Source organism: Pseudomonas sp. NY15463, from assembly GCF_048068415.1.
GTDB lineage: Bacteria > Pseudomonadota > Gammaproteobacteria > Pseudomonadales > Pseudomonadaceae > Aquipseudomonas > Aquipseudomonas mosselii_C.
Map to the genome: position 1 here is coordinate 607,639 of NZ_JBLUQD010000001.1, position 57,671 is coordinate 665,309.

Annotated in this window: 36 protein-coding genes (2 of these 36 only partly in view); 10 read left to right on the forward strand and 26 right to left on the reverse strand. The window is 64.0% G+C overall.

Features of this window, described 5'->3' with window-relative positions:
* Together ACNFIC_RS03100 and ACNFIC_RS03105 are read right to left on the reverse strand one after the other, a co-directional pair.
* Positions 1-226 carry the 5' end (the start) of a YbhB/YbcL family Raf kinase inhibitor-like protein gene (locus tag ACNFIC_RS03100; protein WP_416779835.1) on the reverse strand. Its footprint begins 329 nt before the window's first position, so the window shows 226 of its 555 coding nt (coding positions 1-226); its start codon is at positions 224-226; its stop codon lies off the left edge, out of view.
* Positions 227-315: 89 nt separating this feature from the next.
* Complete coding sequence (locus ACNFIC_RS03105; protein WP_138217678.1) at positions 316-1,620, reverse strand: MFS transporter; 1,305 nt, start codon at positions 1,618-1,620, stop codon at positions 316-318.
* 444 nt (positions 1,621-2,064) lie between these two features.
* Here ACNFIC_RS03105 and ACNFIC_RS03110 point away from each other — a divergent pair, with 444 nt between their 5' ends.
* Entirely contained in the window at positions 2,065-2,940 is an 876-nt protein-coding gene (locus tag ACNFIC_RS03110) for an AEC family transporter (protein ID WP_138217679.1), read from the forward strand.
* A 56-nt stretch (positions 2,941-2,996) separates the two neighbouring features.
* On the opposite strand, the gene ACNFIC_RS03115 is transcribed toward ACNFIC_RS03110, so the two are convergent.
* From ACNFIC_RS03115 to ACNFIC_RS03130, 4 genes are all read right to left on the reverse strand, one after another.
* Positions 2,997-3,206: a hypothetical protein gene (locus tag ACNFIC_RS03115; RefSeq protein WP_416779838.1), complete on the reverse strand. Its 210-nt coding sequence runs from the start codon at positions 3,204-3,206 to the stop codon at positions 2,997-2,999.
* A gap of 97 nt (positions 3,207-3,303) precedes the next feature.
* Positions 3,304-3,909, reverse strand: coding sequence for a hypothetical protein (locus ACNFIC_RS03120; protein ID WP_138217681.1), 606 nt, complete (start codon positions 3,907-3,909; stop codon positions 3,304-3,306).
* 127 nt (positions 3,910-4,036) lie between these two features.
* Complete coding sequence (locus tag ACNFIC_RS03125) at positions 4,037-4,996, reverse strand: ribonuclease Z (RefSeq protein ID WP_416779840.1); 960 nt, start codon at positions 4,994-4,996, stop codon at positions 4,037-4,039.
* Between the two features lie 155 nt (positions 4,997-5,151).
* The gene (locus tag ACNFIC_RS03130; RefSeq protein WP_416779843.1) at positions 5,152-7,302 is read right to left on the reverse strand and encodes a TonB-dependent siderophore receptor; all 2,151 of its coding nucleotides are present in this window, start codon (positions 7,300-7,302) and stop codon (positions 5,152-5,154) included.
* Between the two features lie 241 nt (positions 7,303-7,543).
* On the opposite strand from ACNFIC_RS03130, the gene ACNFIC_RS03135 reads away from it, so the two are divergent.
* A complete protein-coding gene (locus ACNFIC_RS03135; protein WP_416779845.1) occupies positions 7,544-8,548 on the forward strand; it encodes a transporter in 1,005 nt (334 codons plus the stop codon).
* Between the two features lie 35 nt (positions 8,549-8,583).
* Here ACNFIC_RS03135 and cprA read toward each other — a convergent pair whose 3' ends face one another.
* From cprA to ACNFIC_RS03150, 3 genes are all read right to left on the reverse strand, one after another.
* Positions 8,584-9,741 carry a cationic peptide resistance protein CprA gene (cprA, locus tag ACNFIC_RS03140; protein WP_416779848.1) on the reverse strand — a complete coding sequence of 386 codons (1,158 nt, stop codon included), beginning with the start codon at positions 9,739-9,741 and terminating at the stop codon, positions 8,584-8,586.
* Positions 9,742-10,158: 417 nt separating this feature from the next.
* Complete coding sequence (locus ACNFIC_RS03145; protein WP_416779850.1) at positions 10,159-10,485, reverse strand: AzlD domain-containing protein; 327 nt, start codon at positions 10,483-10,485, stop codon at positions 10,159-10,161.
* Positions 10,482-11,207: an AzlC family ABC transporter permease gene (locus ACNFIC_RS03150; protein WP_416779851.1), complete on the reverse strand. Its 726-nt coding sequence runs from the start codon at positions 11,205-11,207 to the stop codon at positions 10,482-10,484. Before ACNFIC_RS03150 ends, ACNFIC_RS03145 begins: the two co-directional genes overlap by 4 nt.
* A 130-nt stretch (positions 11,208-11,337) precedes the next feature.
* On the opposite strand from ACNFIC_RS03150, the gene ACNFIC_RS03155 reads away from it, so the two are divergent.
* The gene (locus ACNFIC_RS03155; protein ID WP_138217688.1) at positions 11,338-12,219 is read left to right on the forward strand and encodes a LysR family transcriptional regulator; all 882 of its coding nucleotides are present in this window, start codon (positions 11,338-11,340) and stop codon (positions 12,217-12,219) included.
* A gap of 8 nt (positions 12,220-12,227) precedes the next feature.
* Here ACNFIC_RS03155 and ACNFIC_RS03160 read toward each other — a convergent pair whose 3' ends face one another.
* Positions 12,228-13,418, reverse strand: coding sequence for an MFS transporter (locus tag ACNFIC_RS03160; protein ID WP_416779853.1), 1,191 nt, complete (start codon positions 13,416-13,418; stop codon positions 12,228-12,230).
* A 201-nt stretch (positions 13,419-13,619) separates the two neighbouring features.
* On the opposite strand from ACNFIC_RS03160, the gene ACNFIC_RS03165 reads away from it, so the two are divergent.
* Positions 13,620-14,132 (forward strand): peroxiredoxin, encoded by a 513-nt coding sequence (locus tag ACNFIC_RS03165; RefSeq protein ID WP_138217690.1) that lies wholly within the window; start codon positions 13,620-13,622, stop codon positions 14,130-14,132.
* A 4-nt stretch (positions 14,133-14,136) separates the two neighbouring features.
* Here ACNFIC_RS03165 and ACNFIC_RS03170 read toward each other — a convergent pair whose 3' ends face one another.
* The 4 genes from ACNFIC_RS03170 to ACNFIC_RS03185 are packed head-to-tail and all read right to left on the reverse strand — an operon-like array spanning position 14,137 to position 17,701.
* Positions 14,137-15,684 (reverse strand): ArnT family glycosyltransferase, encoded by a 1,548-nt coding sequence (locus ACNFIC_RS03170; RefSeq protein WP_416779855.1) that lies wholly within the window; start codon positions 15,682-15,684, stop codon positions 14,137-14,139.
* Positions 15,685-15,687: 3 nt separating this feature from the next.
* Entirely contained in the window at positions 15,688-15,960 is a 273-nt protein-coding gene (locus tag ACNFIC_RS03175) for a lipid-A-disaccharide synthase N-terminal domain-containing protein (protein WP_138217692.1), read from the reverse strand.
* Positions 15,957-16,691, reverse strand: a complete 735-nt coding sequence (locus ACNFIC_RS03180) for a glycosyltransferase family 2 protein (RefSeq protein ID WP_416779857.1) — start codon at positions 16,689-16,691, stop codon at positions 15,957-15,959. Before ACNFIC_RS03180 ends, ACNFIC_RS03175 begins: the two co-directional genes overlap by 4 nt.
* A gap of 5 nt (positions 16,692-16,696) precedes the next feature.
* On the reverse strand, positions 16,697-17,701 hold the full coding sequence (locus ACNFIC_RS03185) for an NAD-dependent epimerase (RefSeq protein ID WP_416779858.1): 1,005 nt from the start codon (positions 17,699-17,701) through the stop codon (positions 16,697-16,699).
* Between the two features lie 281 nt (positions 17,702-17,982).
* On the opposite strand from ACNFIC_RS03185, the gene ACNFIC_RS03190 reads away from it, so the two are divergent.
* From ACNFIC_RS03190 to ACNFIC_RS03210, 5 genes are all read left to right on the forward strand, one after another.
* A complete protein-coding gene (locus tag ACNFIC_RS03190; RefSeq protein ID WP_416779860.1) occupies positions 17,983-18,591 on the forward strand; it encodes a dTMP kinase in 609 nt (202 codons plus the stop codon).
* A 113-nt stretch (positions 18,592-18,704) separates the two neighbouring features.
* Positions 18,705-19,118, forward strand: a complete 414-nt coding sequence (locus ACNFIC_RS03195) for a thiol-disulfide oxidoreductase DCC family protein (RefSeq protein WP_416779862.1) — start codon at positions 18,705-18,707, stop codon at positions 19,116-19,118.
* Complete coding sequence (gene folE / locus ACNFIC_RS03200; RefSeq protein WP_416779864.1) at positions 19,103-19,663, forward strand: GTP cyclohydrolase I FolE; 561 nt, start codon at positions 19,103-19,105, stop codon at positions 19,661-19,663. Before ACNFIC_RS03195 ends, folE begins: the two co-directional genes overlap by 16 nt.
* Positions 19,664-19,673: 10 nt before the next feature.
* The gene (locus tag ACNFIC_RS03205) at positions 19,674-20,129 is read left to right on the forward strand and encodes a DUF3429 domain-containing protein (RefSeq protein ID WP_138217698.1); all 456 of its coding nucleotides are present in this window, start codon (positions 19,674-19,676) and stop codon (positions 20,127-20,129) included.
* Between the two features lie 549 nt (positions 20,130-20,678).
* Positions 20,679-21,329, forward strand: a complete 651-nt coding sequence (locus ACNFIC_RS03210; protein WP_416779865.1) for a class I SAM-dependent methyltransferase — start codon at positions 20,679-20,681, stop codon at positions 21,327-21,329.
* A gap of 164 nt (positions 21,330-21,493) precedes the next feature.
* Here ACNFIC_RS03210 and ACNFIC_RS03215 read toward each other — a convergent pair whose 3' ends face one another.
* Together ACNFIC_RS03215 and ACNFIC_RS03220 are read right to left on the reverse strand one after the other, a co-directional pair.
* Positions 21,494-22,912 (reverse strand): diaminobutyrate--2-oxoglutarate transaminase, encoded by a 1,419-nt coding sequence (locus ACNFIC_RS03215; RefSeq protein ID WP_416779867.1) that lies wholly within the window; start codon positions 22,910-22,912, stop codon positions 21,494-21,496.
* Between the two features lie 132 nt (positions 22,913-23,044).
* The gene (locus ACNFIC_RS03220) at positions 23,045-23,260 is read right to left on the reverse strand and encodes an MbtH family protein (protein WP_138217820.1); all 216 of its coding nucleotides are present in this window, start codon (positions 23,258-23,260) and stop codon (positions 23,045-23,047) included.
* A gap of 289 nt (positions 23,261-23,549) precedes the next feature.
* Here ACNFIC_RS03220 and fhuF point away from each other — a divergent pair, with 289 nt between their 5' ends.
* Positions 23,550-24,275, forward strand: coding sequence for a siderophore-iron reductase FhuF (gene fhuF, locus ACNFIC_RS03225; RefSeq protein ID WP_416779869.1), 726 nt, complete (start codon positions 23,550-23,552; stop codon positions 24,273-24,275).
* 14 nt (positions 24,276-24,289) lie between these two features.
* Here fhuF and ACNFIC_RS03230 read toward each other — a convergent pair whose 3' ends face one another.
* The 10 genes from ACNFIC_RS03230 to ACNFIC_RS03275 form a co-directional block, all read right to left on the reverse strand.
* A complete protein-coding gene (locus ACNFIC_RS03230) occupies positions 24,290-25,933 on the reverse strand; it encodes a cyclic peptide export ABC transporter (RefSeq protein ID WP_416779871.1) in 1,644 nt (547 codons plus the stop codon).
* Positions 25,933-29,715, reverse strand: a complete 3,783-nt coding sequence (locus ACNFIC_RS03235) for an amino acid adenylation domain-containing protein (protein WP_416779873.1) — start codon at positions 29,713-29,715, stop codon at positions 25,933-25,935. Before ACNFIC_RS03235 ends, ACNFIC_RS03230 begins: the two co-directional genes overlap by 1 nt.
* Positions 29,712-38,735 carry an amino acid adenylation domain-containing protein gene (locus tag ACNFIC_RS03240; RefSeq protein WP_416779874.1) on the reverse strand — a complete coding sequence of 3,008 codons (9,024 nt, stop codon included), beginning with the start codon at positions 38,733-38,735 and terminating at the stop codon, positions 29,712-29,714. Before ACNFIC_RS03240 ends, ACNFIC_RS03235 begins: the two co-directional genes overlap by 4 nt.
* A 2-nt stretch (positions 38,736-38,737) precedes the next feature.
* Complete coding sequence (locus ACNFIC_RS03245) at positions 38,738-48,274, reverse strand: amino acid adenylation domain-containing protein (protein ID WP_416779876.1); 9,537 nt, start codon at positions 48,272-48,274, stop codon at positions 38,738-38,740.
* Positions 48,271-53,076 carry a condensation domain-containing protein gene (locus ACNFIC_RS03250; protein WP_416779880.1) on the reverse strand — a complete coding sequence of 1,602 codons (4,806 nt, stop codon included), beginning with the start codon at positions 53,074-53,076 and terminating at the stop codon, positions 48,271-48,273. The genes ACNFIC_RS03245 and ACNFIC_RS03250 overlap by 4 nt, the downstream gene beginning before the upstream one ends.
* A gap of 67 nt (positions 53,077-53,143) precedes the next feature.
* Positions 53,144-54,136 carry a TauD/TfdA family dioxygenase gene (locus tag ACNFIC_RS03255; protein ID WP_416779882.1) on the reverse strand — a complete coding sequence of 331 codons (993 nt, stop codon included), beginning with the start codon at positions 54,134-54,136 and terminating at the stop codon, positions 53,144-53,146.
* 177 nt (positions 54,137-54,313) lie between these two features.
* On the reverse strand, positions 54,314-55,252 hold the full coding sequence (locus ACNFIC_RS03260; RefSeq protein ID WP_240791706.1) for an ABC transporter substrate-binding protein: 939 nt from the start codon (positions 55,250-55,252) through the stop codon (positions 54,314-54,316).
* Between the two features lie 28 nt (positions 55,253-55,280).
* Positions 55,281-56,321 (reverse strand): FecCD family ABC transporter permease, encoded by a 1,041-nt coding sequence (locus tag ACNFIC_RS03265; RefSeq protein ID WP_138217827.1) that lies wholly within the window; start codon positions 56,319-56,321, stop codon positions 55,281-55,283.
* On the reverse strand, positions 56,318-57,301 hold the full coding sequence (locus ACNFIC_RS03270) for a FecCD family ABC transporter permease (RefSeq protein WP_138217828.1): 984 nt from the start codon (positions 57,299-57,301) through the stop codon (positions 56,318-56,320). The genes ACNFIC_RS03265 and ACNFIC_RS03270 overlap by 4 nt, the downstream gene beginning before the upstream one ends.
* Positions 57,298-57,671, reverse strand: partial view of an ABC transporter ATP-binding protein gene (locus tag ACNFIC_RS03275; RefSeq protein ID WP_416779885.1) — the 3' end only. It continues 430 nt past the right edge of the window; the window shows 374 of its 804 coding nt (coding positions 431-804); its start codon lies beyond the right edge, outside the window; it ends in the stop codon at positions 57,298-57,300. Before ACNFIC_RS03275 ends, ACNFIC_RS03270 begins: the two co-directional genes overlap by 4 nt.

The following is a 57,671-nucleotide window of genomic DNA, read 5'->3' on the forward strand; positions in this document are numbered from 1 at the left end:
CCACGACCAGCGACTGCGTGCGCTGTGGCAGGTTTTTCCAGCTCACCTGCGGCGTACGCTCTTCGCCGCTGCCACACTCCGGCTCCGGCCCCACCTGTTGCAGAGCGATCACGCCGCCGTCGGTAAAGGACGCCGAACTGATTGCCAGCGCCGGACTGTGGTTGAGCTGTATGCCCAGCGTCACGCCGGGCAGAAGGGCAAACAGCGGCCAGTACCAGAGTTTCATGTCATCCATCCTGAGCGAGCGCGCAAGGCAGAGCATGTAGTCTAGACCATGCCTTCAGGGTGCCCGTCGGGCGACGGGCGGTTGGCAGATCAGTGCGCGTCGCGATGGACTGCCTGGGTCGAGGCGGCAGGAGCCATGGCGTCCAGGGTTGGGTGCTCCTGAGCGGCGTGCATCAGGTCTTCGGTCACCCGTAGTTCGGCGCCGCTGGGCGAGAAGGTCGCCGTCGGGGCGAACGGTGCCGGGTGCTCGGGCTTGGGGCGCTTGCCCCGGCGCCACAGGAAGAAGCCGACCATAGCCAGGTTGATCACCGCGAAGGCCCAAAACAAGCCCACTTCGCCGTAGCGGGTCATCATCGGCGAGATCGCCAGCGGCGCCAGGGCCGAGCCCAGCGAGTTGATCAACAGCAGGCCCTGGATCATCGGCACCAGGGCATCGGCCGGGGCGCGGTCGGCCGCGCTGCTCACCGCCACCGGGTACAGCGCGAATACCCCACCGCCGAGCAAGAACATCAACGCCGGCAGCAACACCGTGTCGGTCGGCAATACCACGATCAGCAGCGACAGGACGGTGCACGCTGCAGCCAGGGTGATGAGCACATCCTGTCGATCCTTGCGATCGGACCAGCGCCCCACCGGGTATTGCAGCAGCATGGCGCCGAGGATCACCCAGGCCATCATGCGGCCGACGTCACCGACATCCATGCCTACCCGTTGCAGGTACAACGGCAGCAGCGCGTAGATACCGGCGATGATGATTCCGGAGCCAAAACAGCCCACCAGGCCTGTCGGTGCCACGCCCAGCAACTGGCGCGGCTTGAGTGGCTCGACATGCTCAAGCAGCGGCGATACCCGTGGCAGGATGACGATCGGCAGCACTGACAACGTCGCCAGCATGCCGGCCAGCATGAACGGTGCACTATCGCCCAAGGCGGTGATCTCGCCCAACGCGGCCTGGGCCAGTACCCCGGCACCGTAGAAGGCAATCATGTACAGCGCCAGCAAACGGCCGCGAATCTTCGCGTCGCCAGCCAGCAGCAACCAGCTTTCGATGACCAGGAACACGCCGACTGCGGCCCAGCCGTTGATCAGGCGTAGCACCGACCACCAGAGGGTGTCGTAGAACAGCCCCTGCAACAGGATAGTCGCGCCGATCAGCGCGGCGAAGCTGCTGTAGGCGCGGATATGGCCAATGCGCAGGATCAACCGATCGTTGAACACGGCGCCCAGGGTCAGGCCGATGAAGTAGGCCGACGAGACGATACCGATGGTGGTCGCCGATTCGCCGGCTGCGCCTAGACGCAGGGTGGTGAGTGAAGACAGAAAACCATTGCCCAGAGCAATGATGAACAAGCCGAGCAGGGGCGCCAGCGCCATCGCCAGCAAACGCGCAGACATACGTACCTCAAAATTGGAACGAGCGGGTGTGCCTTTTCGGTTGCACGCGCTATGCGGTAGGGCCTGGGCGGGCTGCGACCCTGGCAAGATTCAACCGCTGGGCGGTCGAACGACAGCCGGGCGGGGGCGGTTGAGCCTGCTTGCACCTGTGCGCAGCGGTGCCAGGCGCAGATGCTGTCTTGGCGAAAAGGTGGCGACCGGGAGGGCGGCGGGCGAAAAGGAAGCGCGATTCTACGGACTGTGGCGGATTTGCCAAGAGGGCGTGACCTGCGACGAGAGGCCGCAGGGGCCGCGCAAAAAAACACTAGGACGATGAATTTTGCCGTCTGACTCAACAGGACTCACCTGTTTCGAGAGGAGGTGATCGCGCGGCGTTATGCATGGGAAAGCGCGGCACGTTTGCGCATAATGCCTGGCAGCCGTCTTTCAGGGAGAAACCGCCTCATGCTGGCATCGCTGTTCGCCGTCCTGGCGCCCGTGTTCATCGTTGCCGGTATCGGTTATGCCTGGGCCCGTCGCGGCCTTGATTATCCCACCGAGTTCATCGCCCAGGTGGTGATGACCGTGGGCACGCCGGCGTTGGTGCTATCGACCCTCAATCGTACGCAACTGGACCCGACGGCGTTCACCAGCATGGCCCTGGCGTGCTGCCTGTGCCTGCTTGGCATGGCGTTGGTCGGGTATCTGGTATGCAGCTTGAGTGGCAAGCACTGGCGGGTGCTGCTGCCAGCGTTCATGTTCCCCAATACCGGAAACATGGGCCTGCCCATCAGCCTGTACGCCTTCGGTGAGCATGGGCTGGCCCTGGCGGTGGCGTTCTTCCTGACCTTGTCGATCTTCCAGTTCACCGCAGGGATTGCCATCGCCGGCGGCGCTGCATCCCCCAAGGCATTGCTGCGCAACCCCATCGTCATCAGTCTGGTCGGGGCCATGCCACTGATCTTCCTCGATGTGCAACTGCCGCGCTGGCTGGCCAACACGGTCGACCTGCTGGGGGGCATGACCATTCCGCTGATGCTGTTGACCCTCGGGGTCTCGCTGGCCAGCATCCGTCCACGGCATATCGGCGGCGGGTTGCTGCTGGGTGGGCTGCGGATCGTGCTGGGGGCCGGGGTGGGCTGGGGCGTGGGGGCGGTGCTTGGGCTGGAGAGCCTTGAACGAGCGGTGCTGGTGATGCAGTCGGCGATGCCGGTGGCGGTCTTCAACTACCTGCTGGCGGTGCGGGCGAACCGCGAGCCAGAGCAGGTGGCCAACCTGGTGATGTGTTCGACGCTGCTGTCGTTCGTGTGGTTACCGGTGGTGCTGGCGGGGTGGCTATAAACGGTGTCACAGGGCGCAGCGGCAGGTCTGGCCCTGTGCGGCCGGCGAGGGTGTGATCAGCTGGCGGGTTTGTCGGCCTGGCGCTGGGCATCGGCTTGGCGGTTGTCCTGCTCGGCCTTGGCTTTGGCCAGCGCCTGCTGGCTTTGCTCACGGTGAGCGGCCAATTGTGCGCTGCGTTCGTGCAGGCGGTCAGCGCCCCCTTCTGCGAACACCGAGGTCACGGTGGTGCTGGCGAGCAGGGCGAGGATCAGGGGCAGGGTTTTCATGACAGCGGTCTCCAGTTTCGATTCATGGGCAGCTGGCCAAAGGCCAAGTGCTGCGCATGATGGAGACCGTGGATTTTCCCAGCATTAACAGAACGTTTCAGCCCTCGCTTACCCAGCCGGCCGGTGTAAGCAGCATGCTCTGGGTGGCCTGGATCGGCTTGGCAGCGCTGGCGGACGCCTGTGCCAGGCCCTTGATCGCGGCGCCCAACGCCGGATCGTTGGCCCAGCCTGGCAGGTCGTCGATGCGGTAGCGGTAGGTCAGTTGCGTGCGTTGCTGACCACCTTGCGCCTGCGGTGGGGTGAAGCCTTCGATCTGGGTGACCTGCGCCTTGCCAAAGCACAGCCCTCCCTGGCCGTTAAGGGCGTCGGCCTTGTAGTAGGTGCGGCTGTTGTCGGTCAGTTCGTAGGCGTAGTAGATATCGGTGCGGGCCGGCTGCCACAGCCGTTCGGGCACTTCGGTGCGGCGAATTTCCTTTTCGCTGACCACGCCGGCCTTGGCCAGTGCGCGCAAGGCCTGGTTGGTGCCATCGACATCGAAATCACGGGTGTGGGCGGGGAAATGGCCGACCACGAAGCAGCGAGGATATTGGGTGTCGAGCCAGGCCTGGGCGGCCTTGCGCAGCCCGGCTTCGGTGGCCTGCTGGTCGTCGGAGCAGCCGAGCAGGGTGGCCAGTAGCGCCAGGGGTACGATCTTCCTGTCCATCGTAAGGCTTCCTTGAGTTGCCAGATTACGGGTGCAAATGCCGGTCAGGACCGACGCGGCGGGATTAGAACCCGCGAGCCAGAGCGGCTGCAATCGTGGCAACTGGACATACCGATGGCCTCGGTAGTCAGTCGATCGGCAATAAAACCCCATCACGGCCCAGGTGATAACGCTGCAAGTCGCGGGCGAGGGTGAGGCTGCCGTTGTAGTCGGCCAACGCCTCCTGGCGCACGTCCTCGATGCTGTTACCACGCCCTGGCGCACTCTGGTAGCGGGCACTGAAGTGGGTCAGTACCAGGTTTTTCACCCCGGCCTGTTCGGCGAACCGGGCTACCGCCGCCGCAGTGCTGTGGCCGAAGCTGTTCTGGCTGCGCTCGACCACAGGTTCGGTAAAGGTGGCCTCGTGCACCAGTACATCCACGCCCTGGGCGAGCTCTGCCAGCAGCTGCGGGCGGTCATTGTCGCCACAGACGATGATCCGCTGTGGTGGCCGTGTGGGTTGCAGGTAGTGCTGTGGGTCGAGCGACACGCCGTCATGCAGCGCCGCGTGGCCACGGGCCAGCTGGCCCCACAGTGGGCCGGCCGGGATACCGTCGGCTTTCAGTCGTTCGGTATCGAGCCGAGGCTCCGGGTCGCGTTCGGTGAATACAAAGGCCCAGGATGGAACACGGTGCGACAGCTCCAGGGTGGTCACGCTGACATTGCCGCTGGTGAAGCCGCTGAAGGTTTCCAGCGCGTGCATCTGCAGCTCGAATGGCAGGTAGGTTTCGCTCACCGCCAGGCTCTGCGCCAACCAGGCTTGCAGGCTGGCGGGCAGCACCAGCGGCAACGGCTCGCTGCGCCCGGACATGCCGGCGCTGGCCAGCAGGCCCGGCAGCCCGAAGCAGTGATCGCCGTGCACGTGGGTGATGAAGAGGGCGCGCAAGTTGCGCACCGATAATGGGCTGCGCAACAGCTGGTGCTGGGTGCCTTCGCCGCAATCGACCAGATACCAGCCGTGCCCGGCGGACTCGATCACAGCGGTGGCGCTGACGTTACGGGCCTTTGTGGGCACCCCGGAAGAAGTGCCCAGAAACTGCAGGTCCATGCCTGACTCCTTGACGTGAAGACTGTCCTGCCTCAACGGGCGAGGCACGCGGAGGCTAGCATGGCGGGCCACCGGGAAACAGGCTAGGGCAAGGACCGGCCATCAGACGCAGCAGCGCCAGCGCTATTGCAGGCTGGCGCGCATGGGCGGGGCAATTAGAAGGTGTACGACACCCCAGCCTGCACAGTGCGTGGCGCACCGGAGTAGACGTAGCTGTTGAACGCGCCTTCGTCGTACTCCTTGTTGAACAGGTTCTTGAGATCCAGGTTCAGGCGCACGTGTTCATTGACCTTATAGAAGCTCAGCAGGTCGACCACGGTGTACTGGTCCATGGTGTAGCTGGTCGCCGAGGTCTGTCCGTTGCGCTCATCCACGTACTTCACGCCCATGCCCATGCCCAGACCCTTGGCCCAGCCGTCCTGAAACTCGTAGGTGTTCAGCAGGCTGACGCTATTGCGCGGGATGTTGGCAAGCCGGGTGCCGGTCGGCAGGCTGGTGTCCTTGGTCACTTCGGCATCAACATAGGCGTAGCCGCCGATCACGCGCCATTCGGGCGTGAGGTTACCGGCGATGTTGATGTCCAGGCCACGGCTGCGGACTTCACCGGCAGCGATCTTGAACGTGTTGGTCGAGTCGGTCGGGTCGTTGGCCAGCACGTTGCGTTTGACGATGTGGTAGATCGCCGCGTCGACGCTCAGCTGGCGGTCGAGGGCTTCCCACTTGATACCCAGCTCGTACGACTTGCCTTTTTCGGGATCGAAGCCGCGCCCGGTATTGCCAGCAGGCGTACCCGTGTTGGGCTTGAACGAGCGCGCCGTGTTGGCATACACCGCAACGGTGTCGGTCAGGTCATACAGCAAACCGACACGCGGGGTGACGCCGTTTTCAGCCTTGTTGAAATCGCCACTGCCAGTTCTGTTGAGCTTGTTGACGTAGTCATGCTCAAAGCGCTCGAAGCGCACACCTGCCAGGAACTTCAGGCGCTCGGTCAGGGCCACCTGGTCCTGCACGAAGGCTGCCCAGGTCTTGAGGTTTTCCTTGTCGTGGGTGGTGAGGCGGGTCAACGCCGGGCGCGACTGGTCGTAGACCGGGTCGAAGATGTCGATCGGGTAGTCGGTCAGAGCGCCGCCTGAGCGACGGATGATCGAGTTGTAGTCGTAATCCTCGTACTCGACGCCGGTCAGCAGCGTATGGCTGAAACCTGCGGTGTCGAAATGCCCGGTCAGGTTGAGCTGGTAGTCGCGATCACGCCATTCCAGCTTGCGGTAGTTGAAGTTGCGGCCCAGCGTGCGACCGTCTCCCTGCAACCCGTTGGCCTCGATGGCGTTGCCCGCGAGCGTGCCATCCAGCCACTGCATGCCGCCGCCAAGGGTCCAGTCGTCGTTGAGCATGTGCTCGAAACGCAACTGGGCCATGTTGTTGTCGTTGTGCAGCATGTTGTCGCTGCCCTTGCCCCAGATGTTGGTGTCACGCGAGGCATTGCCGAGCTGGTTGGCGTAGCGGGTCAGGCCGCGGTCCAAGGGGTGGTTGTTGCGCAGGAAATCCCCCTCGAAGACGATCTTGGTCACCTCGTTCACCTGCCAGCTGAGCACTGGCGCAACGCTGTAGCGTTCGCTTTCCACGTTATCGCGAAAGCTCTCGCCGCCTTCGCCGAGCACGTTCAAGCGGTAGGCCAGACTGCCGTCCTGGTTCAGTGCGCCGGTGGCGTCCAGGGTCGCGCGGTGCATGCCTTGGTCGTCGAACTGGCTGCCCAGGGTGACTTTCGATTCTGCCTGGGGTTGCTTGGTGACCACATTGAAGGTGCCACCGGGGTCGCCACGACCATACAGGCTGCTGGCAGGCCCGCGGATCACCTCCAGGCGTTCGACGCTGTTGGCGTCTGGTGCGTTCGGATAGCCACGGTTCATCGGGAAGCCGTTACGGTAGTACTCGCCGGTGGTGAATCCGCGCACGGTGACGGTGGTCAAGCCCTGGCCGCCAAAGTTGTTGGCCCGGCCAACGCCACCTGCGTAGTCCAGGGCATCTTGCAGACGGGTGGCGCCGGTGTCTTCCAGGACATCCTTGGGCACTACGCTGACCGACTGTGGGGTTTCGTGCAGGGCGGTGTCGGTGCGAGTCGCGCTGGCTGAGCGGGTGGCGCGATAGCCCTCGACCGGCCCGTCGGCGCGCTCGTAGCTGGCGGCGTCAGCATTGATGTTCACGGCGTCGAGCTGGATGCTCGTGGGCGTGTCGGAGGGCGCTGGTGCGGCCCAGGCCAGGAGTGGGGCGGCGTGGAGCAGGCACAGCGAAACAATCCTGTAACGCATGGGTTCAGGTCCTGGAAGTCAAGGCAGTGGAAGTGGAAACGCGCCGCGATACTATCTGGTAACAATTCGCATTTCCAGATATTTGTGGCATACCACATCCCACTTGAGACGCACGTGCCAATGCCAGGTCCGCAGGTTGCATCACCGCGCCAAATGGCACACAGGCATGTCACGTCAGCGTCATATGACAGTCCCAAGATGGCGCGATGTCCACCAGGCTTTGCCGAGGCTTCGCCAGCGCATGCACTCTCCGCACCCTGAGGCCGACCTGCACGGCCTGCTTTATGCCTATGTGTTCCACCCCGGCCAGCCTGGCCGTGAGATCGACGCCGTTCAGGCCATGGCCTATCTGCGCTCATCACCGGGCGACGAATTCTTGTGGCTGCATTTGAACCTGGCCCATGCCGCCTGCGAGCGCTGGATGAAGAGTCATCTGGACCTGCCCGAAACGTTTTTCGAAACCCTGCGCGAAGGGTCGCGCTCCACCCGCATCGAGCATACCGACGACGCGCTGCTGGCGGTGGTCAACGATATGGTGTTCAGCTTCGGCCTGGTGTCTTCGGACGTGTCGACGTTGTGGGCCTGCGCACGCAGCCGGCTGTTGCTCAGCGCTCGGTTGCAACCGTTGCATTCGGTGGACGAGCTGCGTTCTTCGGTCAAGCGCGGCGAGCGTTTCGGCTCCACCGTCGAATTGCTGGTGCACCTGGTCCGCGACCAGGGTGACCTGCTCACTCGGGTGGTGCGCGAGTCGACGCTGAAGGTGGACCGCATCGAGGATCAGTTGCTGTCGCTGCGCCTGTCCGATAACCGTGCCGAACTCAGTAGCCTGCGCCGTGTGTTGGTGCGCCTGCAACGCCTGTTGGCGCTGGAGCCGGGGTCGCTGTTAAGGCTGCTGAACCGGCCCCCGGCGTGGTTGAGCGAGCAGGACATCCAGCAGCTACGGGCCTCGACCGAAGAAATTGCAGTGATCATCGACGACCTCACCAGCTTGGTGGAGCGCATCAAGCTGGTGCAGGAAGAAATCGCCGCCAAGCTTACCGAAGAGAACAACCGGACACTGTTCACGCTTACCGTGGTGACCGTACTGGCGCTGCCGATCAACATCATCGCCGGCTTCTTTGGCATGAACGTGGGGGGCGTGCCGTTGGCGGACGACCCTCACGGTTTCTGGATGCTGGTGGCGTTGGTCGTGACCTTTACCGTGATTGCCGGGCGCTGGGCGTTTCGCAAGCGCGGTGATCACTGAAGGCGTACTCACGGCTAAGCCAGCGGGGCTGTGCGCTATTTGAAGTCCCACTGCATTTGGGTGGCGATGCTCACCGCCCGCGACGATTGCACGCACACATCCATGTAGTCGGTAAAGCGCGGTGGTTCGGCGATGCCTTCCTCTAGTAGCCGGCTGTTGTCGAACAGGTAGTTCAGGTCGGCAAAACCGCTGTACAGGCGCAGTGCACGCAGCACCAGGCGTGGGTTGGCCGGCCCGATACGAGCCTCGAAGCGACCGGCCAGCGACTTGAGATCGTCCGAATCGATTTTGCGATAGCGTTCGCCAACCGGCGCCATGCCATTGGCCTGGGCGAACGCACGGTCGATTTCGGCGAAGGTGCAGGAGGCGCCTCGCCCTGCCGAAACATGATAGAGATCGTGGCTGAGTTGGGGCTTGCGGGCCAATCCGATCAACGCTTCGGCGCAGTAGTCGACCGGGATCACGTCGATCTGCTCGTGCAGATCGCAGGTGAAGCTTTCCAGGGCGAAGCCCATGCGGAATACCCAGAAGATGCTGCCCGAGGCCTGGCATCCCAGGCTACGGTGACCAACCACGATTGAAGGTCGCGCCACTACCAGAGGCAGGCCTGGCAACTGTTCACGCAGACGTCGTTCGATCTCGGCTTTCGACGCGGTGTAGTCCACCAGTTGTTGCTCGGCCTCTGGAAACTCCCATGACTCGCTGATCGGCGATTCCCGCTCGGGCCCACAGCACATGGCCGTGCCCACATGCAGGAAGCGTTTGAGCCGCGCCGAGTGGCTCAGCACCTCGGCGAAGGCGTAGGTGCCTTCGACGTTCACCGGCCAAATCGTCGGGTTTTTCGAGAACGACGCCACGGCCGCGCAATTGATCACCCGGTCCATCTGCAGCAGCCGTGGGGTTGCTTGGGCCAGCCATGAGGTATCGAGCAAATCGCCGCACACAATCTGCGTTTCTTTCAGCGCCAGGCATTGGGCTTGGCTAACACCATGTTGCAGCAGGTTGCCGCGCAGGCGTTCGAGGCCTTCGGCTGGCGAATCGCTGCGCACCAGGAAGTGCAGCCCGGCACCTTGACCTGCGGCGATCAACTGAGCGGCTACCGAACCACCGAGAAAACCCGTGGCGCCGGTGATCAAGATATCTTCGCGCAGGGTGGATGGGGCGAAAACACCCGCGTGGGTCAGTGCATTCATGGCGTTACCTCGGAGGTATAAGGGTGTTGCGCATTTGAAGGGGGAAAGTGTCAACGGGGTGTGAAAAACAGGTGAGCGTTTAATGTGCGCGAAGTAGCAGTGTTCGCCTTGCATATATTCAGCGCATGCCTGTGTGGCCCGCAGGTCGTGGCGTGTAGCCTTTGCGTGCGGCGCTGGCAGCTATTTTCACGGTGGTCCACTTGGAGTTCAACCGATTAAGTGAGGGCGTGCGGAAAGTTTGCGTGAAACTATTTTAATAAGTGCCGCAAAAATGAAATTTCGACAATGTTAAATGTAATTTAATTTAAATAAAGTGCGTCGACAGCCAGTGTTCAGGTAATCCGTCAGGCGATGTGTTATCGCATCGGCTGTTGTCCAGACCGATGCGAGCGCACGCAGCACAATTGTGTGCTGTGCTTACCATCCCCAATGTTTGAGGGTTAGCAGAACGGCCATTCCAACTGCCAACGTCAGCAAGGTACTGCGGGTCTTCCAGGCCACCAGCCCGGCGGCAATCGCGGCGGGAAGCTGCGGGTTGCTCCAGTCGAAGACGCCGTGGCGATCAGGCAGGACCACGGCAGGTAGTACCAGCGCCGCCAGCACCGCGGCTGGTACGTAGGCCAGCGCCCTACGCAGCAGTGGCGGTAGGCGCAATACGCCATGCAGCTCGATGAACGACAGGCGTATGCCGAACGTACCTAAGCCGATCAGCCCGAAGGTCAGCCATTGCAACCACTCACTCATGAGGCCTCCTGGGTGGCACGCTCGCCGGACGGGCCGCGCAACTGCTCGATCAGTACGCCGGTGGTCACGCCGCCTACCGCGCCCAGCAGCAGGCCCAGGTTGAACGGCAGCGCGGCGGCGAGTACCGCGATCAGGCCGCCGGCAAGTGCCGCGCCCAAGGTCGCCGAGCTGCGGATGCTCGGCACCAGCAGTGCCAGGAACGACAGCGGAATGGCAAAACCCAGCGACCAGGATTCGGGAATGCCGGTGCCCAGCAGCACACCGGCCAACACCGCCAGCGTCCAGCCAAACCACATCACCACCGCGGTGCCGGTGTAGTAATGGAAGGGGAAGTTGCCAGCCCCGTCCGCGCCGTTCTTCAACGCCCACAGTGCGAAACTCTGGTCCGACAGCACGTAGGCCAGCGGCCAACGGTGACGCCGTGCCAGGCGATTGAACTGTGGGCTCAACGACGCGCTGTACATCAGGAACCGCAGGTTGATCACCAGGGCGGTGACCACCATGGTCACCGGCAATGCACCACTCTGCATCAACTGCATCACCACCAGTTGGGCAGAGCCGGAATAGAACAGCACAGTCATGCCCATGGCTTGGCTGGGCGACATGCCCATGCCGACCGCGGTTACTCCGGTGATCAGGCCAAACGGGACGATCCCAGTGGTGAGCGGCAGCACATCGCGCGCGCCCTGTGCCAATGCGTGTGTTGCGCTGCGGTATGCCATGTGTGTTCCTCGGCGATCGTTGAAACGCGCAGGCCAGTGCCTGGCCACATGGTCAAAATAAGGCGGCGTGCGACTGGTCACAACCGTACAAATCTGAAATATTAGGCCTAAAAAAAATGAGCCTCGTGATATGTCCCTGGATATGCCTACCCGGCACGCGCTGCCCCTGAATGCGTTGCGTGCCTTCGAAGCCTCTGCGCGGCTGGGCGGATTTGCTCGCGCAGCCCATGAACTCAAGCTGACCCCAGGGGCCATCGCCGCGCTGGTCAAGACCTTGGAGCGCCAGTATGGCGCCATGCTGTTCGAGCGCCACGCCAAGGGCGTGCGCTTAACGCCGCTGGGCGAAAGTGTCAAAACCCAGTTCACCGAGGCTTTCGATGCCGTGGAGGAGGCTGCGCGGACCCTACGTCGCTTGGCAGCGCCGCAGCGCGTGCATATCGTCACCTCGCCGGCCTTAGCCCATCTGTGGCTTGGCCCACGTCTGCCACAGTTGACGGCGCAACTGGCGCCTATCGAAATCTCGGTAACGGCAGTCGATGAGCCACCGAACCTCAAGCGCAGCCCATTCGACCTGTGCCTGTTCTATACCGAGCGCCTTGAACGCGGGCAACGCTCGCTGGCCACCGAGACCGTGACTCCGGTGTGCGTGCCGGCGTTGGCCGCCGACATCCACAGCGCCGCTGACCTGGCCAATGCGCGCTGCATCGCCGAAGTGTGCTGGAACGATTGGGAAGTCTGGGCGCAGGACGTGTTGGGCAGCGCCTTCGTGGCGCGAGGGCCGGGGTTTTCGCTGTATGCCAGCGCCGTGCAGCAGGCATTGCTAGGGGCCGGGGTGCTGATTGGGCGCAGGAGCCTGGTACAGCGCTACCTGAACAGCGGCGAACTGGTGGCACCGATCGATCATTCGGTGCCCCTAGGGCTGCATATCGCTGCATGGACATTGCCATCGGCCCGGGGCAACCGGGCGGTGATGGCGGTAGAGGAGGGCCTGGCAGAACTGGCCCAGGCCTGAGGAACCGGTTAGTGCCCGCCCTTCATACGGCGGGCAATCAGGTAGATGCCCAACCCCACCAGCGCTGCCAGTGCGCCGATATAGCCGGTGCTGGTCCAGCCTAAACCCGCGCTGATCGCCATGCCGCCGAACCAGGGGCCCAAGGCGTTGGCCAGGTTGAATGCGGCGTGGTTGGAGGCAGCGGCCAGGCTGGGCGCTTCGTGTGCGATGTCCATCAGGCGGATTTGCAACGGTGCGGCCAGGGCGATCATGGTGCCGACCAGGGCAACGCCTGGTAATAGGGTCCATAGCGAATGGGCGGCCAGCGGAAACAGCAGCAGCACCGCCATCGACCACACCAGCACGATACCGACCGCGCGGAACTGCAGGCGATCGAACAACTTGCCGCCGACGATATTGCCCACGATCCCGCCCACACCGAAGGCAGCCAGGCCGAAGGGAATCCATTGTGGCGACGCCTGGGTCACGTGCAGCAGGGTCGGCGCCAGATAGCTGAACACACAGAACATCCCGGCAAAGCCTATCGAGGCGATGCCCAGGGCCATCCACACTTGCGGCAGAGCGAAGGCACGCAGTTCCTTGCGTGGATCACTGCGAACCTCATCGGCCGGTTGTGGCACGTAGCGGGTCACCAGGGCCACGGTGCACAGCGCGATCAGCGCCACCAGCACAAATGCCGAGCGCCAACCGAAAAACTGGCCAAGCAGGGTCGCCAGCGGGTTGCCTAGCAACATGGCCAAGGTCAGGCCCATCATTACCCGCGCCACGGCCCCGGCGCGATGGTTGCTGGCCACCATGCTCGAAGCCACCACCGCGGCGATGCCAAAGTAGGCGCCATGCGGCAGGCCGCTGATGAAGCGAAACGCCACCAGGCTGGCGAACGACGGTGCGAACGCGGTGGCCAGGTTGCCAATGGCGTACAGCGCCATCAGCAGCAGTAACATGTGCTTGCGCAGCAGCTTGGCGCCGAGGATGGCCAGACTCGGCGCCCCCACCATCACGCCGAGCGCATAGGCGCTGATCGCATGGCCTACCTGGGGCTCGCTCAAGTGCAGGTTGTTGGCGATATCGGGCATCAGGCCCATGATGGCGAACTCGCCAGTGCCGATGGCGAAGCTGCCAAGGGCCATGGCCGCTTCCATTTTGACGACGGTGGATGTGCTAGGAAGTGCTGGCGGCGGTGACTCGTGGACTGACATCGGGATCCTTTGCGAAACATGCTGAAACGTTTGACTACCTATCCTAGACAATCTCAAGCGCAGGCGTCGACCCTGAACGGGCCGCTAGAGCGCCGATCACTGGCACAGTCATGGACCTACCTCGTTCTCAATCAGTTCGTCTTGCACAACCGTGCAGTTACCGCTAAACCTGCGCTGGCTGAATAATCTTTGGAGAAACGGATGATCAAGGTCGGAGAACAGTTGCCCGATGTCACGCTTTACCAGTTCAGCGACGGGGAGGGCGGTTGCCCGATCGGGCCGCAGGCGTTCTCGTTGCGCGAGCGCTGCCGGGGCAGGCGCGTGGTGATCTTCGGCTTGCCGGGAGCGTTCACCCCGACCTGTTCGCAGCGTCACGTGCCGGGCTACCTGGAACACGCCCATGCGCTGTTCAAGGCCGGCGTGGACGAGATCCTGTGCGTCGCCGTGAACGATGCCTTCGTCATGCACGCCTGGGGCAAGACCTTCGCTAATCAAGGCGAGGTGGCCATGGTGTCTGACGGTAACGCCGAACTCACCGATGCCCTGGGGCTCGCCCAGGATGCCACAGCGCGTGGCATGGGCAAGCGCTCGCAACGCTATGCGCTGTTGGCAGAAGATGGCGTGGTACGCCGTATAGAGGTGGACGCACCCGGCCAACTGGCGGTGAGCGACGCGCAGAGTATGCTGGCGTTTTTGCAGATGCCAGCACAGTAACGGTTCAAGGTATTGATCCTGTGTGCGGCCCTAGGCTGGGTACCTGCCAGGCAAAGCGATAGACCTGCTCGGGCGCGCGGGCCTGGCATTGCCTGTTGTCCGCCGCGCTCCCCACCAGGTACCACGCGTCCCGCGAGGTGCCGCCCAGCTTGCGGGCCTTGTCGAGCGTAAAGCAGCGCTCCAAGTGGCTGGCCGGCACCAAGGCGAAGGTCTGCGGATGTTGGCGCAGCCAATAGATTGCCTGTTCCACGCTAGCGGTGCTGGCGAAACCAAAATGCACGATTGGCTGGCGCGCAAATAGCCAATGTCCTTCGCGCCAATGGATCAGTACCAGTTCTGCGCCACGCGATGCCTGCGCGGCGTCGGCCATGAGGGTTTCGTGAGGGTTACGGCCTTCCTTGAACGGCTCGATCAAGCCGCGTGCAAACCACAGGCAGAACCATGCGAGCGCTACCGCCATGAAGACCTTGCGCCATCTGGGACGTCGCTGGAACCATCGCTTGAGCAGCCAGGGCAGCAGCGGTGCGATGGCCAGTACCAGGCCGGGCAGCGCGGGGTAAATATAGAGCTTGCGTTTGCCGCTACTCAAGCTGAAGAACAGCAGTACCAGCGCCACCCAGCTCAGTAGCAGCAGGAACCGGCCATCGCGCTTGTGCAACTGGCGCCGCCAGGCAGGGACCAGCCAAGGCAGGGCCAGTACCAAGGGCAGCCAGTATTTGGGGATGACCTGGGTGAAAAAGTACCAGACGGGCTCACGGTGATCCCAGGCGTTGGCGTAGCGCCCAGCGGTCTGGCGCAGCAGGATTTCCTTGAGATAGGCCAGCTCGGCGGCGCCACCGCCGTGGGCGATCGATACCAGCAGCGGCAGCAGCCACACCGCGCAACCGGCCAGCAGGCATGCCAAGCCCCAGCTCCAGCGCACAGCCTGGCCCGGCATCGCCACCACCCCACGCCAGCCTTTGTGCACGCCCCAGGCGTAGGGCAACAGCAGCAGCGCCGGGACAAACCCCACACCTTTGCTGATGATGCCTAGCCCCATGGCCACGCACGCCAGGTAGAACCAACCCCACGCAGGGCCGAGCAACAGATGGCGGAGCATGCCGTAAACGCCAAGCATTACCCACAGGCAGAGGAAGCTGTCGATCTGCCCGGTACGCAGAATGCTGTAGGTCTGGTAGGTGGCCAGGAACAACAACGCCGCAATCACGCCGACCCGGCGGTTCCACAGGCGCCTGCCAAGGTCGTGCAGTACCAGCGTGATGGTGGCTGCCGACAGCAGCCCCGGCAGGTACAGGGCGACTTTTGGCAGACCGGTCAGGGCGCTGAATGCAGCCACGGTCCACATGAACAACGGCGGCTTGTCGGCGTAGATCTGCGCCGCGCGGTGCGGGATGAACCAGTTGCCGTCCTGCAGCATTTCAAGGGCGACGCCCAGAAAACGCTCTTCATCGACGTTCATCGGCTGGCGCCAGCCGATCCCGGCGCCGACCAGCAACAGCGCAAGGACAACCAGTAGCAGCCGTTCGGCCGCGAGGGTCTTGAGGCGCGGCACAGGTTATTCCTTCTGTTCTTTGTAGCGGGCGATCAGTTGCAGGTTGCGCAGGTAGACCACGAAGCCGAAGGCCTGGCCGAGGATGAACACCGGGTCCTGGCGGTAGATCGCATAGACCAGCAGCAACGCGCTGCCGAGCATACTCAGGTACCAGAAACCCACCGGGATCACGCTGCGGCGCTTGATCTCGCTGTACAGCCATTGCAGTACGAAGCGGCCGGTGAAGACCGCCTGGCCGGTGAAACCGACGATCAGCCAGAGGGTTTCGCGGGTCATCCTTCAAGCTCCTGCGGGCGCACGTCCAGGCGGCTGCGGCGGATCAGCCACCAGACCCCGAACAGGTCGAGCACCCCGACCAGCGCGCGGTCCAGGTTGCCGTACTTGGAGGTACCGGCGTGACGTGGCCGGTGGTTGACCGGATGCACCAGCATGGCGCCGTGCTGGCGCAAGATCAGCGCCGGGATGAAACGGTGCATGTGGTCGAAGTAGGGCAGGCTGACGAAGGCGGCGCGCTCGATCAGTTTCAGGCCGCAACCGGTGTCGGAAGTTGCGTCCTTGAGCAGGCGCCGACGCAGGCCGTTGGCCAGGCGCGAGGCCCAGCGTTTGCTGGCTGTATCTTGACGATTGACGCGGTGGCCGGCCACCAGCTTGACGCGGCCCTGGTTGGCGCGCGCTACTGCCAGCATGCCGGGGATGTCAGCTGGGTCGTTCTGTCCGTCGCCATCGAGGGTTGCCAGCCATTCGCCCTGGGCAGCCTGGGCGGCGTGCCAGATCGAGGTGCTCTGGCCCAGCGAGCGCTCGTGACAAAGGATGCGCAGTTGGGCGAAGCCTTCGGCCTTCAGGCGCTGCAGTACGGCCAGGGTCTGGTCGCTGCTACCGTCGTCGACCACCAGCACCTCGTAGCGCTCATTGGCCAGGGCGCTGCGGATCTCCATCAGCAGCGACGGCAGGTTTTCAACTTCGTTCTTGGCGGGTATCAGGACCGACAGGTCCAGGGGTTGGGTCATGCAGGTTACCTGAGTTCGGGAAGGAGCTGCCTGGACTGGGCCGGGTAGAAGTCCCGGTACCAGTCGACGAAGGCCTGCACGCCCTGTTCAAGGGGCGTACAAGGGGAGAAACCGATCCAGCGTGCAAGGGCAGTCACATCGGCCCAGGTTTCGTGCACATCGCCTGGTTGGAAGGGCAAATAGTTGCGCAGGGCCTCGATCCCGAGGGCAGTTTCGAGGCGTTCGACGAAGTGCAGCAGGCGCACCGGTTCACCTCGTCCGATGTTGAACAACTGGCAGGGAGCCTGCCCGTCGAGGGGTTGCGGCGGCTTGTCGAGCACGCGTCGGAGGCTTTCGACAATGTCGTCGATGTAAGTGAAGTCGCGCGCCATCCGGCCGTGGTTGTACAGCTCGATGTGCCGTCCTTCGAGCATCGCCTGGGTGAATTTGAACAGCGCCATGTCAGGGCGGCCCCACGGGCCATAGACGGTGAAGAAGCGCAGGCCGGTCATGGGCAACCGGTAGAGGTGCGCGTAGCTGTGGGCCATCAGTTCATTGGCGCGCTTGCTGGCGGCGTAAAACGAGACCGGCTGCTCGACCGGATCCTGCTCGCTGAACGGTAACTTGGCATTGGCGCCGTACACAGAACTGCTGGAGGCATACACCAGATGCCGGGGAGGGCTGTGCCGGCAGGCTTCCAGCACATTCAGAAAGCCTACCAGGTTCGACTCGCCATACGCTCCGGGGTTGCTCAACGAGTAGCGCACGCCGGCCTGCGCGGCGAGGTGAACGACTTCGCTAAAACGATGACGGGCAAATAGCTGCATCAGACCGGGTGCGTCGGTAATGTCCAGGTGCTGGAAGCTGAAGTTCGGCCACGCCATCAGCTGCCGCAGGCGCGCGTGCTTGAGTTCGACACTGTAGTAGGGGTTGAGGTTGTCGACACCGATCACCTCCAGCCCTTGCTGGCACAGGCGTCGGGCTAGGTGGAAGCCTATGAAACCGGCGGCGCCGGTGATCAGTATGGGCATGCACGCTGCGCCTGATCAGGGGAGTGGCCAAGATGCCCCGCAGGGACAGCCGTAACGTTCATGCACATGCGCCTTCTGGTTGAGCCGGTGCCAAACAAAATGTCACGGTTGTGTTGAGACTTTGTGACCGCAGGAGGACATCCCGCTCAAGGCTCGAGGCTGATAATGTCCTCCCTCCCAAAGGAGCACAAATGTATCCCTGCGCAGGCAAATGCGACCGTTCTCGCAATTTCAGTGCATCATGCTCGCCCTGCTAATTCTGTCCTGGCCCCACATCGAACATGAATCGTCCACTCTTCATTGCCCTGGACGGCCCCAAAGGTGTCGGCAAGACCTCCTTGCTCGAAGCCGTGACCCACGCCCTGCGCGCCGAGCATCACAAGGTCGTGCGCCTCAGCGAGCGCAATCACGACCCAGGCAGGGCCGAGACCATGGCCTTGGTCAATGCAGTGGCACGCAGCCCTTCGCCGGCACTGGAGTTGAAGGTCTGTGAACGTCTGGCCGCCAGCCGTGCCTGGATTGGCGAACATGTGCTAGCACGGCAGCCGGCAGACAGCATCATCCTGATCGACCGCTGGTATCCCTCTGATGCAGCCTTTCGCCGCTCGATTGCGTTTGCCGACATCCTGCGCTTGAACCTTGAGCGTGGCGTACAAGTGCCTGACCTGCATGTCGCAGTGGTCACCGCCCCGCAGATGTCATGGGCAAGGGCGGCGGCGCGACGCGGTGGGTTAGGCAGTACGGTGATCCATAGCCTGGAGGAACAAACCGCCTGCACTGAAGCGTTCGAGCGGGCCGCCAGCGACAACGGCTGGTTCCTATGCCGCAACGAGGGCTCGCTCGAAGCAGCAACGCGCCATATCGTTGCCGCCATCTACAGCGTGCGCTGACGCGTAACGTGGCAGGGGCAGGGGCAGGGGAGCCGGCATCTGCCCATGCCTATTGCGTATTTCCTGGGTTAGGCTAACTTATACAAAACCTGTACAAATAACTGGAGTTGTACATGTATTGTAAGTGGCCCCTGACGCTTTACTACGACGGCGCCTGCCCCTTGTGTGCCAGGGAGATTGCGATGCTGCGCACGCGATCAACCGCGGATACGCTCATCCTGGTTGACATCAGTCATGAGGACTTTTCCCCGGAAACACTGGGACTTACGCTTGATCAACTCGCCGCTCGGTTACATGGACGGTTCGCAAGTGGAGAGTGGGTGACAGGCCTGGACGCTACATTATGGAGTTGGCGTGCGGCCGGTCTTGGCCACTGGGTCGCGCCATTGACGTGGCGTCCACTACGTCCGCTGCTTTCAATTTTGTACAGTTTTTTCTGTCGTGTGAGGCCGCACCTGGCCTGGTTACCCCATCCCGAAGGCGCGCACCGCTGCCGCAGTGAGGAGTCCAAATGTCACATTCGCTAGCCGAGCACTACCACGAAATCCTGGTCGGCGTGGGTGAGAACCCCCAGCGTGAAGGCCTGAGGGACACGCCGCAGCGTGCTGCCAAAGCCATGCAGTACTTATGCAACGGGTATGGCCAGAATCTGCAAGAGGTCGTGAATGGTGCGCTGTTCGAGACTCAGAACGACGAAATGATCGTAGTGCGCGACATCGAGCTGTACTCCCTGTGCGAACACCACATGCTGCCCTTCATCGGCAAGGCACATGTGGCCTATCTACCCACAGGTCGCGTACTGGGGCTTTCAAAGGTCGCGCGTGTGGTCGATATGTTCGCCCGTCGCTTGCAGATACAGGAAAACCTGACCCGGCAAATTGCCTATGCGGTGCAGGAAGTCACGCATGCGGCCGGCGTGGGCGTAGTGATCGAGGCCAAGCACATGTGCATGATGATGCGTGGGGTAGAGAAGCAGAACTCGCTGATGATTTCGTCGGTCATGCTCGGTGAGTTTCGCGAATCGCCGACGACCCGGCACGAATTCCTCAGTCTTATCGGGCGGCACCCTTGAGGAGCTTCCAATGACGGCTATTTCGACGTTGCCCGCAGCCCGTTTCGCACTGTTGGGCTACGCGGGTTTGTTACCGTTCCTGGGGTGCACAGCGCTCATCTTTTTTTACCAGGACGGTCGAGCTTTTGCATCGCTCATGCTGATCAGCTATGGCGCCGTGATATTGAGCTTCGTCGGCGCTTTGCATTGGGCTTTTGCCATGGCGCTGGAGGGCTTGGCCGCCGAGGAACGTCGGGACCGGCTGCGGTGGAGCGTAGTGCCGGCGCTCATCGGTTGGGTAAGTCTGTTGCTACCGGCTCCTTGGGCATATGTGACGTTGGTGCTGGGGTTTGTCAGCCATCTCAAGCAAGACCGGAAGCTGCTCGAAAGCGTGCCAGGATGGTACCCCTCGATGCGCGCGCACCTGACCGTCGTCGCGAGCGTTTGCTTGCTGCTGAGCGCAGTGGTGGTATTCATCGATAGGTGAGGTGTGCCTAGGGGCGCTGCGCAGTGATCGAGATGGTGCCGGCAGCTCGAGTGTGATTTAGCCTGCAAAACCATAGCAGTCTATTCGCTGGCGCATACCTCCCTTGCCAGAATCCGCCCTTGGGGCAGCCGCTGCTGATGCTCGGTTTTGATCTGAGTCAGGCAATCCGTTGGATTCCGAAACCCGGGAGGTGAAATGGGCATCTGGGCACCAGGAGAAACCATAGGGTTCACTGGTCACGCTAGCGATGGAATGGGTGTAGATCCATTGTAGTTGGATTGAAAGCGCAAGGATCGAGTGCTGAAGGTTGGCCATGTGGAGAAAGAATTTCGAAATTGAGCATTTTCGGGCGAGGCTGTTCTAAATTTTCGCTAAAAAACTCCAAGTGCTTGCGAGTCTCATAGGAAAGGTTCCGAAATTCCGAAGTCGCGAGATCGACTCAGGAGGTCACCGCCCATAATACTTTATTTAACATAATATACATTATGCGCAGATCCGTATTTCCCATACGATCCACACCCAGGGTACATTTCAATCCTGGTAACCCTCATGGACTTTCAATCTTCAAAGCCGACCATGCCCCCATCCATGTCTCACCATCCATCCGCAGATCAAATCATCAGTCTCTATGATCGCCACGCCACCACTTGGAACGATCTGCGCATCAACCATTTCGTCGACCGCAAATGGATCGAGCGCTTCCGTTCGTTGCTACCGGCGGCTGCAACCGTCCTGGATCTCGGCTGCGGTTCTGGACAGCCCGTGGCGCGTTATCTGATCGATGGTGGCGCGTCTGTTGTCGGTGTGGATTCGTCTGCGCAGATGCTCGCACTGTGCAGCACGCAATTTCCAACGCAGGCATGGATTCACGCAGACATGCGCGACCTTGTGCTCGATCGCCAATTCGAAGCCATTCTGGCCTGGAACAGCTTTTTCCATCTCAAGCCTGACGATCAACGCCAGATGTTCCGCATATTCCAGCACCATGCCGCACCCGGCGCGTTGCTAATGTTCACCAGTGGGCCTTCCCATGGCGAAGCACTGGGCGTGTTCGAGGGTGAAACGCTGTACCATGCGAGCCTCGATCCACAGGAGTACGCTATGCAGCTGACCGACCACGGCTTCGAATTGCTGGAGCACATCGTGGAGGATCCAGAATGCGGTGGGCAGACGGTTTGGCTTGGGCGTCGCCTACCCTGATTTATATGCACTCTAATTATAACTATGCTAAATATTCATTTAGTTGAGTTATATATAGCGTCCATCAGTCATCCATCAGAAACAACATAGTATTTTGCTAATGGAACCTGAGCGCCGTTCTGTCCAACCGCCGCAGACCGGAGATTATATGCACCCTCCCCCAATCAATTCGCGACGGATGCACCCCGAATACTCTGCGCTGCCTGATAGAGAATCTGCCCAACCAGATCGATCTGTGCCTCGCTGATGATCAGCGGCGGCAGGAAGCGAACGATTGCGCCGTGCCGCCCGCCCAGTTCTACGATCAGGCCACGCTCCAGACAAGCTCGCTGTAGCTGGCGCGCCCGCTCGCCATCGGCAGCGGGCTGGCCCATGGCATCCTGGTTGGCAGGATCGATGATCTCCATGCCCAGCATCAGGCCCCGGCCGCGCACGTCGCCGATCCAGTCGAACTCGTCCCGCAGTGCGTGCAGCAGCGCCTGCAAGCGTGCTCCAACGTTGCGCACATGGCTGCAAATACCTTCGCGCTGAATGAAACGCAAGGTAGCGTCGCCAGCGGCCATGGCTAGCTGATTGCCGCGGAAAGTGCCAGCATGAGCCCCTGGTTGCCATTGATCCAGCTCGCCCCGGTAGACCACTACCGACAGTGGCAGACCGCCGCCGATGGCCTTCGACAGTGTCACCACATCAGGGCTGATAGCGCTGCGCTCGAACGCGAATAGATCGCCGGTGCGCCCGATACCGCATTGGATTTCGTCAAGAACCAGGGGAATACCGTGCTCACGCGTGATTGCCCGCAGCCCTTGCAGCCAGCGATCAGGAGCGGGAATCACCCCGCCCTCGCCCTGCACCGTTTCCAGGATCATGGCTGCTGGCTGGGTCACGCCGCTTTCCGGGTCGGCGAGCAGGTGGCGGATGTAATGCAGGCTGGCGTCGATCGACTGCTCGCCACCCAAGCCGAACGGGCAACGATATTCATGTGGATACGGCAGGAACTGCACCCCTGCCAGCAGCCCGCCCAAGGCATTCTTCGGCCCCAGATTGCCGCTTACAGACAACGTGCCAAGGGTCATACCGTGATAAGCCCCATGAAACGCCAGGATGCTCTGCCGCCCGGTTGCCGTGCGCGACAGTTTGAGCGCAGCCTCCACTGCATCCGCACCGGTCGGGCCACAGAACTGGATCCGCGCATTCCTGGCGAAGTCACCAGGCAGCAGATCGAAGATCGTCTCCACGAAGGCATCCTTGATCGGCGTACTCAGATCTAGCGAATGCAGCGGTAGCCCCGAGGCCAAGGTCTTCTGGATGGCCTCCACGATAATCGGGTGATTATGCCCCAGTGCCAGAGTCCCCGCGCCGGCCAGGCAGTCGATGTAGACCTGCCCCCGCGAATCCTCCACATACACCCCCTGCGCGCCCTTGAGCTCCAGCGGTATGCGTCGCGGGTAGCTGCGCGCATTCGATTCGCGCTGCATTTGCCGTTGCAATGCCGGCGTGCTGTCCAGGCAGTAGCGCTGGCTGAGCCCGGTGTGCCGGTACTGGAGTTCGAGCGTGGTGTTAGCGATTGGGGTGACTGCATTCATCGAGTGCATCCTTGTGTCGCGCAGGTGGCGCATAGCTGACAAAACTGCCGGCGCGAGCGCCGTGCAGCGGCCGCGCGGTTAGGTGGCTGGCGTCCGGCAAGAGGCAAAAACAGGCGCTGGATGCGCGAGGCATCAGCCGTGATTCTGGGCCTGCATGGCTTGACGCAGGCTCAACGGCCGCATGTCGGTCCACACCGATTCGATATAGGTCAGGCACTCTTCCTTGCTGCCCTGCTTGCCGGCCGCGCGCCAGCCTTGCGGTATTTCCTTGTAGTCGGGCCACAGGGAGTACTGCTCCTCATCGTTGACCACAACCAAGAAACGCGTTTCAGGACTGTCAAGACTCATGTTTCACTCCTTTTCCACTGAAGATGCGAGCGCTCGTCAGGTAGCCCGAGCTTTGCAGGTGAACGAGCGTAGGATAATATAGTTAATAACAATTATCATTAAACATTGGCGTGACCGCTAGCACGCTCTGGTGCCATAGACTGGATCGCCTGCCTGCCCCGGAGTTGTTTATACTGATCACTCCAGTGATAACGAGTCTCACCAGCAAACGCCTCCGTATGCCAAGACCCACATCCCCCCTTATCACGCATTGCGCAATGCCGTCTGACGGTGAAACTAGGCCGCGAGGATGATCGCCAGCCTCGCCCCGCTGTTCAGCGGCCCACTGGCGGACTATGCGCAAAACCTGCAACTGGCAAGCGAGCAACCGCCCGCACTCGCAGGCTCGCAACTGTTCCAGCCGGACTATTTCGCCATGTTCATCCGCGACCTGGCAGCCCGACATGGCACCGACGACTTCATCGCGCTGACCTCTATCTGGTCGAAATGGTACTTCTGCTTCATAGCCCCTGCCGTGGCGGCCAGCTTGCTGCTCCAGCGCGAGCTACCTCTGGCCTTGGACGATGTCCGCGTCGCCCTTTCGGAGGCGGGAAAGCCGCTGGGCCTGCACCTGCCCCATGAAGGCAACGCTCTGCCACCCTGCCCCCCCTTCGCACGTTTCGAGGCCTTGATCGAGCAGCATCTGAAACCGGTGATCGAAGTCATGGCTGGCGTCTCGAACGCCTCGCCAAGACTGTTCTGGAGCAACGCCGGCAACCTCTTCGAATTCGCCACTGCACAAGCCCAACGGCATCCCCTGGCAACGTTCGATTGCACCGCCCCGGCCAGGGCGGTGATGGAAAGCCGCCTGCGCCCTGATGGTCGGCGCAATCCGCTGTTCGCACCGGTGTACTACAAGGACGACGGCGCTAACCCCCCGCAGCGGTTACGCCGTATCTGCTGCATTCGCTACCGCCTGCCGGGCGTCGACTATTGCAGCAGTTGCCCACTCGACCGCGACAAAACACCCGAATAAGCCGCTGCCACCGCCTACTTGGCCAACTCGAAGGGGGTCTCGCGGCTGTGGTCATAGTCCACCAACTGGCCGTAATCCAGGCGGTAGATGCGATCGGCTACGTCGAAGTAGCGGTCATCGTGGGTAATGGCGATGACCGTTTTGCCGGCCGCCTGCAACTCGGGCAACAGTTCGTGGTAGAACACGTGACGGAACAGCGGGTCCTGGTCCGCCGCCCATTCGTCGAGCAGCAGCACCTCGCGGCCCTCCATCATCAGTAACAGCAGGGCCAGGCGCTTGCGCTGCCCCTGAGAAAGGGCGGTGGTGGACAGGCGTCCATCGATGAACTGAACTTTGTGCGCCAAACCCAGGCGCTGCAGATAGTGATCGACCCGCTCCTCCAGCCCTTCGAGCTCGCCGTTCTCGCCGAGCACATCGGCGAACAGGTAGAAGTCGGCAAAGATCGCCGCGAAATGTTCGCGGTGCCACTCGCTGTTCGAGGCCTCCAAAGGCACGCCATTGAGCGCGACCGTCCCCTCACTAGGCTGGTAGAGGCCGGTCAGCAATTTGGCCAGGGTCGACTTGCCGCTGCCATTCCCACCAACGATGAAGATCAGTTCGCCACGCCGAACGTGCAAATCGATGGGGCCCAGCTGGAAAGCGAACTCGTCGCCCTGCCCAGGGTAGCGGTATTGTGCGTTGCTCAGGCGCAACTCGCGAAAAGGCTCGGCGGCCTTGGCCGGCAAGGTGAAGGGCGCCGTTTCGCCCAAGGCCAGGTCATCGATGGCCTGCAACGCCACATGGCCGCGGATCACTGCCGGGACGGCATCGAGGATCATCGAGATCGGCGTGCGCAGGAACATGATCGCCAACACGTAGCCCACCACCACCTGCTGGCTCAGCAACCCAAGGCCCTGGCCGAGGAAGAACAGCGTACCGATGAGCACGAACACCAGCAGCGACGTCCAGTTCAGGTTGATCGCCCACAGCGTATCGGCGCGTACCGAAGCCTGTAGCGAGGCCTGTGCGATAGGCTCCAGGCGCTGGTTGAACAGCAATTGCCGACGCTCGCGGCTCAAGGCCAGTTCGCAGCGGCCACTGATGGTCGCCTCGAACTGTTCGGTCAAGCGGTCATCCTGCTGGCGCACCTGCTGCATCAGGTGCTTGACCTGGCGCCCGAGCAGCACATCGAGCAGTACACCGAAGGCGATCACCGCCAGGGTCAGGGCGAAGAAGGGCAAACTCAGCCAAGCCATGTACGCCAAGCCCGCCAGCAGCAGCAAACCGTTGTACAGCGAGATCGGCAGTTGCTTGAAGGCCGTGGCCACGGCGGTCACGTCCTTGGTCAGCGCATTGTAGATGCGCGGACCGCCCAGTCGCTCGATGCGCTCCAAGGCGGTGCCCAGCACCTTGCCCACCAGGCGCAGGCGCAATTGATAGACCAGGCGATGGCCAATCTGCACCAGCAGCCACTGGGCTAAAGTCCCGCTGACGAACAACAGCACCAGCAGACCGGCGAACAGCGCCAGTGCCTGGCTCAGGTTATCCAGCCCCTGCTCCAGGCTGCGGTTGATGTAGCCGATCAGGCCGATACTGCTGGCCGCACTCAAGGCGCTGCACAGCACCGCCAGGAAAATCCGCCAGCGCGCATCGTGCAGCAGCTCCTTCAATAACATCATCAGTTGGGCACCTTTTCGGCTTGGTGTTGCGGCGCAGTGCTTGGCGCCAGCAGGGACAACAAATCCGCGCTCAGGCGCGGCTCGGCAAGGATTGCGTGATGGCCGACATCCAGACTCAGATCACGTACCGCCGCGCGCGTATGCGTCTGCCAGGCTGCACGCAGATCACGATGGGCATTGCTGCGCCACAACCAGATGGGCACATCGACCACCGGCAAGGCTTGTTCGTACAGACGCGTCTTGATCGTCCGGTAGCGCACCATCGCGGCCTGCAACTCGGCCTCAGCGCCGTGCCATTGCAGATGCTCGCGCACCTCGGCATCGGCCAACAGGCGGCTCACGCCCTCGGCATAATCGCAATCGACCAGTTGCCGGGCCAAGCGCTCGCGCAATGTATCGCCCAACGGCTGCGAACGGCTGCGACACAGGAACACCAGGTCGGCGAGTAATTGCCCGCCCTCGTCACCGTCGCCTATAAGGCTGCGCTGCGGATCATGATCCACCGCCGCCAAGGCCATGATGTTGAAGCCAGCTGATTGTAGGTGCGCAATCAACAGCAGTGCCAGGCGCGAAGCCAGGCACCAGCCCAGCACCACCAGTGGGCGCTGCTTGAGCGACTCGGGAATGCTCTGCACATAGCGTTGCAGCAGCCTGTCCATATCCTGGCTTTGCCATTGCTCGTCAAATGCCGTCAGGCCATAAACGGCCTGGCTCTGGCCAAGTTGCGCGAGCAACGTTCGGTAGTCTTTCAGGTTGCCATCCGCGCCATGGACCAGCAGCAAGGCCGGCGCATCGCCGGCTGCATCGTTCAGCACCTGCCAGCCCTCGCTGCTCGCGCCCTGATCGAGGCCTTGCACCAGCTCGCGCACGGTCTGACGCTCGAACAGCAGATTGGTTGGCGGATGAAGCCCCAGTTGCTCGCGAATCAGAGCCACTACCTTGATCGCCGCCAGGGAATGTCCGCCGATGGCGAAGAAGTTGTCGGTCACGCCGAGATCTTCGACCCCCAGCACGCGGCACCAGATGTCCAGCACGGCGCTTTCCAGCTCGCCGACCGGGGCCACCCGCGCACCTTGCAGACGCTGCCGGGCACGTTCCAGCAGCGCTTGCCGATCGAGTTTGCCATTGCTGTTCAGCGGCAGGGTTTTCAGGGCGAAGATGCCGGCCGGCAGCATGTACTCCGGCAGTTGCTGGGCCAGGTCGTCGCGCAGCAGGTGCTCAGCCCTGCCCTGCCCTGGCTGTTCGACGATGAAGGCCAACAGGCGCTCACCATCGAGCAACACTGCCGCTTGCTGCACGCCCTGCACGCCGCGCAACGCCTGCTCGACCTCCGCCAGCTCCAGACGAAAACCGCGAATTTTCACCTGTTGGTCATTACGCCCTAGAATGCGCAAGGCGCCATCGGCCTGGCGCAACGCCAGGTCGCCAGTGCGGTACAACCGCGCGCCGGAGTGCCGGTCCTGGCCGAATGCCGAACTGCCGACATCACCCAGGTAGCCGCGGCCAACACTGGCACCAGCCACGCACAGCTCGCCCGCTTGCCCGCCAGGCACGGGGCGCTGTTGTTCGTCGAGCAGAGAGATACGGTTGTTGCCGAGCACCTGGTTCAAGGCCGTGCCGCTGATTCCCTGCTCGCTGTCGATGGCCCGCCAGAGCACGCCGACCGTGGTCTCGCTCGGCCCGTAGTGGTTGTACAGGCGGCAACCGGAGCCTGCCTGTGCCAAGCGCGCCAGCAGGCTTTCGCTCACCGCTTCGCCGCCAAGCACCAATACCTGACGTGGCAGCACACCTTCCAGCGGATGCTCACCGATCAGGGCCTCAAGGTGCGAGGGAACGATTTTCAGCACATCCAGTGGATGCTCGCGCAGTTCATCGGCGAACGCCTGCGCATCAGTGACACTGGCCTGGCTCAGCAGGTGCACACAGCCGCCTTGCAGCCAGGCTGGGTACAGCACGGTATTGCCCAGGTCCGCAAGCAGCGACGAGACCAGCCCATAATGGGCACCTGCCGGCAGATTCAGCGCGTGAGTGATCTGGCTCGCGTAGTGGCGTAGCTGGCCCTGCTCGATCTGCACACCCTTGGGCTTGCCGCTGGTGCCCGAGGTATAGAGCACATAGGCCAGGTGCTGCGGCGCGCTGGCCACAGGCGTCGCGAGTGGTTCGGCGCTGCTGGCCTGCGACCAGCTCAGGCTGGGCAGCTCGCAGACCTGGCCCGACTCATCCAGTTGCAGCACGAGCGCCGGTTGGCAATCCTCAAGAATACTGGCCAGGCGCAGCGGTGGCAGCGCCGGATCCAATGGCAGATAGGCCGCACCAGCCTTGAAGCAGGCCAGCATGGCGATCAGCATCTGCGCGCCACGCGGCAGCAGCAACGCCACGACCTGATCTGGGCCAACACCGGCCTGTTGCAAACTGCCGGCAACCCGGTCGCTCAGCGCGTCTACCTCGGCATAGCTCAACAGCTGCCGGCCATCGCGCAGCGCTGGGCTATGCGGCTGGTGACGCGCATGGGCACGCAAGCGCTCGATGATATCGACGTCCACCGGTAGTTCTGCATCAAGCGCAGTGGGCTGCGCTTCTTCGGCCAGCAAGGCATCCAGACCGTCCAGCGGCGCTTGCGGCGCCTGCAGCAGTTGGCCGATCCAGTGCACGTAACGGCGCAGCAACAACTGCATCTGCTCACGCCGATACAATCCGCTGTCGTACGTCAGCCCCAACTGGCCTTGGCCGGCGTCATCCAGCAGCCAGTGCAGTTGCAATTCCACCGGCGTGTCGAAGGACAAGGCCTGCAAGGCCTTAAGGTCAGCCAGATGCTGCACACGCAGCCCGGCCTGATAGCTGGCCCGCCACTCAGGTAGCAGCTCGGCCTGGCCGAGGTACTCCTGCCAGAGCACAGCGTTTTCCAGTTGCCGGGCCAGCTGTCGGGCCAGGCTGACCCAACTGGCGTGCTCGGACACATGCACCTGCATGGGCAGCGTTTGCTCGAACAGCCCAAAGGCGCCCTGCAACTGCTCATAGTCGTCACGCGGATCGTGCTGCAAGCCCAACTGCGCATGACGCTGACCGTTCAAGCGGGCGAGCAACGCGCCCCAGGCAGCCAGGGCGAGTGGCTCGATGGCCAGCGCCTCGCCCGCCGCCAGTGCCTTGAGCGCACCGCACAGGGCAGGGTCAAGCGCCTGCTGTACGCAGCCCCGGGCACCACTGGCCATGCCATAGCGCTCGATCAGACGCATCCCCGGCACCTCCTGCAAGGCCAGGTTGCGCCAGAACTGCACGCCCTGCTCGGCGTCCTCGTCCAGTTGCAGGCCGGTGATCCAGTCGGCGTAGTCGCTGTACTGCATCGGTTCGGCCTCCCCTGGCGTGCCCTGACCCAGCAATTTGCCGCGCAGTTGCTCAAGGCTGTGCAGATCCAGCGAGCAGGCCGGCAGCGCCAGCCACAGTTGCTGATCGCACCACCAGGCGAGCAGATCGGGCTGCTGGGTCTGGCACTGGGCTTGAGCGTCGCGCTGCCAGGCCACCACATCGCTGCCCGCACCCGCCTGACGCCAGTCCAGGCGCAGTTCGTGCGGCGCGACCACGCGCTGGCGCAGGCCGGTGGCACCATGCGGACGCAGATAACGCAGGCGCAGCGCGTCGTGTTGCTCCAGGGACTCACGCAGGCGCTGTTCGACCTGCTCGGGTGCTACGCCGGTGAGCGTCATGCGCACCCAGCGGTACGCCTGCGGGTTGGCATCGGCCAATTGCTTCTGGGCCGGTGAAAGAGGCAGGCCAAGGTCCATCATGGTGTCATCTCCAGAGCAGTTTCCTCAGTCGTAGCCGGTGCGGCTGCGACCTGATCGCGGCGATAGATATCGCCCATGGCCACGACGATACGTCGCTCGCCCTCGAAAGGGTCGCGGGCATGCGCGGCAAGCATGTTGTCGAGCATCACCACATCGCCGCGCTGCCAGTCGAAGCGCACCGCACACCGCTCGTAAGCGCTATTGATCGCCTCAATGGCGGCCTCTTCCAGTTCGCTGCCATCTCCGTAGAACACCTGCCGGGGCATGACGCTATCGCGCCCCTGGAGGAATTGCTCGCGAATATCGGCATCGAGAAACGCCGGATGGTAAAGCTGGATCTGGTTGAAGAAGCTGGCATCGCCGGTCAGTGGATGGAGGATCACCGCCGGGCACACTTGGCGCGTGTGCAGTTCGTTGCTGCCGCGCCACTCGAACACGATCCCACCCTCACGGCAGATGCGCTCGACCTCGGCAGGCTCCTCAGTCTGGAAGAAGTGCTGCCAGCTGACATCAAGGCTTGCGCTGAAGTTGCGCACATACATCAGTTGCTTGCGACGCAGCTTGTCCTGCAACCAGGCAGGCAGCTCGCGGTACACCTGGCGGCTGTCGACAATCGGCGTGGCCCCGCCGTGGGTCGCCGGCGTCTCGCAATAGAACCACTGCCGACGCGGCCAGCGATGCTGGTGAGCACTTTCGTTGTGGAACATGATCATCCGGTCCTTCGGATAGGGCGTGGACTTATAGATCTTGTTGCCACCCTCCTTCTTCGGCAGATCGCCGTACTGGCCGTACAGCTCCGGGCACAGCGCCTGGCAGAACTGCTCGAAGTCCGCCGGGGTCGGCAGATCGAAACCACGGAAGAGAATCCCCCCGTGCTCGCGCAACCAGCCCTCCACCTGATCGCGATGGGCCTCAGCCCACACCGCAGGGGCCAGCTCGCGCTCGCGCAGTTGCACCAGCAGGGGGAAGCTGGAACCGGCGTGCAGGGGGCGGGTTTCGATCGGTGCGGCTGCGGCAGTCGGGCCATTGTGGCGCAGCTTGCCGAGCTTGCTCATCTTGCGTTGCAGCGGGTTGTCCGTGGTACTGGACATGGCAGCGGTTCCCTTGGAAGGCATGGGTAAGGCATCGATGGGGCGGTCCGGGGCATCCAGCGCAGCATCCAGCAGCGCCACGAAGCTGTCGCGCAAGCGCTCGATGGTAGCTGGGCGGAACAGGCTAGTGCGGTACACCCAGCGCAGGCTGAGGGCATCACCCTCGGCAGTGGCGAACAGCGCCATGTCGAACTTGGAATGTTGCTGCTCGCTGCTCAGCGGCGTGACTTCAAGGTTGCCCAGGCGGCGCGGCTGACGCGGCGTGTTGTCCAACACGAACAGGGTCTGCAACAGCGGATGTTGGTTGGCCACGCGCGGCAAATCGAGGCATTCCACCACTTGCTCGAACGGCGTGTCCTGCCAGGCGAAGGCATCCAGGCAAACATCGCGTACCAAGGCCGCCTGTTCACGCAAACTCAGCTCCGGTTGCGGGCGAATACGCAACGCCAGCAGGTTGACGAAGAAGCCGATCAGCGCTTCGGTAGCTGGGTGTTCGCGGTTGGCCACGTCGGTCCCGATGACCAGATCGCGGCCCTGGGTTTCGCGTTGCAGCACGGCCGCATAAACGGTTAGCAGCAGCATGAACAGCGACACGCCGCTGTCACGCTGCAAGGCCTCCAGGCGGGCCAGCGTTGCGGCTGGCAACTGGAAGTCCAAGGCAGCACCACCCCCGCTGTCGCGCTCGGCGCGTGGGAAGTCGAACGGCAACGGCACCTGGCTCGGTATCCCCGCCAGCGTACGTTGCCAGAACTGCTGCCCCTGGCGCTGACGCGCGCGCAGCGGCGCAGAAACCTGCCAGGCGGCATAGTCGACGTACTGAATCGCCAGTTCGTGCTCCACGGGAGTCTGGCCCTGGCTGTAGGCCTCGTAGCCTTCGACCAGCTCACTGATCAGCACCGAGCCGGACCAGCCGTCGGAGGCGATATGGTGCAGTACCAGTTGTAGCACATGTTCCTGCTCGCCCAGGCGATACAGAACCGCGCGCAGTGGCGCCTCGACGCTCAGGTCGAACGGGCGAGCGGCCACCTCATGCGCCGCCTGCGCCCACTGTGCCTGGCTCAGGGTCAGCTCTTGCAACGTCAACGCAGAATCCGCCTGAATGCGCTGACGCGCCTCGCCCTGCTGCTGATGGTAGGTGGTGCGAAGGATCGCATGGCGCCGGACCACACGCTGCAAGGCCTGCTGCAACGCCTGGGTATCCAGGGCGCCACGCAGGCGCACGTTGCTGCTCATATTGAAGCTGCTGTCGCTCGGTTGCAGTTGCTGCATCAACCAGACCCGTTGCTGCGCAGGCGACAGCGGCTGGTCGATATGCCGATCGACCAGCGTGATGCTCGAACTCGCCGGGTCGATAACCGTGGCCTGGGTGTCCAGGCGCGCCGCCAGCTCGGTCAGCACAGGCGTTTCGAACAGCCAGCGCAGCGGCACCTCGAAGCCTTGCTCGCGCAGACGCGAGCGCACCTGCGCGGCCATCAGCGAGTGCCCGCCGAGTTGGAAGAAATGCCCATCGAGCGGCACCTGCTCACGCTGCAATACCTGGCCCCAGATTTCGCTCAGCAGCGCCTCGCTGGCGTTCATCGGCCGCTGCACGCTGAGCGCGGCCGCCGCTTGCAGGTTGCGCAACTGCGGCAATTGCCGGCGATCTACCTTGCCGTTGCTGTTGAGCGGCAATGCCGGCAGCGCCTGCAAATGGGTTGGCAGCATGTACACCGGCAGACGTGCCTGTAGATAGTCGCGCAGCGCCTCTGCGTCAGGCTCGCCAGCCGCGCTGGCAACCCAGAACGCAGCCAGCTGTTCGCCCTGCACCGCCACCACCGCCTGGGCGACTCCAGGGTGACCGAGCAGTGCCGCCTCGATCTCGCCCAGCTCGATACGGAAGCCGCGCAGCTTGATCTGATCGTCGCTACGGCCCAGGAAATACAACTGGCCATCGGCCTGCCAGCGGGCCAGATCGCCAGTGCGGTACAGGCGCCCACCCGCGCCGCCGAACGGGTCAGCGATGAAACGCTCGGCGCTCAACGCCGGCTGCTCGGCATAGCCACGTGCCAGCCCAAGGCCTGCGATATACAATTCGCCGGTACGTCCTGGCGGAACCTCACAGAGAAACTCATCGAGCACATGGCAGCGCGTGTTAAGCAGCGGCCGGCCAATCGGCACCACTGGCTGATGCAGCGCCTGCACCAGCGTCTGGGTCGACCAGACGCTGGTTTCGGTCGGCCCGTAGACGTTGATCAGACAACCAACGAATTGCTTCAGCTCGCTGGCCATGTCCGCCGCCAGCGCCTCGCCACCGGCCAGGGCGATCCGCCCAGCCAGTACTTGGCGATCGCCCTGCAACAGCATGGCCCAGGTCGCCGGAGTGGCCTGGATCAGTTCCACCGACTGTTCGACGATCAGTTGCGCCAGCAGCAGCGGGTCCTGGCGTTGCTCGTCATCGGCGAGCACCACACTGCCCCCGCGCACCAACGGCAGGCACAGTTCCAGGCCGCTGATATCGAAGGTCACGGTGGTCAGCGCCAGGTAGCGATGCACGCCATCGAGCGGCAAGGCGCGCTCCATCGCCAGCAGGAAGTTGGCAAAATTGCCCCGGCTGATCTGCACGCCCTTGGGCTGCCCGGTGGAGCCGGAGGTGTAGAGGGTGTAGGCCAGTTGCTGCAAGTGCCTTGGCAACGCCGGTACATCGGTCGGTTGCGCTTGCAACGCTAGGTCCTGCCAACGCGGGCAGCGCAACGTGGCCGGGCAATGCGCCGGTTGAACATCGCACAGCAGCAGGTGCGGCCGTGCCCGCTCGATAATGGCCAGTTGCCGCGCAGGCGGATGGCTCGGATCGAGCGGCAGGTACTGCGCCCCTGCTTTCTGGATGCCCAGCACGCAGACCAGCAGGCGCTCGTCGCGCGGCAGGCAGAAGGCGATCGTCGACTCTGCCGTCACACCTTGCGCCAACAACCAGTGTGCAAGCTGGTTGGCCTGGGCCTGCAACTGCCCATAGCTCAGTTGTCGGTCGCGGCAGAACACGGCGGTGCGCTCGGGATGCAAGGCAGCCTGAACCTCGAAGCGGGTCACGAAATCCGCCTCGGCTTGCAATGGGGCAGCATCGCCTGCGCGGTGCAGGCGTTGCACCGAGAGCAGTGGCAGCGCCAGCAGCGGCTGGCGCAGATCGACATGCGCCAGGCTCGCCAGCACGCCCAGGTAGTCGTCCACCAGGCACTGGATACGCGCCGGGTCGAACAGCGCGGTAGCGTACTCGACGATCAGTTGGCTGCTGGCAGCATCGCCACGGCCCTGGCTGAACAGGTTGAAGGTCAGGTCGAACTTGGCGCTGATCGCTGCCTGCGGCAAGGCCAGCGACGCGACCGTGACCCCTGGCAGTTGCAGGCTGCGCTCGCCGAGGTGATCGACCTGGTAGTTGAACATGACCTGGAACAACGGCGTGCGGTCGAGGCTACGCTCGACCTGTAGCACGTCGAGCAGACGCTCGAACGGCAAGTGCTCATGCGCCCGGTCATCCGCCAAGCGCAGGCCCAGGTGTTGCAGGAAATGCTCCAGGCTTTGCCGCTCATTGAGCTGCACGCGATAGGCCAGGGTGTTGACGAACAGGCCGACCAACGCCTGGCTGTCCGCCGCCTCGCGCCCCGACACCGGCAGGCCAATGGCAAAGTCGCGGCTCCCGGAGTGTTTCCAGAGCAGCAGTTGCTGCGCAGCGAAGTACAGCACGAAGGGGGTCACCCCAAGCTGCTTGGCACGGGCCGCGATAGCCGAGGTCAGCTCGCTGGACAACGCGAACTGCTCGCGCGCGCCGGCATACGCCTGGAGTGCCGGGCGCGGGCTTTCGCTTAATGTCAGCGCCTCGTCACTCAAACCCTCCAGGCGCTGTTGCCAGTAATCGAGCAGTCTCTGCCCAGCATCCCCTTCCAGGGCCTGGCGCTGCGCTTCGATCACTTGCAGCAGGCCAGTGCCGGGCACAGGCTGGCGGCCCTCGTAGAGCGCGGCCAGATCCTGCACCAACAGCCCCATGGACCAGCCGTCCACGGCGATATGGTGTGCGTTGAACAGCAAGCGATAGTCGTCTTCTGCGATCTGGAACAGGTCGATGGCCACCAGCGGCCCGTGCGCCAGGTCAAAGACCCGCTGCGCAGCCAGGGCAATTGCCGCCTCCCGTGCCTCTGCCGGCGCTGCGCGCAGATCGTGCAGGGTGAAGCTGGCCTCGGGCACCTCCACCAGACGCTGACGTACCAGCCCATTGTCCTCGAAGAAACGGCAGCGCAGGGCTTCGTGACGTTCGATCAGGCTCAGGCAGGCGCTGCGCAGGCGTGACACATGCAGTTCACCCTGCAAGGCCAGCAGTTGCGTGACGTTGTAGGCGGTGGCTTCGGGTTCGAGCTGCTGCATGAACCACAACCGCTCCTGGGCATGCGACAGCCGTGCCATGGCACTGACCGAAGCTGGCGGCGCAACAGCTGCGCTGCGAGCAGCCGGCGCCGGTTCCAGGACGGCTGCCAGTTGACGCGGCGTGGGGTTTTCCAGCAGTTGGCGCGGCATCAGGCGCAGGTCAGCCTGACGCAGTCGCGCGATCAGTTGCAGGCTCAGAATCGAATCGCCACCTGCGGCGAAGAAGTCATCGTCCGGCCCCAGTTGCGGCTGCGCCAGCAGCTCGCGAAAGGCTGCCAGAATAAGCGCCAGCCGTGGCTGTGCGCGGCATTCGGCGCAGGCTGCCATGCCCGCCAGGGTGGATTGTTCCAGCACGTCGCGTGGCTGCAAGCGCAGCCCTTCGCGTGCAGCCAGGCCGATCAGTTGCAAGCTGAGAATCGAATCGCCGCCAAGGGCGAAGAAATCGTCCTGGCGAGTGACCGTCGCGCAACCAAGTACCTGGCACCACAGCTTGGCCAGCAATTGCTCGCTGACGCCCAGGGGGGCCTGTCCGCCCTCGTCTGCCGTCAGGTTGGTTTCGGGCTCGGACAAGGCGCGGCGATCCAGCTTGCCATTGGCGGTCAGTGGCAAGGCGTCCAGGCTCTGCCAGTACGCGGGTTGCAGCGGTTCGGGCAACTGCGCCCGGGCCTGCGCCTGGATGGCGTTCAGCACGTCCGGGGTCAGGCGCGGTGCAACATAGGCGACCAGCTGCAAGCGCCCCTGAATCTCGCAGGCCAGCACGGCAGCTTCACGGACTGGCGACTGCTGACTCAGCCAGGCACTGACCTCACCGGGTTCTACGCGGAAGCCGCGAATCTTCACCTGATCGTCCTGGCGCCCGAGGAACGCCAAACGCCCATGCTGATCCAAGCGGACCCGATCACCGCTGCGGTAGAAACGCCGCCCAGCCTCATCGATGAAGGCGCCAGCAGTGACGTGCGGCTGGCCAAGGTAGCCCAGCGCGACCTGTGGGCCGCCGATCAGCAGCTCGCCCGCCACGCCACGCGGCACCGGCTGGCCGGTCGCATCGACGATACGCAGCTCGGTGTCGGCCAATGGTTGGCCCAGCGCCAGGTAAGTGCCCTGCCCGGCCTCGGTGACCTCGCCACAGATTACGCCGACGGTGGTTTCCGACGGGCCATAGTGGTTGAACACGCGCAGCGCTGGCGCCAGTTCGCGGATGCGCCCGAACAGCGCTGCATCGAAGCCTTCGCCGCCCAGGATCAGCAACTGCCGTGGCAGTACCCGCCGGGCATCGTCCAGCGCCAGTAGGCCACGCAAATGCGAGGGCGCGATTTTCAGGCAGTCCACCGGATGTTGCGCGAGAAAATCGGCCCAGCCAGGTGGATCGAAGGCCAATGCGGCCTCCGGCAGGATCAGTGGATCACCTGCGTGCAAGGCGGCGAAGACGCAGGTCAGGCCAAGGTCGGCAGCGACCGTGGCCAGGGTCGCCCAACGGCTAGCGGCGCGCGCTTGCAGGCGTTGGCTGACGGCAGCGGCGTAATGCGCCAGGTTCGCATGGCTGACCAGCACGCCCTTGGGCTGGCCGGTGGAGCCTGAGGTGTAGATCAGGTACGCGGCCTGCTCGGGCTGGCTAAGGCTGGGCACAGGCTGGCGAGGTGCGGGGGCAGCAAGGTCGGCAGCGCTCAGGTGCAGATGCGCGAGCGCGCCGTTCAGCGCGGGCGCCTCGGCCAGGCTCAGCAACAGGCTCGCTGCGCTGTTTTCAAGCAGTTGCTGCAAGCGCTGCACAGGCTGCGCCGGGTCGAGGAACAGGCACGTTGCACCACGTTGCCAGCAAGCCAGCATCGCCAGCACCTGCTCGGCGCTGCGCGGCATGCACAGGGCGATGACCTGGCCGGGGCCCACGCCTTGCTCGGCCAGGCGTAACGCCAGTGCCTGCACGGCATTCGCCAGATCGCCATAGGCCAGCGATTGCCGGGAATCGCACAGCGCCGGGGCTTGCGGCGTGCGCACCGCCCACTGTTGCACCTGTCGGTCCAGTGGCTCAGGGTTGGCGCCCAGCGCCGGCCCTTGCAACTGGCTGCCCGGAGACGCCAGGCGTAGCGCCGACAAGCGCTGGCCAGGGTTGGTCGCGGCCTGCTGCAGAATGGCTTGCAGATCGTCGAGCAGTTGCTCGACGGTGGCCGCCTCGAACAGCTCGTCGCTGTATTCCAGCTCGCAGCGCAGGCGCTGGTCGGCGCCACGCAGCAGGCGCAGGGTGAGATCGAAACGGGCGTGGCGCTGCGGCGGGTCGAGCACCTCGACGCTGACCCCCGGCAGGCTCAGGGTGCGGCTTTCCGGCAATTCCACCTGCACGAACATGGCCTGGAACAACGGGCTGGAACGCGGCCGGTCAAGGGCTTCGAGAACCTTTTCGTACGGCAGGGTCTGCTGGTCGAATGCCGCCGCCACACTGTCGCGGGTACGCAGCAGGGCGCTGCGAAAGTCCGGGTCGTCTTCCAGGCGCTGGCGAATGACCAGGGTGTTGAGCAACGGGCCAATCAACGGTGCCAGCTCGGGGCGATCGCGTTGTGCCACCGACGTACCCAGGCACAGGTCACGCTCGCCGCTGTAGCGCGCCAGCAGCCAGGCGAAGGCGGTCAGGCCAAAGATGTACAGGGTCACGCCCTGCTCGCGGACGGCCGCATCCACCTGCGTGGACACTTCAGCCGGCAGTTCACGGACGCGTACCGCGCCACTGTGGCGGCGCTGATGGGCAGGCGGACGCGGATGGTCGCAGGGCAAGGCCAGCGGTCCTGGGGCATCGGCCAACTGGCTGCGCCAGTAATCGAGCTGCTGGCGGCAAGCGTCGCTGGCCAGCCACTCGTGCTCCCAGGCGGCATAGTCGGCGTACTGGATGTCGAGCGCCGGCAACTGGGCGGGCACACCCAGGCTCAGGGCACGGTAGCCCTCGGCCAGTTCGCGGGTCAGTTGCTGGGCCGACCAGGCATCGTAGGCAACATGGTGGATGGTGAAGAACAGCCAGGTGCTGCCCTGCTCGACCTCGCTGAATGCGCGCCAGCGCCACGGCACTTCTCGGCTCAGGTCGAACGGCTCGGCCAGTTGCCGGGCGTACTCGTCGGCGCACCATTGCTGCGGGTCGGCAAGGGCCTCGCGTGGGAGCGGCTCGACTGCCGGCAGGCCCGCCGTCCAGGGCTCGCAATGCGCCTGCAAGCGGCCTGCTGTATCAGGCACGTAGCGCGTGCGCAGGATCGCGTGCCGCTCCACCAGTTGCTGCATGGCCTGCTGTAGACACGCCAGATCCAGACGCCCATCGAAGCGCAGTACCGAGCAGAGGTTGTACAGCGCACGGCCGCTCACGGCCTCGGCCGTGAGAAAGCGCAGTTGCGCATGGGCCAGCGGCACCGCTGCCTGCGCGCCAGTGGTCGGGACAATGGGCAGGCGCCAGCTATCGATGCCCTTCTCGGCCAGGCGCTCACGGAACAGCTGCTTCTTGTCCGCCGGCAGTGAGGCCAGGCGCTGGGCGATCTCGACAAACGCCTGTTGGTTGGTCGCATTCATCTTCAGTCTTCCATCTCTGCCAGCAAACGCTGCATCTCATCCAGGGCCTGGTCAGTCGAAGGCCGCTGCGGGTTTTCGATCTGTTCGGCCAGGCCAGCAATGGTCGGGTTGTGGAACAGGCTGCGCAGCTCGACCTTGACGCCGAAGCGGCTCTCCACGCGGGTCATCAGACGCATCGCCAACAGCGAGTGGCCACCCAGCTCGAAGAAGCTGCTGAGCACGCCGACCTGCGGCAGATCCAGCAGCTCCTGCCACAGCTCGGCCAGTTCGTGCTCAAGCGCGGTACGCGGCGCCACACCTTGCTCGGTTTGCGCTTGCGGCGCCGGCAGGGCCTTGCGGTCGATCTTGTGGTTGGCATTGAGGGCGAAACGCTGCACCTGGATGAAGCCAGCCGGCACCATGTAGGCCGGTAGCAGGTTTTCCAGGTGACGGCGCAGCGCTGCCTCGTCGACTGGGCTTGCGGCTTGCAGCCAGGCGAACAGGCTGTGGCTGCGTGCATCGAGCATCACCACCGCCTCTTCCACGCCGGGGTAACGGCGCAGCAACGATTCGATTTCGCCCGGCTCGATGCGCAAGCCACGCACCTTGACCTGGAAATCGGCGCGGCCGACATAGGCCAAGCAGCCGTCGTTACGGCGGCGCACCAGGTCGCCGGTGCGGTACATGCGGCTGCCAGGTTCGCTGGCGAACGGATCGGGCAGGTATGCCGCTGCGCTGATCGCAGGCGCTCGCTGATAGCCACGGGTCACCCCGCTGCCGGCGATGTACAGCTCGCCGGTGCTGCCCAGCGGCACTGGCCGCAGGCATTCATCGAGCACGTAGCAACGGGTGTTGAGCAGCGGCATGCCGATATCGGCGACCCCGGCCGGCACCTCGCGCAGCGCCTGGGTGGTAGACCAGACCGTGGTTTCGGTCGGGCCATAGGCGTTGATCAGCCGCACCCCCTTGGCCTGCAGCACACTCACCAGTTCCGCCGGTACGGCTTCGCCGCCGATCAGGCCGCGCAGGGCTGGCCAGTCGTCACGCCCGGTTTCCAGCAGGATCTGCCAGCCGGCAGGCGTGGCTTGGAACACGGTGGCACGGCGCAGCAGTTCGAACAGGCGATGGCCATCGACCACCTGTTCGCGACGTGCAAGGAGGATGGCCGCGCCGTTGAGCAGCGGCAGAAACAGCTCCGGCTTGCACATATCGAAGGCGTAGGTGGTGCTGGCCAGCCAGACGTCCTTGGCCGTCAGCGGCAACTGGCGATCAAGGCCAGCAAGCAGGTTGCTCAGGTTGCCACGGCTGACCTGTACGCCCTTCGGCGTACCGGTGGAGCCTGAGGTGTAGATCACGTAGGCCAGTTGCAGCGGCGACACCGGTAGTGCCAGGTCGTGCGCTGGCTGTTCGTCCAGCGGCAGGTGCTCGACTGCAAGGCTGTCGACACCGCCGAGCACCTCAGCGCAGGCCTGCTCGCTGAGCACCAGCCGTGGCCGCGCATGCTCGATGATAAAGCGCAGGCGTGCGCCCGGTTGTTGTGGGTCCAGCGGCAGGTAGGCCGCGCCGGCTTTGTGGATCGCCAGGATGCAGGGCAGCAGCCAGGGGCCTCGGGTCAGGCACAGCGCGACCAGATCATCGCAGCCGACACCCTGGCCGCGCAGCCAGTGGGCCAGGCGGTTGCTCTGGGCGTTGAGCTGGGCATAGCTGTAACGCTGCTCCTGGCAATCCACCGCCAGCGCATCCGGGGTGTCCAGGGCCTGGCGCTCGAAGCGCGCGATCAGATCCGGCGTCTGGCTCAGCGCATGCGCGGGCAGGTTCCACGGGCGGCGGGTCAGGGCCTGATCGGCATTGGCCAGGTCGATATCCCACAGGCGCGCCTCGGGCCGTGCCAGCATACCGTCGAGCAGGTGACGGTACTCGTTGGCGTAGCGCTGCATGGTGCCGGCGACGAACAGCTCGGTGTTGTACTCCAATACGCAGTGCCAGGCGCTGCCGTGCTGCTCGATATGCAGGCCGATGTCCACCAGGGCGCTGTCGCTCTCGACATCCAGGCGCTGCGCCGACAGCCCGGCAAAGCCGTGGCCGACAGCCGCCACGTCATCGCGCTGAATCAGGTTGAACAGCGCCTGGAACAGCGGCGTATGGCTGAGATCGCGGCGCACCTGCAAGGCTTCCACCAGTCGCTCGAAAGGCACGTCGCCGTGCTGCTGGGCGCTCAGGTGGGTGGCTTGCAACGCCTGCCAGAACGACGCCACCGATTGCAGCGGGTCGATCTGGCTGCGCAGTACCTGGGTGCTGGCGAAATAGCCGATGAGATTGTCGGTGTGCGCCTGCTGACGCTGCGCTACCGGCAGCCCGATCCACAGCTCGCGCTGGCCGGAATGTCTGGCCAGCAGCACTTTCCAAGCCGCCAGCAGCGGCGCGAAGGCCGTCAGGCCATGACGCTGCGCGGTGCTACGCAGGCGTTCGACCAACTCGGCGGGCAGCTCGAAACGCAGGCGCCGCCCGTGATAGCCCTGCTCGGCTGGGCGTGGCAGGTCGGTGGGCAGGTCCAGCACCGGCGGCTCGCCGGCCAGTGCTTGGCGCCAGTAGTCCAACTGCGCCTCGATACGTGCCTGGCCGGCAGGCGTCTGCCAACTGGCGGCTACATCGCTGAACTGCAACGGCAGCGGCACCAGGGTGGCCTCGGTTGCGTTCAGTTCGGCAAGGTAAAGACGTTGCAGCTCATCGAAGAAGATCTCCAGCGAACGGGCATCGGCGATGATGTGGTGCAAGGTGGCTTGCAGCACGCTCTGCCCTTCGCCCTGATACAGCCGCAGCCGCCACAGCGGCGTCGCGCCAAGATCGAAGGCGCGCTGCGATTCCTCGCTCAAGGTGCGGGCGAAGGCCGCTGAATGCACACCCTGTTGCAAAGGCTCGACACTGAGCAACGTGCCGTGCAATGGCACGACTTGCTGCCGCGCCCCCGCTTGAGTCTCGCTGAACACGCTGCGCAAGCTGTGCTGGCGTTCCACCAGTTTTGCCAGTGCGCGCTCCAGTACCTCGGCTTGCAGGTTACCGTGCAGGTGCATGGCCAGTGACAGGTGGTAAGCCTGGGTGTCGCCCTGCAAACGGTCGAGGAACCACAGCCGTTGCTGAGTGAAGTGCAGCGGTGCCGACGCCTCGCCGAATGGTCGCAGAATGCCCTCGCCTGCGCTCTCGGCAGTGGCCAGACTGGCCGCCAGTTCACCCAAGGTCGGGCGCTCGAACACGCAACGCAGCGGCAAGCGCCGCGCGTAACGCTCGGCGATGCGCGCCACCAGGCGTGCTGCCAGTAGCGAATGGCCGCCGAGGGCGAAGAAATTGTCGCTGGCGCCCACCACATGGCAACCCAGCAACTCGCACCACAGTTCGGCCAGTTGTGCCTCCCACGGTTCGCTCAGCGCGCTGTCGCGCTGACCTTCGTGTTGGCGTGGCGCTGGCAACGCCTTGCGCTCGACCTTGCCGCTGGGGCTCAGCGGCAAGCTGTCGAGGCGTACGAACTGGCTCGGCAGCATGTAGTCCGGCAGGTGCTGCGCCAGTTGCACACGTAGCGCGGCATCGTTCAGCTCAGCACTCGCCGTCGGCGTGACCGAGTAGTAAGCCACCAGGCGCGCGCTGTCGCCGCTGCCCAGTAGCACCACGGCCGCTTCGCGCACCCCGTCGAGCCGCGCCAACAGAGCCTCGATCTCGCCCAGCTCGATACGGAAACCACGCAACTTGACCTGGAAGTCCAGGCGCCCCTGATAGTCCAGGCTGCCATGGGGATTGCGTCGCACGCGGTCGCCGGTGCGGTACATGCGCGCGCCCGGCACGAACGGATCAGGCAGGAAGTTCGCCGCGCTCAGGGCAGGCGCGGCGAAATAACCACGCCCCAGGTTGGCCCCGGCCAGGTACAGCTCACCGGAAACACCCGGCGCCACCGGCTGCAAGTCGGCATCCAGTACATAGGCGGCGGTGTTGACCACAGGCTGGCCGATTGGCACCTCCACCCCACCGCTCACGCCTTGACGCGGCTCGAAGGTGCTGTAGACGGTGGCCTCGGTCGGCCCATAACCGTTGATCACTTGGGCGCCACGCTGCTCCATGGCCTCGGCCAGCGCACACGGCAGGGCCTCGCCACCGGAAATCGCGCGCACGCCCTGCCAACTGCGAACACTGTGCGCCACCAGCATGCGCCAAGTGGCCGGGGTGGCCTGCATTACCGTTGGCTGGCCGGCTTCGATCAGGCGGTCGAGCGCTTGCGGGTCGCGTACCTGTTCACGGTCGGCGAGCAGGATGCTGGCGCCGCGCCCCAGCGGCAGCAGCAGTTCGACGATGGCGATGTCGAAGGTCGCGGTGGTCAGCGCCAGCACGCGGTCATGCGTGGTCAACGGCAGCACCTGCTGCACGCCGAGCATGAGGTTCATCAGATTGCCACGGCTAATCGCCACGCCCTTGGGTTGGCCAGTGGAGCCCGAGGTATACAGCACGTAGGCCAGTTGGCCAGGATGCACGTTCGGCGCGCGGTAGGGTTCGGTGCTGACCAGCGCATCGACATCCAGCAGCTCGACCGCACTGCCCCACTCGGCCAGTTCCGCCAGGGCCTCGGCATTGGTCAGGCACAACCGCGGCTGCGCATGGGCGAGGATGTAACGGCCGCGCTCGGTCGGGGTGTCCTCAGCCAACGGCACGTAGGCGGCGCCAGCCTTGAGAATGGCCAGCATGGCCATCGGCAGGCGCGCATCGCGCGGCAGGCGCAAGGCCACACGATCTTCGGCGCCAACACCACGGGCCTGCAAGGCAGCCGCCAGGCGCTCGGCCGCCAGGTTCAGTTCGGCATAGCTCAGGCGCTGTTCACCGGCCTGTACCGCGATGGCAGCGGGCTGCGCGGCGACCTGCCGTGCAAAGGCCTGCAGAATGTCTTCACGCCCCTGTACCGCTTCACCGTGCAGGCGTGCCAGCGCAGCCTGCTCGGGCTGCCAGACGAGTTCGCCGAGTAGTTGTTGCGGTTGTTCGAGCACGGCATCGAGCAACGCCAAGTACTGCGCGAGCAGCGTCTGGGCGGTCTGTTCGCGGAACAGCTCGCTGCTGTACTGCAAGCTCAGGGCAATGCCGTGTTCGCTGTCGCGCACGTCCAGGTGCAGATCGCACAGGGCGCTGTCGGGGCGATTATCGAGCGGCTCGGCAATCAGGTCGGTCAGCTCGAAACGCTCCAGGGCATGCCCCGGGAAGTAGTTGAACATGGCTTGGAACAACGGGTTGTAGCTGACCTGACGAGCCACGCCGAGCTGTTCGATCAGGTAGTCGAAAGGTAGATCCTGATGCGACTGCACCGCCACCGACAACGCCTGCAACTCGCGCATCAGTTGCAGCAGGCTGGCCGTGCCGGCGAGTTTCTGGCGATACACCAAGGTGTTGACGAAGCAGCCCACCAGCGGTTGCAACGCCGCGTGATGACGGTTGGCGGCCGGCACCCCGACGAGGATGTCGCGCTCGCCGCTGCGGCTGCGCAGCAGCAGTTGGAAGGCGCAGAGCATGGGGATGAAGTTGCTCCAGCCGTGGCTTGCGCTGAATGCCCGCAGACGCGCTGCGAGCGCATCCGGCAGGCGTTGCTCGACGCGCCCGCCAGCCTGGCTGGCATGCGCAGGACGGGGGAAGTCTGCGGCCAGGTCGAGCACCGGCAAGTCGCCGGACAACTGCTCGCGCCAGTAGGCCAGTTCGTCCTGGCAGGCCGTGCTGTCCATCCACTGACGTTGCCACAGGGCATAGTCGGCGTACTGCATGGGCGCCTCGGCCAACGCAGGTTTTTGCCCATGGCGCAACGCGCGGTAATGGGCGCAGAGACCGTCGATGATCAGTTGCAACGACCAGCCATCGGCGGCGATATGGTGGCAATTGAGCGCCAGCACGTGCGCCTGCGGCCCGAGGCGATACAGGCAGGCACGCAGCAGCGGCGCGCTGTCCAGGCAGAATGGCGTCATTGCGTCCTGGCGCAGCAAGGCATGCAGTTGCGCCTCGCTGTCCACGTCGATCAGCGGCAAGGCCAGCTCGGCCTGGGCAAGGATGACCTGCGACGGCTCACCGCCGTCACTGACGAAACGCGTACGCAGGACTTCGTGCTGATCGACCAGCGCCTGCACCGCTGCGTGCAGGTCAGCCACATGCAGGTCGCCGCTCAGGCGTACTGCGCCGGCCAGGTTGTAGGCTGGGCTGTGCGGTTGCAGTTGTTGCAGGAACCACAGGCGCTGTTGGGCGAACGACAGCGGCAGGGTCTGCGGACGCGGCAGACGTTTGGGTGTGGTTGTCTCGCTGGCCTGCTGTTGTTCCAGCCACTCGGCCATCGCGGCAATGGTCGGGCGCTCGAAGACCACGCGCAGCGGCAGGTCCTTGCCGCACAGCTTGCCGATCTGGCCAATCAGCTGCGTGGCCAACAACGAATGCCCGCCCAATTCGAAGAAGTGATCCTCAATGCCAACCCGCGAAAGCCCCAGCACAGCTTGCCAGGCTTCGGCCAACTGCGCTTGCAGCGCGCTGCTTGGCGCGACATAGCGCGCTTCGCTTTGTGCGGCGAAGTCAGGCGCCGGCAGGGCCTTGCGGTCGATCTTGCCGTTGGCGTTGAGCGGCATGCGTTCGAGCAACATGAACGCGCTGGGCAGCATGTAAGGCGGCAGATTGGCGGTCACGAACTCGCGCAGCGCCTCGATGGAGGGTTGCGGGTCGGCCACCAGGTAAGCGACCAGTACCTTGGCGCGCTGCTGGTCGTCACGCGCCAGCAGCACCGCTTCACGCACACCCGGGTAACGGGTCAGGCAGGCTTCGATCTCGTCCAACTCGATACGATGGCCGCGAATCTTCACCTGATGGTCGGTACGACCGACGTACTCCAGGTCGCCATTGGCCAGGAAACGTGCCAGATCGCCGGTGCGATACAGGCGGCTGCCGTCGTTGGCGATGGGATCGGGCAAGAACACCGCCGCCGTACGGGCCGGGTCGGCCATATAGCCACGCCCAACCCCCACGCCTGCGACGAAGATTTCCCCCACTGCACCACGCGGCACCGGTTGCAGTTCGCTATCGAGCAGGTACAGACGGTTGTTCAGAGTGGCGCGGCCAATCGGCACGCTGCTGCGCGACGCGTCCAGGCGCTCGGTGAGCGGATGGAAGGCCACGTCGTCGGAGCATTCGGCTGGCCCGTAGGCGTTCATCAGCGGGATGCCGGGGTAGCGCTCGAACCAGCGCCGCGCCAGCGCCGGTGGCAGCGCCTCGCCAGTGGCCAACACCCAGCGCAGCGCCGTGCGCTCCAGGCCCGCATCGAGCAGGCTTTGCATCAGCGACGGCACCGCCTCGAGAATGCTCACGCCGTGGCGAGCGACAGCCTCGGCCAGGGCTTCGGGGTTCTGCATCACGCAGTCCCCCAAAATCACCGTGCGCGCGCCCAGCACCAGCCCGGCGAGGGTCTGCCATACGGAGATGTCGAAGCACTGCGGCGCGCTCTGGGCGATCACGTCATCTTCATTCAGGCCCAGGCCCGGCAGTTTGCCGAGGATGTTGTTGAGCATGCCGGCGTGGGCCACCATCGCCCCCTTGGGCGTGCCAGTGGAGCCGGAGGTGAAGATGCAGTAGGCCAGCGACAGCCCGTGCACCGGAATGTCCAGGTCGGCATCACTGTAGCCGCTCAGGGCCGCAGGTTCGTAGTGCAGCGCCGTTGGCAGTTGCGCCATCTGCTGCAACGCCTGCTGCGCCAGCTCAGCCTGCTGCACGCCGTGCAGCAACAGCGGCGAACGGCTCTGAGTCAGCACCTGGGCCAGGCGCTGCGGCGGATTGCGCGGGTCCAGCGGCAGCCAGCCGGCGCCTGCCTTGAGTGTGGCAAGGATCATCACCACCAGGTCGAGGCCACGCTCATCGAGCAACGCCAGCAGGTCGCCGTCTTGCACGCCATTGGCGCGTAGATGCCGGGCCAGTCGGTTGGCTGCCCGGTTCAATTGATCGAAACTCAGGCTGCGCTCGCCGTGCACCACGGCGATTCGCTCGGGGGTACGACGTACTTGCTGTTGCACGCGCTCGACGTACAACGGCTGCAATTGCGCGGTGTCCGCCGCAAGGCCACCGCTGGCCCAGGCGTGTTGCTCGGCGACTTCAGCCGCATCGAGCATGCCGATGTGTTGCAGCGGAGTCTGCGCATCATTGCCAAGGCTCGCGCCCATGTTCAGCAACAGCGTGCGCAAGTGGCGCAGCATCTGCTCGATTTCCTCACGCAGGAACCAGTCGGTCTGGTAGGTCAGTTGCAGGTGCAAGCGCTCGCCAGGCACGATCACCACGGTCACCGGATAGTTGGTGTGGGTGCGGTTGGCCATGTCGCTGATCAGGTAGTCCAACTGACCTTGGCGCAGGCTGGCGGAGATCGGCGCGTTTTCGAAGACGAACAGGCTCTGGAACAGATCCTGGCGCTGTACATCGCTCCATCCCTGGATCTGCGCCAGTGACACGCTTTCATGTTCGCGCACGCTCAGGTTCTCGGCCTGCAAGGCTTTGAGCCAGGTACCGAGGGGCTGCTGCGGGTCACAGCTCCAGCGCAGCGGCAGGCTGTTGATGAACAGCCCGACGATGCTGTCCATGCCCTGCATGTGCACCGGGCGCCCTGCCACGGTGACGCCGAACAACAGGTCGCGATTACCGCTGTAACGCGCCAGCAGCAAGGCCCAGGCACCCTGTACCAAGGTGTTGAGGGTAATGCCCAGGCCGCTTGCCGCCTGCTGTAGACCCTGTGTCTGCTCGGTGCTGAGGTGTTCGACACAATCCTCCACCGGTTCCGCTGCATCGACCACCCGGCCAGGGTGGCCGAAACCGAACGCGGTGGGCGTGTCGAAGCCGGCCAGGCGCTGCTGCCAGAAGCTCTGATGATCCTCCGGCTTCTGCTGCTCCAGCCAGCGGATGAAATCGCGGTACGGGCGTGGCTTGGGCAGTGCCAGGCGGCGCCCCTCACGGGCGGCGCGATAACCTTCGAGAAAGTCCATCATGATGATGGAGAAGCACCACGCATCCATGAGGATGTGGTGATAGCTGCGCACGAACTGATAGGTATCCGGGGCCAGCTTGAACAGGCGCACACGCATCAACGGGGCCTGGGTGAAATCCAATCCCTCGCGACGCTCCTCGGCCAGCAGTTGCTCAAGACGCGCCTGCTGCTCAGCCTCATCGATATCCGACCAGTCCGCATAGCTGATCGGTAGTTCGACCTGCTTGTGCACCACCTGCATCGGGCGCTTCTGCTGCTTCCACACGAAGGAGGTGCGCAGCAGCTCGTGGCGCTCCACCACCTGTGCCCAGGCCTGGCTGAAGGCCTGTAGATCGAGTTGCGGCAGTACCATCACATGACGGTATTGCAGCAGGTACATGCCCTTGCCTGGGTGCATCAGGCTGTGGAACAGCAAGCCCTGCTGCATGGGCGCCAGGGGGTAGATGGCCTCGATATTGCGGGAAAGTGCTTTGACCTTGTCGTTCATGCCGAGGGTCTCCTTGCCGGGGGCTGGGGATGCGGGGGCGCCGTGGGGGTTGTTCATTGCAGTTGCTCGAGCAGACCGAGGAATTCATCGTCGGAAAGCCCCGAGTCGGCGAAGTCAGCGGCGGTGGCGCGGCCCGCTTCGGGGGCCAGGCAATGTTCGAGCAAGGCTTCGATGCGCTGCTCGAACTGCTGTGCCAGCGCGCTGACCAGGGCCTGATCATGCACCTGCGGGGCGTAGCGCCATTCGATATGCAGCTGGCCCAGGTCGACCAGGGCGGTCACGTCGAGCAAATGGGTGCGGCGGGTTTCAGGAGCGCGCATGGCCGGGCACAACGGCTGCGCCAAGCGCCACAGGCGCGAATTCCCCAACCACTGGTCGACCCGCCCGAGGTAGTTGAACGTCAGCAGCGAAGCGGCACCCAACCCATGCTGTGGATCGAGGCGCAGCAGGCCGTAGCCGATGCCCTGCTCGGGTACGCGGCGCAAGGCCTCCTTGGCCGCGATGATCGCCTCTTCCGGCTGCTCGGTGACCGGCACGGCCAACGGGTAGCGGCTGGTGTGCCAACCCACCGAGCGCGACAGGTCAGGACCTTGCTCCCAGCCACTGCGGCCGTGACTTTCCATCTCCAGGGTGACCTGTTCGCGCCCCAGCCACTGGCCGATCACGCCCGCCAGTGCCGCCACCAGCAGGTCCTGTACCTGGGTGCTGTAGGCGGCATGGCAGTCGCCCAACAAGCATTCGGTGCTGGCGACGGAGAGTCTGGTTTCCAGCGTACGGCTTTCGGCATACAGGCTGAGCGCAGGAGCGACCTCGCCCTCCTCGGCCAATTGCGCCTGCCAGTAGTCGCGTTGGGCCAGCACTTCAGGGGCCAGGCGATGCCGCTGCAAAGCCTCGCTCCAGCGATCAAAGCGCGTGGACACCGCCGGCAACGAGGCTCGCGGGTCGTGGTACAGGCTTTCCAGCTCCTCGAGCAGTACCTGCCAGGACACCGCATCGACCAGCAGGTGATGCGCGGTGCACAGCAGATGCCCGCTTTCGGTGAAATACACCCAGCGAATCAACGGTGCTCGATCCAGCTGCCAGCCCTGCTGCCACTGCTGTAGCAAGGCGTCGTCCAGCGGCTGTTCGACCACCTGTAACAGTGTGTCGGCCTTTACCGCCGACAACGCTTGATAGCGTTGCTGCCAGCCCTGCCCGCTGCGCTCGAAGGTCAGCCGCAGGCTGCTGTGACGTTGCAACAAGCTCGCCAATGCCTGGGCCAGGCGCACAGGCTCCAGAGGCTGGTGAACGGCCAGCAACAGGGACTGGTTCCAGTATGCAGGCGTGGTCTGCCGCTGGTCGAAGAACCAGGCCTGGATCGGCGTCAGGGCGAACGCGGCGCTCGGCTCGGCACTATCGGCCTTGGCCTGCTCGGCCACACTGGCCAGTTCCACGGCCTGCTCGGCCCAGCCGCTGACCGATGGGAACTCGAAGATCTGCTTGGGCTTGAGCTGCAAGCCCTGCTGCTTGGCACGGGCAATGATCTGTAGGCTGAGGATCGAGTCGCCACCGACTGCGAAGAAATTGTCGTCGGCTTGCAGGTCGGGCTTTTCCAGAATAGCGCGGGCAATCGCCAGCAAACGCTCGACCTTGGCGCGCTGTGGCGTCTGTGCCACGCGCGCCAGCGCCCGCACGCTGGGTTCGGCGAACAGTTGCTTGGGGGTGAGGGTGATCTGCTGCTGGCGTGCACGGGCAATGATCTGCAGGCCGAGAATCGAATCGCCACCCTGGGCGAAGAAGTTGTCGTCCGGGCCGATGTCCGGGTTGCCCAGCAGTTCACGCCAGATCGCCAGCAAGGCGCTTTCCAGCGTATCAAGCGGCTGCTCGGTGCGTGCCTCAAGAGGACGCGGCGCTTGCTCGGCCAGGTTCGACAACGCCTGACGATCAACTTTACCGTTGGCCAGCAGTGGCATCGCCTCCAGGCAGTGCCACTGCGCTGGCTGCATGTAGTCCGGCAGACGCGCCTGCAACGCGCGCTGAATATCCGCCAGTGCGCTCGGCGCTGCGACCAGGAAGGCCACCAGACGGTTGCCGGTCAACGGCGTCGGCGCGTTGAGTACGCGCACATCCTCGACCTGTGGCAGCGTGCGCAATTGCGCCGCCACCTCCGAGGGCTCGACGCGGTAGCCGCGAATCTTCACCTGCTCATCCAGGCGCCCGAGGAACAGCACCCGGCCTAGATGATCGAGGCGTACCCGGTCACCTGTGCGGTAACCCCGTGCACCGAAGCGCGCCTGATCGACCTCGCTGGCACTCAGGTAGCCGCGTGCCACGGTCGCCCCCTCGATATACAACTCGCCGCTGACGCCAGCCGGCAGCACTGCGCCATCCGGCCCACGCACGCTGACACGCACGTTGCCCAGAGGACGCCCGAGCGGTGCGTCACCCTCGCCTTCGACCTCGTGGGTCAAAACGCCCACCGTGGTTTCGCTGGGCCCGTAGTGGTTGACGATACGCAGCTGCGGGCTGAGGGCGTGCACCCGCGCCAGCAGATCGGCGCCCAGCGCTTCGCCACCGAGGACCAGGCACTGGCGCGGCAACAGGCGCTGCGGCTCGCGGGCCACCAGCAAGGCGTTCAGGTGCGAAGGCACGATTTTGAGCATGTCCACCGGTTGCTGCCCAAGCAACGCCGCCAGTTCCTCGGCATCGAAGGCCAGCGCTTCGTCCAACAGGCGCAAGCGCCGGCCGCTGAGCAGCGCGCCGAACAAGGCGGTGTGGCCCAGGTCGGTGGCACAACTGGCCAGGCTCGTCAGGCTGGCGTCGGCACTCAGGCGCAGGCGCTCCAGGCAGGCGCTGACATAGTGAACGAGGTTGCCCTGGGTCACCTCAACGCCCTTGGGTCGCCCGCTGGAGCCGGAGGTGTAGACCACATAGGCGGGCAAGTCTGCAGGCACGCTGGCGCGCAGCGGCGCCTGGCTGAACAGCGCCTCGGCCGGCACGGCCAGCCACTGCACCTGCGCGGGTAACCAGGCGGGTCGTTCACCCTCGCCCACGTATACCTTGGGTGCCGCATCCAGGCAGATCTCCAGCAGACGCGACTCGGGCCACTGCGGGTCGAGGGCCAGATAGGTGGCGCCGCACTGCCACGCGGCGAGCATGTGCATCACCAGTTCACGGCTGCGCGGCAGGCACAGAGCAACCCGATCACCGCTTGCACGCAGCAAGGCGTGCAGGCGTTCGCCACGGGCAACCACAGCGCTGGCCAGTTCGGCATAGCTCAATTGCCCCTGCTGATCTTCAAGCGCGATGCTTTGGGGGCTTTGCATGCAGTGTTGGGCAAAAGCGTTCCAGGCGCTCTCGTGCGCTACCGGCAGGCGTTCGCCCGACAACTGCGAACGCTGCGCGTGTGGCAGCCAGTCCAATTCGGCAAACGGCACGCCCGGCTGCTCCATGGCCGCCATGACCAGGGCCAGGAACTGCACCTGAAAACGCTCGACGCTCTCGTGTCGATACAACGCCTTGCTGTAACGCCAGCGCCCGACGAACTCAGGCGTGTCATCGATGATCACCAGGTTCAATTCGTGGGCCGCACCACGCTGCTCGCCCATCATGCGCTCGATGTAGCGCTCGAACGGCACGTCACGCTCCTTGTTCAGCGTGAACATGTGCTGGAACACCGGTGCCCGACCCATCTGCCGTGGCAAGTCCAGGTGCTTGGCCAGGCGCGCGAAGGGATAGTGACGATGGCGCAAAGCCTGCCGGACAGTGCCAGCCACCTGCGTGGCCCACTGCGCGCTGGACAGGTCACGGCGCACGCGGCAGCGCACCGGCAACGGGTTGACCAGATACCCCGGCAGCTCAGCCTGCTCACGCTTCAGGCGCCAGCCACTGGGCGTACCGAGCACGAAATCCTCCTGCCCGGACAGCACACTGAGAAACTGCTGGAACAGCGAGAACCAATAAACGTAGGGCGTCACGCCCAGGCTTTGGGCCACTGCACGCAGCCGCTGGCTGTCGTGCGCACCAAAATGGAAAGACAGCTCTCCACCTTCGAAGCCCTGGGTGCTGCCATGGGCGAAGTCGGTGGGCAGCTCCAGCGTCGGCGCATCGGCCAGCTGTGCCTGCCACCAGTTCAGTTCCTCGGCCTCGATCGCCTCGCTGCGCAGGTACACGGCGCTGCTCCAGTTGCGATAGGCCTCGGGGTCGACATCGGCAAGCACCTCGCCATCGGCCAGGGCGAACAGCTCGCTGAACAACACGTCGAAGGTGGTCAGGTCGGAGGCGATATGGTGGATACCCAACAGCACCGTGTACTCGACACGCTCGCCCAACTGGTTGCTCAGCAGCACCAGCCGGCTGACCTCGCCGGCGCTGAGATCGAAGGGTTTGTCGGCCAGCTCGACGACACGCCGCTGCAAGCTGGCGGCATCCGCGTCCTGCCAGGTTTCGCACTGTAGCGAAGTGGGCTGCGGCCTGCTGTCCCACTGCACCAACTCGCCATCACGCTCGACATAGGCACTGCACAGGTGCGGATAACGCTGCTGCACCACCTGCCAGGCCCGCTCCAGACGATGCGGCAGATCCGCCCAGAGGTACTGCGGCCTGATACGCCCAGCCAGCACGATGTTGTAGGCGCAACTGCCAGGCTCCATGCGTTGCAGGAACCACAAGGCCTGCTCGTTATCGTTGAGCGGGCGCGCCTGGAAGTAGTCCGGGTGGCGCGCCAACCAGGGCAGTATCTCAGCACTACGCGATTGCAGCTCACCCTCCAGCGCGGCGCTCAGGGCCTGCGGCAAACCGGTGGAAATCACCAGGCGGCCTTCGCTTGTGGACAGGCGAATACCGCGCAGCCAGCAGTCGTACATCAGGCGGTCGAGCATGGGTCGTCCTTAATAATGCGGATTCGAGCTAAGCCACCCTGGCAGTGGCTTCGAGGGTTATTCAGCGTCAGACAGCCGAAGCGGGCTCGGCCATGGCCACCACCACCTTGCGCTCTCCCTGGAAGGTGGAGCGGCCATGGGCGACCAGCATGTTGTCGAGCATCAGCGCGTCGCCCGCCTGCCAGGGGAAGCTGATCTGGGTGCGCTGCAGGACATCGCGCACATGCTCCAGCGCCTCCGGCTCGATGGGCGAGCCGTCACCGTAGAAGACGTTACGTGGCACACCCTCCTCTCCGACGATCGACACCAGCGTTTCGCGTAGCGCTGCCGGGAGGTTGGAGATATGGAACAGATGCGCCTGATTGAACCAGACCCACTCCCCGGTGACCGGGTGCTGCGCGACGGCCTGACAGACCTGGCGGGTACGCAGCTCGCCGTCGTCCTTCCACTCGAAGTCGATGTGGCTGAGCCGGCAGAAGTGCTCGACCTCGCTGCGATCCTCGGTGCTGAAAGCCTGCTGCCAGGTGAGGTCCAGACCATTGCCGTAGTTGCGCACGTACATCAGGCGTTTTTCAGCGAAACGTTGGCGGATGGCCGGATCGATGCGCTGATACACCAGGCGACTGTCAGCAATCGGGGTCTCGCCACCGACCGGCGCGGCCTGGATGCAGTGAAACCAGATCTTCATCGGCCAGTTCAACGCGTAGGACTGCTCGTTGTGCAGGGCAATGACTTGGTGAGCGGGGTATTCGGTGGAGGTATAGACGCGGCTGTTGAGCTTGGTGCGCGGCGTGGAAGCGTAGTCGTAGGTCAGCAGCTCGTGACCGAAACTGCGGGCGAAATCTTCGAAGTCGTTGGTGTCACGGAAGGCGAAATCGCGAAAGAGGATGCCCCCGATGGTCTGCAAATCGCAGTCGACAGCACGCTTGATGAGCGCGGCGTGATCACGCCAGGAGTCGCCTGGAACCGGGGCGCGCAACACGCGAGGTAGCAGCCCCTCGCCACGCGCCTGAACCTCATCCAGTGAATGGTCTGCACGGCTGAGCAAATCGGTAAGCATCTGGATTCCTTGGCGCTACTGATGAGGCGCAACAAGTTATCGCAAAACATACTCACTATCAAACGTGAATTAATATTATTTATGTATAAGCCGCGTACGCTACTGCTGCACGCAAGTTGGCGAAGCAGCAGCGTATCTATCATCACTTGGACGGCTTCAGCGGCTGCCCAAGAATGCTCACTTTTCCTGGAGGTTGTAGTCGCGTTCGCCGATGTGCGACAGCAGCAGGTACGCCGAGCCGATCATGCCCTGCATGGTGTCGGCGAAGCGGCTACGGTTGAAATACAGGAACTGATGGTTCTTCACAGCGAACAGGTTCTGCCACTGCGGCGAACGGCGGAAGGCTTCGGTGCTCGCCTGCGAATCGAGCATTTCTTCGTAGGTATCGATGATGAAATCGCTGTCGAAGTCGCCAATGCGTTCCAGGCTGTAAGGCACGTTCGGACGTGCCTCCTTGAAGGCCGACACACGCCCGAGGCCGAAGTCGGCGATCACGTCATCCATGCCAGAGCGGCCAATCAGCTGGAACCCGTCTGGATAGACCTCCAGGGTGGTAACTGTGATGCGCCCCGGCTCCTTCACCCGCTTGGCGAATTCGCCAACGATCCATTGGTACTCGCTCAACAGCTTCTGGTAGCGCTGCTGCTTGCCTACCAGTTCGGCCAGCTCCTTGGCGTAGGTCTTGATACCGGCCTCGCGCGCTGGCAGCAGCACCACCGGGGCGATGCTACTGAGGCGCTCCTTGAGGTCCTGGTGATAGGACAACCCGACGATCAGGTCAGGCTTGAGCGCCGCGATGGCCTCAAGATCAGGCGCCTGGTGTGAACCGACATAGCGGATGCCAGAGACATCGAAGCGCTGCTGTGCACCACGGAACATCGCATCGGCGAGCAGCTTCTTGCGCCCCGTGGAGCCGCAGGGGGTTACGCCCAGCTCGAGCAGTTGGGTAGTCAAGCTCAGGTCGTGCAGCGATACCACGCAATGCGGCTCGACGGGCACCTCGACACGGCCGAAACGGTTCTCGAACACACGGGTGTCAGCGGCCACGGCCTGCATCGAACTCAGACCCAGCAGCGCACAGGCCATCAGGGAAAGCGCTTTGAACTTCACCATCATCTTCGTCTTGTCCTTCAGTGACGACGCGTCAACGGTTGCGTTGCCGCGCCAGCAAAACCAACAGATAAGGCGCACCGATAATCGCGACCACAAGGCCCGCCGGCAGTTGCAACGGCGGCAGCAAGGCGCGCCCGAGGGTGTCGCCCAGCAGTACCAGTAGCGCACCGAACAGTGCCGACAGCGGCAGCAGCGCGCCATGCCGATCACCGCACAACTGCCGTGCCAGGTGCGGCGCGACCAGGCCCACGAACGTCATCACGCCGATATTGGCCACCGTCGCTGCGGTCAAGGTGACACTGCACAGCAGCAGCAACAGCATGATCAACGGTGCATTCAGGCCGCGGCTGAGCGCCACACGCTCGCCCAGTTGCAGCAGATTGAGCTGGCGATGGCAAAACAACAGGGGTATGCCCGCCACCAGCAGCCAGATCAGCAGGCTCTGTACCTGCGGCCATCCACTGCGATGCAGGCTGCCGCCAAGCCACATCAACGCCGATTCGACCCGATCGATATTGCCGTAGGTGATCAGCAGATCGGAGACGGCACCGAGCATGGCCGTAAGCCCCACGCCAACAAGAATCAGACGCAGCGGGGCAATCCCAGCGCGCCAGGATAGCGCGACGATGAACAGCGCCACCGCCAGGCCACCGAGCAACGCGGCCAGTGGATAGAGCCCCACCGGCAAGGCTTGCGGCCACAGCACCAGGATCAGCAGCATGGTGACGCTGGCGCCCGCCTCGACCCCGACCAATCCCGGCGCAGCCAGTGGGTTGCGCGTCAGCGACTGCATCAACACCCCGGCCAGCGCCATCGCTGCACCCCCGAGAATCGCCAGCAGGATACGCGGCAGGCGCAACTCCCATAGGACACTGGCCGACAGCGCCGCCTCGTCGGCGAACAGGCCCTGCCAGAGCTGCGCCATGCTAGTGGTGTAGCTGCCGACGCTGGCCGCATACACCGTCAGGGCCGTCAGCAACAAGAGCAGCGTCAAGGCCGCCAATGCATCAATGGGGCGGCCGACCCAAGGCAACCCGGGGCAACGCCTTGGCGTGGTCAACCAGCGACTCACTTGAGTTTCCTCAATACCAACCCGACGAATACGGGACCGCCAATCAGCGCGGTGACGATGCCGGTGTTGAGTTCATAGGGGCTCACCAGGGTGCGCGCCACGACATCGGCCAGCACCAGCAACAAGGCGCCCAACAAAGGCGTGGCTACCAGCAATTGCCGCAGGTCGTGGCCAACCAGCAGCCGCGCCGCATGCGGTACTACCAGCCCGACAAAACCGATCGGGCCAGCCAGTGCCACCGCACAACCGGACAGCAGCACCACCGCTGCCAAGCTCAACAAGCGCATGCGCAATAGGTTGACGCCCATGCTGGAGGCCACCTGTGCACCCAGCCGATAGGCATTCAATGCCCGCACATTGAGCAGGCAAAGCGACAGGCCAATGACCAGGTAGGGCCAGAGCCAACTGGGCAGGTTTGCCCCGCTGATACCCAGCGAGCCGGTCAGCCAGCGCCGCAGGCTGTCCAGCCCTTGCTGATCGATCAGCAACACAATCGCGGTGATAGCGCCGAACAGCGCGGCCATCATCGCCCCGGAAAGCGTCAGCCGCACCGGATTGGGTGTGCGCCCGGCCAGCAGCATGACGCCGACGGCGGCCACCAGAGCGCCGCTGAAGGCAAACAAGGGAATCATGCTCATGTCGTTGCCCGGCAGCACCAGCAAGCCAATGACCACGAACAAGGCCGCGCCACTATTGATGCCGAGGATGCCCGGATCGGCCAATGGATTGTCGCCAACCGCCTGCATCAGCGTGCCAGCCAGCCCCAGACAGGCGCCCACGAGCATCGCCACCCACAGGCGCGGCAGACGCGAACCGCGAATGACGCTGTGATCAGATTGACTCGGGTCATACGCCAGCAGCGCCTGCCAGACATCATGCCACGGGATCGACTTGGCCCCCACCGCCAGGTGCAGCGTCGAGGCCAGGACAATGCCGATCGAGATCGATAGCCAGATCGGCCAGCGCAACCCACCGCTCATCGGGCCACCTGGCCGTCGTGCGCGCGCAGGCGCGCAGACGCCGGCACGCACAGAGGATCACCGGAATGCGGATCGATAAGAATGTGCGCATCCAGGTCGAACACCGCCTTCAAGTTGCCCGGGGTGAAGACCTCGGCAGGCGCCCCTTGGGCGTGAACCTTGCCCTGGCGCAACATCACCAGTTGATCGGCATAACGCGCGGCCTGGTTGAGGTCATGCAGAACCGCGACGATAGTACGCCCCTGGTCACGCAACTCGGCGAGCAGTTCGAGCAAGGCGATCTGATGAGCGATGTCGAGGAAGGTGGTGGGCTCGTCGAGCAGGATGACCGGCGTCTCCTGCGCCAGTGTCATGGCAATCCAGCAGCGCT

Coding starts and splice junctions, on each gene's coding strand:
- ACNFIC_RS03105 (WP_138217678.1), bottom strand. CDS start 1,620: ATGTCTGCGCGTTTGCTGGCGATGGCGCTGGCGCCCCTGCTCGGCTTG.
- ACNFIC_RS03110 (WP_138217679.1), top strand. CDS start 2,065: ATGCTGGCATCGCTGTTCGCCGTCCTGGCGCCCGTGTTCATCGTTGCC.
- ACNFIC_RS03115 (WP_416779838.1), bottom strand. CDS start 3,206: ATGAAAACCCTGCCCCTGATCCTCGCCCTGCTCGCCAGCACCACCGTG.
- ACNFIC_RS03120 (WP_138217681.1), bottom strand. CDS start 3,909: ATGGACAGGAAGATCGTACCCCTGGCGCTACTGGCCACCCTGCTCGGC.
- ACNFIC_RS03125 (WP_416779840.1), bottom strand. CDS start 4,996: ATGGACCTGCAGTTTCTGGGCACTTCTTCCGGGGTGCCCACAAAGGCC.
- ACNFIC_RS03130 (WP_416779843.1), bottom strand. CDS start 7,302: ATGCGTTACAGGATTGTTTCGCTGTGCCTGCTCCACGCCGCCCCACTC.
- ACNFIC_RS03135 (WP_416779845.1), top strand. CDS start 7,544: ATGCACTCTCCGCACCCTGAGGCCGACCTGCACGGCCTGCTTTATGCC.
- cprA (WP_416779848.1), bottom strand. CDS start 9,741: ATGAATGCACTGACCCACGCGGGTGTTTTCGCCCCATCCACCCTGCGC.
- ACNFIC_RS03145 (WP_416779850.1), bottom strand. CDS start 10,485: ATGAGTGAGTGGTTGCAATGGCTGACCTTCGGGCTGATCGGCTTAGGT.
- ACNFIC_RS03150 (WP_416779851.1), bottom strand. CDS start 11,207: ATGGCATACCGCAGCGCAACACACGCATTGGCACAGGGCGCGCGCGAT.
- ACNFIC_RS03155 (WP_138217688.1), top strand. CDS start 11,338: ATGTCCCTGGATATGCCTACCCGGCACGCGCTGCCCCTGAATGCGTTG.
- ACNFIC_RS03160 (WP_416779853.1), bottom strand. CDS start 13,418: ATGTCAGTCCACGAGTCACCGCCGCCAGCACTTCCTAGCACATCCACC.
- ACNFIC_RS03165 (WP_138217690.1), top strand. CDS start 13,620: ATGATCAAGGTCGGAGAACAGTTGCCCGATGTCACGCTTTACCAGTTC.
- ACNFIC_RS03175 (WP_138217692.1), bottom strand. CDS start 15,960: ATGACCCGCGAAACCCTCTGGCTGATCGTCGGTTTCACCGGCCAGGCG.
- ACNFIC_RS03180 (WP_416779857.1), bottom strand. CDS start 16,691: ATGACCCAACCCCTGGACCTGTCGGTCCTGATACCCGCCAAGAACGAA.
- ACNFIC_RS03185 (WP_416779858.1), bottom strand. CDS start 17,701: ATGCCCATACTGATCACCGGCGCCGCCGGTTTCATAGGCTTCCACCTA.
- ACNFIC_RS03190 (WP_416779860.1), top strand. CDS start 17,983: ATGAATCGTCCACTCTTCATTGCCCTGGACGGCCCCAAAGGTGTCGGC.
- ACNFIC_RS03195 (WP_416779862.1), top strand. CDS start 18,705: ATGTATTGTAAGTGGCCCCTGACGCTTTACTACGACGGCGCCTGCCCC.
- folE (WP_416779864.1), top strand. CDS start 19,103: ATGTCACATTCGCTAGCCGAGCACTACCACGAAATCCTGGTCGGCGTG.
- ACNFIC_RS03205 (WP_138217698.1), top strand. CDS start 19,674: ATGACGGCTATTTCGACGTTGCCCGCAGCCCGTTTCGCACTGTTGGGC.
- ACNFIC_RS03210 (WP_416779865.1), top strand. CDS start 20,679: ATGGACTTTCAATCTTCAAAGCCGACCATGCCCCCATCCATGTCTCAC.
- ACNFIC_RS03215 (WP_416779867.1), bottom strand. CDS start 22,912: ATGAATGCAGTCACCCCAATCGCTAACACCACGCTCGAACTCCAGTAC.
- ACNFIC_RS03220 (WP_138217820.1), bottom strand. CDS start 23,260: ATGAGTCTTGACAGTCCTGAAACGCGTTTCTTGGTTGTGGTCAACGAT.
- fhuF (WP_416779869.1), top strand. CDS start 23,550: ATGATCGCCAGCCTCGCCCCGCTGTTCAGCGGCCCACTGGCGGACTAT.
- ACNFIC_RS03230 (WP_416779871.1), bottom strand. CDS start 25,933: ATGATGTTATTGAAGGAGCTGCTGCACGATGCGCGCTGGCGGATTTTC.
- ACNFIC_RS03235 (WP_416779873.1), bottom strand. CDS start 29,715: ATGATGGACCTTGGCCTGCCTCTTTCACCGGCCCAGAAGCAATTGGCC.
- ACNFIC_RS03240 (WP_416779874.1), bottom strand. CDS start 38,735: ATGAATGCGACCAACCAACAGGCGTTTGTCGAGATCGCCCAGCGCCTG.
- ACNFIC_RS03245 (WP_416779876.1), bottom strand. CDS start 48,274: ATGAACAACCCCCACGGCGCCCCCGCATCCCCAGCCCCCGGCAAGGAG.
- ACNFIC_RS03250 (WP_416779880.1), bottom strand. CDS start 53,076: ATGCTCGACCGCCTGATGTACGACTGCTGGCTGCGCGGTATTCGCCTG.
- ACNFIC_RS03255 (WP_416779882.1), bottom strand. CDS start 54,136: ATGCTTACCGATTTGCTCAGCCGTGCAGACCATTCACTGGATGAGGTT.
- ACNFIC_RS03260 (WP_240791706.1), bottom strand. CDS start 55,252: ATGATGGTGAAGTTCAAAGCGCTTTCCCTGATGGCCTGTGCGCTGCTG.
- ACNFIC_RS03270 (WP_138217828.1), bottom strand. CDS start 57,301: ATGAGCGGTGGGTTGCGCTGGCCGATCTGGCTATCGATCTCGATCGGC.